The sequence below is a fragment of the Microbacterium sp. LMI12-1-1.1 genome, from assembly GCF_040676455.1.
Lineage (GTDB): Bacteria > Actinomycetota > Actinomycetes > Actinomycetales > Microbacteriaceae > Microbacterium.
On record NZ_JBEGIA010000001.1, the window covers coordinates 1297813 to 1355483 of the forward strand.

Genomic DNA, 57671 nt, shown 5'->3' on the forward strand with positions numbered 1-57671 from the left:
CAGCGCGCCGGCGCCACGCAGCCGATCACCACGAATTTCATGGGCCCGTTCAAGCCGGCGGACTACCGCAAGTGGGCGCCGTTCATGGACGTCATCGCGGACGACTGCTACCCCGACCCCGCCAACCCGCACCGCGTGCGCGACGCCGCCTTCCAGCGCGACCTCATCCGCTCGCTCAAGCCCGGCGTGCCGTGGCTGCTCTGGGAGCAGGCGACGGATGCCGTGAACTGGCGTCCCGCCAACCCGGGCAAGCGCCCCGGCGCGCTCATGGCCGAGACCGCGCAGTCCGTCGCGCGCGGCGCCGACGGCATCATGTTCTTCCAGTGGCGCCAGTCCCGCGCGGGCAGCGAGAAGTTCCACTCGGCGATGCTGCCCCACGCCGGGACCGAGACGCGCACCTGGGACGCGGTGACCGAGCTCGGCGCACGCCTGGCCGCGCTGCCGGAGCTTCCGGCGCCTGGCCGCGACGCCCAGGTGGCGCTGGTCTTCGACTGGGAGAACTGGTGGGCCGTCGAGGAGCGCGACCACCCGACCGAGGTCGACTATCTGGCGCTCGTGCTGGAGTGGTACGGCGCGTTCCACGCACGCAACATCCAGGTCGACATCGTCGGCCCCGAAGAGGTCGACGACACCTATCGTCTGGTGGTCGCCCCCGCCCTGTACCTGCTCCGCGATGAGGGCGCAGCCGCGCTCGCACGCTTCGTCCACGACGGCGGAACGCTCCTCACCGGCCCCTTCACCGACATCGTCGACGAGCACGACCAGTTCCGCGACGGTGGATTCCTGACGCAGCTCGGCCCCGTGCTCGGCCTGCGGTTCGAGGACTTCGGCGCGCTCGCGGGATCCTCTGCGAGCGCCGGCGGCGTGGGCGCCCTGAGCACCGACGCCGTCCGCGCCGCGCGCACCGCCGCCGCGGCGGGCACCGTGACATTCGGCCTCGACGGCGCCGAGCAGCGCGGCCGCCTGGTGGCCGAGAGCGTCCACGCGGGCGGAGCAGACGTCGTCGCCTCGTTCGAGTCCGGCCTGCAGGCAGGATCGCCCGCCCTCACGCGTCACCGCTACGGTTCCGGCGAAGCCTGGTACGTCGCCACTGTGCCTGTCAGTGATGTGCCGGTGAGCGACGGACGTTCGGCCGGCGGCCGCGAGACCGACGCGCTCGACGCGGTCGTTGCGACCGTGGTCGCGGCATCCGGTGTCCGTCCTGTCGTCGAGGGACTGCCCGCCGGCGTCGAGGCAGCGCGTCGGGGCGACCTCGTCACCCTCATCAACCACGGCGACGAGCGGCTCGAGATCGCGATCGACGGAACGGATGCCGAGACCGGTGTCGCCGTCGACCGCGTGGTGCTCGACGCGCAGGGCGTCGCTTTCGTCACCGCACCGTTCACCGCCGGCCCCGACCACGCCCCCTCATCCGCCGCGCGCGATGCCCTGAGCGTTTCCTGACCCCATCCCGATCACGACTGGAGCACCCTGATGCCCGCACCTCGCACCCTGTTCGCGGCAGCCGCCTTGATTGCCGGCGCCGCCCTCGTCCTCGCCGGCTGCGCCGGCGGCGAGCCCGACGACGCGGCCGCGTTCGACCCCGACGAGAAGGTCACCCTCGACTTCGCGTTCTGGGGCAACGACGACCGCGCGACCCGTTACAACGACCTGATCGCGGCGTTCAACGAGGAGTATCCGAACATCACGATCAACACCTCGTTCACCGACTTCCCGAGCTTCTGGGAGAAGCGGCAGACCGAGGCCGCGGGCGGCGGACTGCCCGACGTGTTCCAGTTCTCCGACAGCTACCTGCGCCAGTACGCCGAGTCGGGCAACCTGCTCGACCTCGGCGAGGTGTCGGACTACATCGACACGACCACGTTCGATGAGTCGCTGCTGGGCACGGGCGCGCTCGACGACGTGCAGTACTCGCTTCCCACCGGCTACAGCCTGTGGGCGAACTTCGTCAACGACGACCTCGTCGCACAGGCAGGCGTCGAGGCGCCGGAGGGCGGCACCAGCTTCGCCGACTTCGACGACTGGATGGCCGACGTCACCGACGCCACGGGCGGCGCGGTCTACGGCGGCACCGACTACACGCAGCGCATCCAGGTGTTCGAGCTGGTGCTCCGCGCCAACGGCGGCAACCTGTACACCGACGACGGCGAGCTCGGCTTCACCGAGGACGAGCTGCGCGACTTCTGGGAGTCCGGCTCCGACATCCGCGACGGTGTCACGGTGCCGCAGCAGAAGCTCGAGGAGCTCTCGCCCAAGTCCGGCTTCGGCGCCGCGATCACCGCGAGCGAGATGAGCTGGAGCAACTTCCTCGGCGGGTACCTCGCCGACTCGGGCGCCTCGTCCATCTCGATCGTCGCTCCGCCGACCGCGGAGGAGGGCTCGAAGGACCTCTACCGTCAGGCCGGCCTGCAGGTCGCGATCGCGAAGAACACCGAGCACCCGGAGGCCGCGGCCCTGTTCCTCGACTTCGTGGTGAACAGCCCCGAGGCCGGCGAGATCTTCGGCACCACGCTGGGCTTCCCCGCCTCGTCGTCGAAGCTCGAGGGCACGACCCTCGAGGGCGCCGACAAGCAGGTTGCCGACTACATCGAGTCCGCCGCCGACCGCATCGGCGACGCCCCGCCCGTGCCGGTCGTCGGCTACGGCTCGCTCGAGCAGACCTTCTGGGACCTCGGCAAGTCGATCGGCCTCGGCGCCCTCTCGGTCGACGACGCCGTGACGCAGTTCTTCTCGGAGGCGGACGCCATTCTCGGCTGAGCCTGTCGAACGCAGGAAGACGGATGCCGCGGCCTCGTGCCGCGGCATCCGTCTTTCGTCCAGCGGGGTCGACGCCCGCGCAGATCAGTCGGTGCGCACGGCCACCGAGACGCGCTCGGTGGCAGACCTCTGCGCGGCGTCGGCGAGCACCAGCGCGGCGCGGCCGTCCTCGAAGGTCGGGCTCGTCGAGGCGTCGCCGCGCACCAGGGCGACGAAGGCCTCGAGCTCGGCGGCGTACGCGTCGGCATAGCGCTGCAGGAAGAAGTCCTCGAACGGCGCGCGCGCGTCCACCCGCTCGGCCGTCGAGAGGCTGACCAGGCTCGTCGAGCGGTTGGCGACCTGCAGCGAGCCCTTCGCGCCGAAGGCCTCGAGCCGCTGGTCGTACCCGACCGCGCTGTGGCGCGAGTTGATGATGGTGACGACCGCGCCCGAGGCCGCCCGCAGCGTCACGACGGCCGTGTCGAAGTCGCCGTGCTCGCGCGCGCCGTCGTCGAAGGTGGTCGTGCCGACCGCCGTCACCTCGACGATGTCGGGCAGGAAGAAACGGGCCATGTCGAAGTCGTGGATCGTCATGTCGCGGAAGATGCCGCCCGACACCCCGATGTAGGCGGCCGGCGGCGCGGCCGGATCGCGGCTGATGATCGTGAGCTGCTCAAGAGCGCCGATCTCGCCCGCCGCGACCCGCGCCTGCACCTCGGCGAACGCGGGGTCGAAGCGGCGGTTGAATCCCAGCGCGACGGGCACGCCGGCGGCCGCGACCTTCGGGCGCAGCGCGTCGACGCGGGCGATGTCGAGGTCGATCGGCTTCTCGCAGAGCACCGGGATGCCGCGATCGACCGCCCGCGCGATCAGGTCGACGTGGGTCGGGGTGGGCGAGGCGATGAGCACCGCATCCACGTCGGCGGCCGCGAACAGCTCGTCGGCGGCATCCGTCACCCGACCGCCGAAGCGCTCGGCCACGGCGTGCGCGCCGTCGACCATCGGGTCGGCGACCCAGGAGAGCACGGTGTCGGGACTCGCGGCGATGTTCGCGGCGTGCACCTGGCCGATGCGACCGGTGCCGATCAGGCCGAAGCGGAGGGGGGCGTCGGTCACGGTGATGTCCTTGTCGGTGAGGGGATCGGTTCTTGCGAGCGTCAGGCGGCGGGCGTCAGGCCCAGGGCTGCAGCGCCGCGCGGTTGACGCGCTGGTCGTCGCCGCGCGCGGCGCGGAACGCGTCGATGTCGACGTCCGGGGTGTTCAGCACATCCTGCTCGACGACGACCCAGCCGTCGAAACCACGTGCCGCCATGGCATCCATCACCCGCGCGAGGTCGAGGTCGCCGTGGCCGAAGGCGACGAAGGCCCCCGACGACCACACCTCGGTCATCCCCCCGCCTGCAGCGAGGACGCGACGCAGCTCGGCGCGATCGACGTCCTTGAGATGCAGGTGGTTGATGCGGTCCCCCCAGCGCGACACGGCGTCGGCGGGATCGCCGTCGGCGATGAGCAGGTGACCGGTGTCGAGGGTGAGATCGACGTCGACGTGGGCGAGGAAGCGGTCGATCTCGTCGGGCGACTCGACGAAGGTGCCGGCGTGGTGGTGGAACGTCGGCTCGAAGCCGGCGGCGCGCACGATCGCGGCGGCGCGCTCGGTGTTGGCGAAGAGCCGCTCCCAGGCGTGGGCGTCGAGCGCGTCCACCTCGGCACCGCGGCCGGGATGCGCTCGGCGGGTGAGCGAGCCGTCGTCGGCCAGTGTGGGCAGCGGCAGCCGGCGAGGCCCCGCCTCCGCGGCATCCGAGAACACGCGCAGGGCGTCGTGCAGCGACGGCAGAGAGGCCTCGAACGCCTCGTCGTCCGACAGCGGCAGCTGCACCCACCCGCCCGCCAGCTCGAGCCCGAAGTGGGCGAGCCGCGCACGCAGTTCGGCGTCGCGGCCGAGGAAGCCGACCGGACCGAGGTCGACGCCGCCGTAGCCGGCATCCGCGAGCACGGCCAGCATGTCGTCGGCCGCCACGGTGGCCGCACCCTCGGGCGTCATCTCGAAGACGCCGAAGCTCACCGGCGCACCGGCCACCTCGGCGTTCATCGGATCTCCTCGGCACGGGGCATGGGCTTCTCCATCGGGTCTAGAGGTCGGGGTGGACGAGGCGGGCGGCGGCGTCGACCGCGCCCGCGACATCCCCGTCGGGCGGATACAGCAGCGCGCGCCCCGCCGTCAGCCCGCGGACGCCGGGCAGCGCGAGGGCATCCTCCCACGAGGAGAAGGTATCGTCCGGGTCGCCGCCGGAGTCGCCGCCGAGAAGCAGCGTCGGCAGGGTCGTCGCCTGCATCACGCGTTCCATGTCGTGCACGACCGGCAGCTTCATCCAGGTGTACGCGCTGCTGGCGCCGAGCCCGGCGGCGATGGCCATCGAGAGCACGACGGCATCGGGCGTGAGGTCGTTGACGATGCGTCCGCCGTCCCATCGGCTGATGAACGGCTCGATCATGATGGGCATGCGGGCCTCGGCCGCGGCCGTCACCGCACGCGCGGTCGCTTCCAGCGTGGCCGCGGTCGCGGCGTCGGCGAGGTTCACCCGCAGCAGGACCTTCGCGAAGTCGACGCCCGAGCGCACCATCGACGCGACGTCGTAGCCGGTGAAGCGATCGTCCATCTCGAAGCTCGCACCGCGCAGGCCGCCGCGGTTCATCGAGCCGACGACGACCTTGTCGTCGAGCAGCCCGAGCAGCGCGAGGTCGTCGATGATGTCCGGCGTGCCCAGCACTCCGTCGACGCCGGGACGCCCGAGGGCGATCGCGAGCCGCTCCAGCAGCAGGTACCGGCTCGCCATCGCGTCGTCGCGGCCGCCGACCGACAGGGCCCCGCGCGCGGGGTGATCGGCGGCCACGATGAAGAGCCTGCCGTCGCCGCGCACGATGTCGCGGCGCACCCGCGACGACAGGGCCTCCTCGACGGCGTGCGGGCGCTCGGCGCGGAGCGTCCGCAGCGCATGGAAGCCGACGGCGTCGACGACGGCGCTCATCGGGCGTCGCCTTCGGCGCGCAGCGTGAGCTCGAGCCGGCCGGGGGATCGTCCGGTCAAGTAGACGCGCTGGCCGTCGGCGGCATCCGTCGCGCCCAGGAACGCGTAGTCCTCGCCCGGGTGATAGCGCCCGGGCCCCTGGGCGGCGTACCCGTCGCCCGCGTCGAAGGCGATGACGCTGTCGCCCACCCGGTAGCGTCCGATGCCGTCCGGGAGGACTGCGGCACCGTCGGCCCGCGTCGTCACACCCTCGAATCGACCGCCGTCCCGGAACGCCAGCTCGAGTGCCCACGGGCTGTCGGGGCCGTCGATCGCGATCGAGACGACGGCGCCGTCATCCGTCGGCCGGATCTCGACCGTGGTGCGCAGGCGCACCTCGTCGCGCGCGCGATCGGGGAACGCCATCGAGCCGAAGAACCGGCCGTCGTCGGTGAGGGCGTACTCGCCCGAGGGCGAACGTCGCGCCGCGTCGATCGGCTGGTAGTAGTGCGCGGACACCGTCTCGGTCAGTTCGTGCCGCAGGACGCCGTCGGGCCCGGGCGCCGAGACCATCCGGTCGGCGCGGAACGGGCCGAGGCCGAAGAAGTCACGGGAGAGGCGCACAGAGTCGAGCACGGCAGCGCCGGCGAACATGCGGAGGAAGGTGGGATTGGCCGACAGGCCGGAGCGGACGCGGCGGAACCGCGGGTAGTCGCTTCCGCCGAACACCACGAGGCGCCGGCGCGGCGAGGCGGCGACGACGAGGGCGGACTGCTCCCAGCGCTCCCGCGGAGCCGGGGGTGCGGCATCCGGCAGCTCCTCGCCGATGAGCGGCGTGATGAGGAGGTCGGCGAGCACGGCGCCCGGGTGCACCACGCCGGCGCGCAACGCGCGCGTCGCGGCCCAGGCGAAGTCTCCCCGGCCGAGCTCGACGGCGTACCGCCGGTACGCCGTCAGGTAGGGCGCCACCGGGAACCGTCGCAACTGATCCTGGCGTCGCGAGTGCACGGTCTCGACGGTGTCGTCGGGATGGATGAGCCCGAGCGTGCTCTCGAGATTGCGGATGACGGCGGCCCTGGCCTCGTCGTGGTCCAGGACGTCGGCGATGACGCTTAGCGACGGGTTCGAGACATACGCCGCGTAGTTCGCGCTGCGCTCGGAGTAGACCCCGTCGGGCGAGATGTCGATGCCCTCGGCGAGCCACTCCGCCGCGCGGTCGCGCAGCTGCGGCGAGGAGCGTCGGCGGTGCAGGCGGGCCAGTGCGGCGGAGATCTCCCAGCGGTGGTTGGGCGTGTGCACGCCGCCCGCGACGAGCGCGGGCTCCACGGCATCCGCGATCGCCCCGAGGTCCGTGGCCAGCGCGGCGAGGGCGTTCCGCGCCTCGGCCGGAGCAGCGCCGATGATGTGCAGCGTGTCGCACAGGTCGTTCACCGTGAACGACGAGTCGGGCGGCGAGTCGACGTTGTCGCCGCCGATGAACAGCCCGCCGGCGCCCTGCCGGGCGCGGAGCGCACGGACGCTCTCACGCGCGGCGTCGATGAGCGCCGGATCGCCGGCGTGGGCCGACCGTGGCCACACGTACGCAGCGACGAACAGCTTCGCGCGATCCATGAGGCGGCGGTGCCCGTCGTCGGGAGCGATCGCGGTGACCAGCGACGCGTGAACCTCGTCGGCCACCGCCTCGCTCAGCACCGTATGGAAATGGGAGTCCTCCGCCATCTCAGTCCTTCAGGCCCGAATTGACGTCGGCGTTCATGATCTGCCGCTGGAAGATCGCGAAGAGGATGAGCATCGGGACCAGCGAGATCACCGAGGCCGACAGGAGCACCGACCAGTCGACGTTGTCGGCGCCGACGATGGAGCGCAGGGCGACCTGCAGGGTGTAGCGGTCGGGGTCGCGCAGCACGATGAGCGGCCAGATGTAGTCGTTCCATCGCCACTGGAACGAGAAGATCGCCAGCACGACCGCGATCGGCTTCGCCAGCGGCAGCATGATCCGCCAGAACGCACCGAACTCCGAGACGCCGTCGATGCGCGCCGCCTCGAGCAGCTCGTCGGGGATGGTCTTGAAGTACTGACGGAACATGAAGATGCCCGTCGCGGTGATGATCGACGGCACGATGATGCCGGCGAGGGTGTTGTACAGACCCAGGTCGCGCACCACGGCGAACGAGCTCGGCATGATGACCTCGGTCGGCAGCATGGTCGTGGCCAGGATGCAGATGAAGAAGACCTTGAGCCACCATGCCTGGTACTTGGCGAGCGCGTAGCCGGTCATGGCGCTGACCAGCACGGTGAGCACCGTCGTGACGACCGCGACGATCGAGGTGTTGAGGAAGTACTGCGCGAAGTTGAACCGGTTCCAGGCGGTCGTGTAGCCGCTGACCGTCCAGTTCTCGGGGAAGAGCGTCAGCGGCAGGCTGAACAGCTCGGACCCGGGCTTGAACGAGCTCAGCAGGAACCACGCGACCGGGATCAGGAAGCCGAGGGCGAGGAGCCAGAGCACGAGGCTGCTCGGCAGCGCGCGGAGCGGACGGGACGTGCGCGTGCGGGTGCCGGCGCCGGCGCCGGTGCTGGCGGTGCGGGCGCGGGTCCCGGGTCGAAGAGTCGTCATGCGAGATCGTTCCTCTTGTCGAAGCGCAGCTGGATGATCGCGATGATGATGAGGATCACCATGAGGACCATCGACGCCGCACTGGCGTACCCGACGTCGGCGCGCTCGAATCCGGTCCGGTAGATGTACTGGACGATGAACATGTTCGACGTGCCGGGTCCACCGCCGTTGAGCGCCTGGACCATGGCGAACTCCTTCATCGCCCCGATGGTGGTGAGCAGGATCACCATGAACGAGGTGGGCCGCAGGAGCGGCAGCACGATCCGGTAGAACCGCTGCCAGCCGTTGGCGCCGTCCAGCTGGGCGGCCTCGAGATACGACTGCGGGATGTTGCGGATGGCGGCGATGAACAGCAGCATGTTGAACGCTGTCCCGCCCCACGTGCTCACGATGAGGATGAGCACCAGCGCCAGGTTGGGATTCGTCTCCCACTGCAGCCCGTTGCCTCCGAGCATCTCGATGAGGTAGTTCACGAGGCCGAAGTTCTCGCCGAACAGCCACTTCCAGATGACACCGGCCACGATGGGCGAGATGAGCCACGGCAGGAAGAAGATGATCCGCGCCACCGACTTGCCCTTGGCGAAGGTGCTGGTCAGCAGCATGGCGATGCCGAGCGCCGCGACGTAGTGCAGCGGCACCGACAGCAGCGTGTACAGCAGGGTGCGGCCGAGCACGGTGTAGAACACCGGATCCTGCGCGAGGTCGATGTAGTTCTCGGCCCCGATGAACTCGGGTGTGCCGACACCCGAGTAGTCGGTGAACGAATACCAGAGTCCGAGCGCTCCCGGCCACAGGAAGAACAGTGCGAACAGCACCACCGCGACCGCGATGAACACCAGCGGGGCGAGCACGAACCTCGTAGAGCTCCGCCGGGGGCGGCGCGCGCGCCGCGCGCCCCGCCCCACGGTGATGAGCGCAGAAGTCTCGGCACTGCGCCCATCGACGGACTTGGTGGTGGACATGGTCACTCCAGGGCGCCCAGCTGGTCGGTGAACAGCGCGTTGATGTTCGCGATCGTGGTGTCCACGTCCTGCTCGCCGTTGAGGTACTTCACCGTCTCGTCACGCACCGGGTCGCCGTCGGTCGTCACGCCCTGCGCGCCGTACTGCAGTTCCATCGCCTTGATCTCGCCCACGATGTCCGGCGAGGCGGCGATGTCCTGGTTGTAGATGGCGAAGGCGTCCGCGTGCGCCGCGTACGTGATGTCGAGTCCGTCGATCGCGGGGATGAACGACGAGGTCTCCGACAGCTCGGTGTAGTTCTCCGGCTCGTACAGCCACTTGATGAAGTCGTGCGCGGCCTCCTCCTGAGGACCGTCGAAGACGACGACCGACGCGGCGTTGCCGAAGTTGGTCGCGCGCTCCTCGTCCTGCGGCATGTAGACCGAGGCCCACTCGAAGTCGGCGATGTTCACCGCGAAGTCCGCGATCTGCCACGAGCCCGAGAGGTACGAGACCACGTCGCCGCTCTTGAAGAGGGCGTTGGGGTCGGCATCCGACAGCCAGACGGAGCGGGGCATGAACGAGTCGTCGTTCAGGGAGTTGAAGTACTCCAGCGCCACCTTGGTCTGGTCGTTGGTGCTGAACTCGCCGCTGTCATCGGCCTGGAAGTAGTCCGAGCCGAACTCGTACAGGAGCGCCTTGAGGCGGTGCGACGACTTGTCCATCACCATGCCGTAGCTGGTGCCGGTCGCCGCCTGCACCTGCTTCACGGCGGCGACGTACTCGTCCCACGTCCAGATGTCGTCTTCGCTGGTCGGGTACGCGACGCCCGCCTGGTCGAACAGCGTCTTGTTGATGAACATGCCGACCGCCGTGATGTCCGACGGGAGCGAGATGACGTTGCCGTCGTCGTCCTTGTCGGACAGATCGGTGCGGATGTCACTGCCCTCGGTGATGTCCGACAGGTCGGTGGTGACGTTGCGCCACACCGGGTCGACGGCGCCGACGCGGGCGATGGCCGGCAGGTCGTTGGCCTGCGCCGCGTTGCGGAGCTTGGTGGCGAGGTCGTCGTTGGCGATGTCGACGATCTCGACCTTGACGCCGGTCTCTTCCTCGTACTTCTCCGCCATGTGGGCGTACCCGCCGCCCTGGTTGGCGTCGCCCGACAGGAAGAACTGGATCGGCTCGTCGGACTCGCCGGCGTCACCCGAGCTGCACGCCGTGAGCGAGACGGCGGTCAGGGCAGCCGCTGCGAGGGCCAGAGCCACTCGCGTGCGGGATGTGACTGAATGCTTCATTGGACTTCCCTTTCACCCCGGGAGACCAGGGGTCAACGTCGTTGTCGATGAGCGCGGGATTTCGCGCCCCGTGTGTGTCACCGAGCTGGGGCCCGGATCCGATCGCTGATACGATGTTAGGACATTAATGCAAAGTACACCAGCGGGCAAGCGCCTTCCCGTGGAGATCCCCTCGCAGGGGGTAAACGCATTCCACGCGGTAAGGTCGAGCTTCGACGCTCTTCACTCATCGATGAGGAACCCATGGAGATCGCCACCACCCGCCCCGGGTCCGGCACCATCACTCCCCGCGCCCGCCTCCACTCGGACGCTCCGCAGCAGACGCTGGACGGCACGTGGCGCTTCCGTGTCTCGCCGTCCCTGCGTACCGCTCCCGACGGGTGGCGCACCGAGGACGCCGCCGGCTGGGGGGCGATCGAAGTGCCCGGCCACTGGAACCTGCAGGGCTACGGATCACCCGCCTACTCCAACGTGCAGATGCCCTTCCCGGTCGACCCGCCGCACCCGCCGGACGCCAACCGGATCGGCGACTACCGGCTCGACTTCCACGCCTCGCCGTCGGTTCTCGCCCACGGTCGCAGGCTCCTGCGCTTCGACGGGATCGAGTCCGCCGCCGAAGTCTGGCTGAACGACACCCTGCTCGGCACGACGCGCGGAAGCCGGCTCACCCACGAGTTCGACGTGTCCGGCATCCTCGCCGACGGCGTGAACCGCCTGGCCGTGCGCGTGGCCCAGTTCAGCGACGCGACGTACCTCGAGAACCAGGACATGTGGTGGCTGCCGGGGATCTTCCGCAGCGTCACCCTCCTCGGCCGGCCGGACGGCGGCATCGACGACCTCTTCGTCCACGCCGACTACGACGCGCGGGCCTCCGAGGGGATCCTCGACATCACCGCTGTCGTGGACCAGGGCGGGACTGCCCGCCTCACCATCGCGGAGCTCGGCATCGACGACGTCGCCGTGGGCGAGAGACTGGGCATCGCGGGCGTCGAGCCGTGGACCGCGGAACGGCCGCGCCTGTACGAGGCGACCGTGCGCACCGGCAGCGAGGCGGTCACGGTGCGGATCGGGTTCCGGCGGGTCGAGGTGCAGGACGCACGCCTGCTCGTCAACGGTGCGCCGATCATGCTGCGCGGCGTGAACCGGCACGAGCACCGTCCCCGGCACGGCCGCGTCTTCGACGCGGAGGTGGCGCGCGACGAGCTGCTCCTGATGAAGCGCCACCACATCAACGCGGTCCGCACGTCGCACTACCCGCCGCATCCCGACGTCCTCGATCTGTTCGACGAGCTCGGCTTCTGGGTCATCGACGAATGCGACCTCGAGACGCACGGCTTCGAGCACGTGGGCTGGCGCGGCAACCCGAGCGCCGATCCGGCCTGGCGCGACGCCTTCCTCGACCGCATCCGGCGCACGGTGCACCGCGACAAGAACCATGCGAGCGTCATCATGTGGTCGCTCGGCAACGAGTCGCATGCCGGAGCGAACCTCGAGGCGATGGCGCGGTGGGCGAAGCTGACCGACCCGAGCCGTCTCGTCCACTATGAGGGCGACCACGAGAGCCGCTACGTCGACGTGTATTCACGCATGTACGCCCCGCATGACGAGGTGCGCGAGATCGGCGAGGAGACGCTCCGGCCCGCACCGCACGACGCCACCCCTGCCCAGATGCACCGCCGCACGCTCCCGTTCCTGCAGTGCGAGTTCGGCCACGCCATGGGGACCGGGCCCGGCGCACTGCAGGAGTACTGGGATCTGTTCGAAGCGTATCCCCGTCACGCGGGAGGCTTCGTCTGGGAGTGGGTCGAGCAGGGCATCGAGGTCGACGGCCCCGAGGGCGAGGCGCGCATCCTGTACGGCGGCGACTTCGGCGAGGACGTGCACGACGGCAACTTCGTCATCGACGGACTCGTCGACGCCCACCGCACCCCGCGCCCCGGTCTGCTCCACTACGCGGCCGTGATCGCGCCGGTGGTGGTCGACGTCGACGCGGACCGCTCGGCGGTGCGCGTCGCGAATCGCTACGACTTCCTCGACCTCGGGCACGTCGCCGTGCGCTGGACGCGCGTCATCGACGGCGAGGTCACGGCATCCGGCACGCTCGACCTTCCGCCGTGCCCGCCGCGGTCGACGGTCGCCGTCGACCTGCCCGCGGAGTGCCGGACGGATGCCGCGTCCCGCGTCGCCGATGTGCTCACGGTGGAGGCGGTGACGACCGTCGCTGCCCCCTGGGCGGACGCCGGCCACGTCGTCGGAAGCGGGCAGCACGTGACCCAGGGGCGTCCCGCTCTGCCGGCGGCGAGCGCCGCCGGGCCGCGCGAGGACCGCGTCGGGGCCGCGCGCTTCGATGGCGAGACGGGCGGCCTCCAGGAGCTGGCGGGCCTGGCGATCACCGGACCGACCGTGGGAGTCTGGCGCGCCCCGACCGACAACGACCGCGACCTCGGCAACGACGAGCTCGACCTGCCGTCGTACGCCGACCGCTGGCGTGCGGCGGGCATCGACCGCATGGTGACGCGCCTGGCGGACATGAGCGCGGATGACGGCGGCCTCCTCGTGCGCACACGGACGGGCACACCGATCCTCGCCAGCTCGATCGATGCGCGCCTGCGATGGACCGCGATCGCAGACGACGCCGTTCGCCTCGACGTCGAGCTCGAGCCCAACGATGCGTGGACCACCGAATGGGCCCGGCTCGGCCTGGACTTCGTCCTCGAGGGCGAGCCGCTGGGCGCCGACATCGCCGGGTACGGCCCGATGCCGAGCTACCCCGACCTGCGCTCCGCGGCGAGGTTCGGCTGGTGGCACCTCGACGCCGACGACCTCACCGTCGACAACGTCCGCCCCCAGGAGAGCGGCTCGCGGATGGGGGTCCGTGACGCACGGATCCTCACGCGGGGCGGTGCGCTGCGCGTGTCGTCGCTCGACAGCTCGTTCGCGCTCACGGTGTCACGCCACAGCAGGCCGGCCCTCGCCGCCGCAGCGCACAACTGGGAGCTGCCCGCCGAAGGCCGCACCTTCGTGTCGATCGACCTGGCCCAGTCGGGCGTCGGCACGGCGACCTGCGGGCCCGGCGTGCTGCCGCGCTACCGGCTGCCCGCCCGATCCGCGGCCATCTCGCTCGTGCTCCGGCACGAGCCGGCCTCCGCCTGACCGCACCGCCGGCATCGCTTTCGCGCGCCGGCTGTCCGACCGACCCATCCGAAGAAGGAGCCCCATGACCTCTCCGACCGACGCCTCCGCACGCCTCGACCCGCACTACGAGATCGCCGACATCGACCGGCGCCTGTTCGGCGGGTTCGTCGAGCACCTCGGCCGCCACATCTACGACGGCATCTTCGAGCCCGGGCATCCGTCCGCCGACAGCGAGGGGTTCCGCACCGACGTGATCGAGCTCGTGAAGGAGCTCGGCGTCTCGACCATCCGCTACCCCGGCGGCAACTTCGTGTCGGGGTACAAGTGGGAGGACGGCATCGGCCCGAAGGCCGAGCGCCCGCGCCGACTCGACCTGGCGTGGCACTCGACCGAGACGAACGAGGTCGGGCTGCATGAGTTCCAGGCGTGGCTCGACCGCGTCGGCAGCGACCTGATGCTCGCGGTCAACCTCGGCACGCGCGGCACGCCCGAGGCGCTCGACCTGCTCGAGTACGCCAACAGCGATGCCGAGACGGCCTGGACGGACCAGCGCGCGTCGAACGGCCGCGAGACGCCGTTCGCCGTGAAGATGTGGTGCCTCGGCAACGAGATGGACGGCCCGTGGCAGATCGGGCATCTCGACGCCGACGACTACGGCAAGCTCGCCTCGCGCACGGCGAAGGCGATGCGGATGCTGGATCCCGGCGTCGAGCTGGTCGCCTGCGGCTCATCGGGCCGCGGCATGCCCACCTTCGGCTCGTGGGAGCGCACGGTCCTCGAGCACACGTTCGACGACGTCGACTTCATCTCGTGCCACTCCTACTACCAGGAGCATGACGGCGATGCGCAGGAGTTCCTCGCCTCCGGCGTCGACATGGCGCGCTTCATCGAGTCGGTCGTCGCGATCGCCGACACGGTGGCGGCGACGAAGAAGAGCGACAAGCGCATCATGATCTCGTTCGACGAGTGGAACGTCTGGTACCTGCACCGCGAGGACGGCACCGAGTCGGGACACGAGTTCAAGGGCGGCGCCTGGCCGGTCGCGCCCCGCCTGCTGGAGGACAAGTACAACGCCCTCGATGCCGTGGTCTTCGGCGACCTGCTCATCACGCTGCTGCAGCACGCCGACCGCGTGCGCTCGGCATCCCTGGCGCAGCTCGTGAACGTCATCGCGCCGATCATGACCGAGCCCGGTGGCCCGGCCTGGCGGCAGACCACGTTCTTCCCGTTCGCGATCACCTCGCGTCTGGGGCAGGGCCGCGCGCTGCGCGTGCCCGTGTCGTCGGCATCCTTCACGAGCGAGAAGCTCGGCGAGGTGCCGACCCTGAATGCCGTCGCCACGATCGACGACGAGGGCGTGTCGCTGTTCGTCGTGAACCGTTCGACGACGGATGCCGCGGACCTCCGTGTCGACCTGGCTCCGCTGGTGCGCGAGCTCGGCCGCGACGTCGAGGTGGTCGAGTCGCACCTGCTGCACGACGACGACCTCTACGCGGCCAACACCCTCGAGAACCGGGAGCGGGTCGGCGTGCGCGGGGCGGCGGCATCCGTCGACGGCGACGTGCTGTCGGTCGCACTGCCCGCCGTGTCGTGGGCAGCGATCCGACTCGCGTGACCACCGCGAGGAGCGGAGGAGATGTGACCGGCGGGGGCCCTTCGCCCTCGGATCCACCTCCGCTCCTCGCATCTCCTCCCCTGATCCCCTCCTCCCCCGCCGATCGGAGACCTGGATGCTGCGCGTGGACGCGACCGGACCGCTGCGCGAAGAGCTTCGGCCTGCCATGGCGAACGCCGAGGACCGGCGCCCCGGGCTCACGCTCACCAGCCGCAGCCTGCTGCGGGGCGGGCGCCCGTGGCTGCCGGTCTCGGGCGAGCTGCACTACACGCGCGTCCCCCGGGAGCGGTGGACCGAGCGCCTGCGGCTCATGCGCTCGGGTGGCGTGTCGGTCGTCTCGACCTACGTGCCGTGGCTGCACCACGAGCCGGTGCGCGGCCAGGCGCGCTTCGACGGACGATTCGACGTCGGCGGGTTCGTGGACGCCGTGCGGGCCGAGGGCCTCGAGCTCGTGCTGCGGATCGGCCCGTGGGTGCACGGCGAGATGCGCAACGGCGGGCTGCCCGACTGGGTGCAGCACGCGCCGGTGCGCCATCGCACCGACGACCCGGCATACCTCGACCTCGTGCGGGAGTGGTTCGCGCGCATCGCGGATGCCCTCGACGGACGCTGCACACCCGAGAACGTGCTGGCGATCCAGCTGGACAACGAGCTCTACGACCAGCCCGGTCACCTCGCGACCCTGAAGCGGCTGGCTCGCGAGGCCGGCATGTCGGCGCCGCTGTGGACGGCGACCGCGTGGGGCGGCGCACAGCTTCCCGACCCCGAGGTGCTGCCGCTGTGGGGCGGCTACGGCGACGGGTTCTGGGTCGACCCGGGCGACGCGTGGGACCCCACCTTCCGGGCGCACTTCTTCTTCTCCGACTCGTGGGACGACCCGGGCATCGGCGCCGACGTGCGGGGCGCGGACGAGCGGGGCGCCGACGAGCAGGGCGCCGACGAGCGCGGCGCCGACGAGGCATCGACGAGCGGGGGCGCCGAGCTGTCGCCGTGGTTTCCCGCCGCCACCTGCGAGCTGGGCGGCGGCATGGCGACCGCGTACCACCGGCGGCCGCGACCCGGCGCCCGTGACATCGCCGCCGTCGCGCACGCCAAGCTCGGCAGCGGGTCGGCCTGGCAGGGGTACTACATGTACACCGGAGGCACGAACCCCGGGCCCGGTCTCGAAGAGACGCAGGCCACCGGCTACCCCAACGACATGACGCGGCTGAGCTACGACTTCCATGCGCCGATCGGCGAGTCCGGCCGCGCAGCGCCGAGCCATGCGGCGCTGCGCCTGCAGCACGCGTTCCTCGAGGCGTTCGGCGAGCGACTCGCCCCCGCGCCGTCGCATCTTCCCGACGTCCGCCCGACGGGGGTCGAGGATGCCGAGACCCTGCGCTGGGCGGTGCGCGCCGACGACGGCTCGGGGTTCCTGTTCATCGGGTGGCATCAGCCGCATGTGCCGCTGCCGACGTACCGCGGTGCGCGGTTCCGCGTCGAGACTCCCCGTGGCGTGGTCGAGCTGCCCAGCGCTCCGGTCGACATCCCGCCGGGGACGGTCGCCCGCTGGCCGCTCGGACTCGAGGTGGGCGGCGTCACGGTCGACTGGGCGACGGCGTCCGCACTCACCGTGCTCCCCGCCACCACGGCCGACGGCGCACCGACGCTGGTGCTGATCGAGGATGCCGGCATCCCCGTCGAGCTCGCACACGACGGTCTCACCCACCGCCTCGCACCGGCGGCGACGCCGCTGCGGATCCAGGAGCCGCACGGCGCCGCGCTCGACGTACTCGTCCTCGCGTCGGCCGACGCCGACCTGGTCTGGGTCGTCGACGCGGCCGCCGGCGGGCGGCGGCTGCTCGTGGGTGCCGACGGGGTGACATGGGATGCCGAGGGCCGCGTCGCGGTGCGGGCGAGCGGCTCCGAGCCCGACCTGCGCGAGTATGCGGGCGGCACCTGGCGCCACCTCGGGTGGGAGGACCCCGCCGCCACCGCGGCTCGGCGCTCGGCCGCCGACGGCACCCCGGCGGCGACGCCGGAACGCGACGCGCACCGGGGCGGCGCGGCATCCGTCCCCATCCGGCTCGTGCGGGCCGAGACCATGCCGTCCGGCGACTACGGCTCGCGCGACGGCCGGCAGGCCGCGCCTCACGATGCCGTGCTCGACGCCCACGCCGCGGTGTATCGCCTCGACGTGCCCGAGAAGTTCGACGACGACGCGGTGCTGCGGGTGCAGTGGGCCGGCGATGTCGCGCAGCTGCGCGTGGACGGCGTCACGACGACGGACCGGTTCTGGGACGGATCAGAGCTCGTCGCGAACCTGCGAGACATCGGCGCCGGGTCGGCGACCCGCGTCGAGCTGCGCGTGCTGCCGCTGCGCTCCGACAGCCGCGTGCACCTGCCGGCCGACGCCGCCGCGCGGCTGGCGGCCGCCGACCGCGCGCTGTGCGAGGTCAGCGCCGCCTGGATCGACCAGCGCACGCTGTGGACCGAGAAGACCCCGCACCGCGGAACCCCTGAGCATGTCGACGACGACAGGAAGACGAGAGAGCGATGACGCTGCACAAGACCGCCACGCCCCCGATGGGCTGGAACAGCTGGGACTCGTACGGCACCACCGTCACCGAGGCGGAGGTGCTCGCCAACGCCGAGTTCATGGCCGAGCACCTGCTGCCGCACGGCTGGGACACGATCGTGGTCGACATCGACTGGGCCGACCCGACGGCCCGATCGCACGGGTACAACGAGACGGCACCGCTGATCATCGACGGCACCGGCCGCCTGCAGCCCGACCCCGCACGGTTCCCGAGCTCGGCAGACGGAGCCGGCTTCGCGCCGCTCGCGGCACGCCTGCACGCGCTCGGACTGAAGCTCGGCATCCACGTGATGCGCGGCATCCCCCGCGTCGCCGTCGCCGCCGACGTCCCCATCGCCGGGACCGGGGCGACGGCGTCGCAGATCGCCGACGCGACGAACGTCTGCGAGTGGAACCCGCACTACCTCGGCCTCGACCACACGCATCCCGGCGCGCAGGCCTACTACGACTCGTGCGTCGCGCAGTACGCCGAGTGGGGCGTGGACTTCCTCAAGGCCGACGACATGCTGTGGCCGTACCAGGCGCCCGACATCGAGGCCTACTCGCGCGCCGTGCAGCGCGCCGACCGCGACATCGCGCTGTCGCTGTCGCCCGGCCGCGACCTGTCGGCCGCGAACCTGGAGCACCTGCGCGCGCACGCGACGATGTGGCGCATCTGCGACGACCTCTGGGACCGCTGGGAGGACGTCGAGGCCAACTTCGCCCGCTTGGCACGATGGGCGCCGCTGGCCGGCCCCGAAGGGTGGCCGGACGCCGACATGCTGCCGCTCGGCCGCATCGGGCTGCGTGCCGAGCGGGGCGAGCCCCGCGAGGGCGCGCTGACGCTGCCCGAGCGCCGCGCGCTCGTCACCCTGTGGGTGATGGCGCGCTCACCGCTCATGATCGGCGGCGACCTGCCCACCAGCGCAGCCGAGACGATCGCGCTGTTCACCAACGACGAGGTGCTCGAGATCCTGCGCGACTCGACCGGCAACCGCGAGCTCCTCCGCGAGCGCGACCTCGTCGTGTGGACCGCCGCGCGCGGCGACACGCGATGGACCGCCGTGTTCAACACGGCGGACGAGGCTCGGGAGGTGCCGTTCGACACGCGGTCTCTCGCGCTCGGCCCCGCGCCGACCCGCGTGGTGGACGTGTGGAGCGGTTCGGACGTCGCCGTCGAAGGCGTCCACGTGCAGTCGGATGCCGCGCGCGGCGTCGCGCCCGGCAGCTCGGTCGTGCGGCTCGCCCTGGAACCCCACGGCTGCGTGCTGCTGCGGGCGTGAACACCTCCGCTCGCCTGTCACGAATCGGGGCCATGCGCCACCATTCGTGACAGGCGAGTGGACCGACGGCTGGCCGCAGAGGGACGGGCATGCGCCGGAAAGCGCTTGCGCGGCATTCGATCGCATGGCACACTGTTGGAAAGCGTTTACCCGATATGCGGACAACCGCGCCGCCGGGTACCCACAAGCCTTCAGAGAAGAAAGCAGGACCCCGTGACCGACACGACTATCGCCCCGGCCCCGGCCGAGGCCTCCGCCCGCCCCGCCGTGCGTGAGATCGGCATCATCATGAACGGCGTCTCGGGCCGCATGGGGTACCGCCAGCACCTGGTGCGCTCGATCCTCGCGATCCGTGACCAGGGCGGCATCGAGCTCGCCGACGGCACGAAGGTGACCGTCAAGCCGCTCCTCGTCGGCCGCAGCGAGGCGAAGCTCGCCGACCTCGCCGCCCAGCACGGCATCGAGGACTACACCACCGACCTCGACGCGGCTCTCGCCGACCCGCGCTGGGAGATCTACGCCGACTTCCTCGTCACGAAGGCGCGCGCCTCGGCCCTCCGCAAGGCGATCGCCGCAGGCAAGACCATCTACACCGAGAAGCCCACGGCCGAGACGGTCGAGGAGGCGCTCGAGCTCGCGAAGCTCGCGCAGGAGGCCGGTGTGAAGACCGGCGTCGTGCACGACAAGCTCTACCTCCCCGGGCTGCAGAAGCTCAAGCGCCTCATCGACTCCGGCTTCTTCGGCCGCATCCTGTCGGTGCGCGGCGAGTTCGGTTACTGGGTGTTCGAGGGCGACTGGCAGCCCGCGCAGCGGCCCAGCTGGAACTACCGCGCCGAAGACGGCGGCGGCATCATCGTCGACATGTTCCCGCACTGGAACTACGTGCTCGAGAACCTGTTCGGCGACGTCAAGACCGTCTACGCGCAGGCCGCCGTGCACATCCAGGACCGCTGGGACGAGAAGGGCGAGCACTACACGGCGACCGCCGAAGACGCCGCGTACGGCATCTTCGAGCTCGAGGGCGACATCGTCGCGCAGATCAACTCGTCGTGGACCGTGCGCGTGAACCGCGACGAGCTCGTCGAGTTCCACGTCGACGGCACGCACGGCTCGGCCGTCGTGGGGCTGTTCGGCGCGAAGATCCAGCACCGCAACGCGACACCGAAGCCGGTCTGGAACCCCGACCTCGCCGACGACCACGACTACGACGCCGACTGGGCAGAGGTTCCCACCAACGACGTGTTCCAGAACGGCTTCCGCCAGCAGTGGGAGGAGTTCCTCGAGTCGTACGTGCTCGGCACACAGTACGAGTTCGACCTCCTCTCGGGCGCGCGGGGCGTGCTGCTCGCCGAGGCCGGCCTGCAGTCGAGCCGCGAGGGCCGCAAGGTCGAGCTGCCCGCCCTGTCGCTGGACTGAGCAGGGATCGCCGGATGCCGCAGCTCACACTCCTCTCACCCGACGGCGCCACTTCGACGGCCGAGCTGAACGAGTCCCCGGGCTACACCAAGCCCGGGGGCCCGCTCCGCAGCCGCGTCGCCTACGCCGCCGCGCACGTCGTGCCGCAGACCTGGGCCGACAACACCCCGGGCCGGCCGGCAGAGGTCGACTGGGACGCCACCCTCGACTTCCGCCGCGCCGTGTACTCGTGGGGCCTCGGCGTCGCCGATGCCATGGACACCGCCCAGCGGAACATGGGCCTCGACGCCGCCGCCACCCGTGACCTCATCGCCCGCTCGGCGCAGGTCGCCCGCGAAGAGGGCGGCTCGGTCGTGGTCGGCGTGAACACCGACCACGTCGAGGCCGAGCGCATCTCGATCGACGAGGTGATCGACGCCTACAAGGAGCAGCTCCACTTCACCGAGGAGCAGGGCGCGGGCCCGGTGCTCATGGCCTCGCGCCACCTCGCCCGCGTCGCCGAGTCGGCCGACGACTACCGCCGGGTCTACCGCGAGGTGCTCGCCTCCGCCACGACCCCGGTCGTGCTGCACTGGCTCGGCACCGCGTTCGACCCGTCGCTCGAGGGCTACTTCGGCTCGCCCGACTGGCGCGACGCCTCGGCGGTGCTGCTCGAGATCATCGAGGAGAACGTCGAGAAGATCGCTGGCGTCAAGATGAGCCTGCTGGATGCCGCCTCCGAGGTGTCGGTGCGCGAGCGCCTTCCCGAGGGCGTGCGCATGTTCACCGGCGACGACTTCAACTACGTCGGGCTGATCGGCGGGGACTCCATCCGGTCGTTGAGCGAGCGAGGAACGAGCCAGACGAAACGCGCCGAACCCATCGACGACGTCGGCTCGGGGCGTCTCGACTCGCAAGCTCGCTCAACGACCGGGGGAAAGCAGCACTCGGACGCGCTGCTCGGCGCCTTCGCGGCGATCACGCCGGTCGCCTCGGCCGCCATCCAGGCGCTCGACGCCGGCGACCCGGCGCGGTACCTCGAGATCCTCGGCCCGACCGAGGAGCTCAGCCGCCAGGTCTTCGCCGCGCCGACGTTCTACTACAAGACGGGCGTCGCCTTCCTGTCGTGGCTCAACGGCCACCAGCCGGCGTTCCAGATGGTGGGCGGCCTGCACTCGGCCAGGAGCCTCCCGCACCTGTCGCGCATCGTCGAGCTCGCGAACGCGTCGCTCGCCCTCGAGCGGCCCGAGCTCGCGGCCATCCGCTGGCACGGGATGCTGCGCCACAACGGCCTCGACGTGCCGGGGCTGATCACATGACGGCGCGTCAGCGCAGCGCGTCGGGTGCGGCATCCGTGTCCCGACGCTCTCCCCTCGTGTTCCGGACTTCATCGCTCGTTGGCGCGTCTCGCGATGAAGTCCGGGACATGCTCCAGGAAGGCCCCGCATGACCACGCCCGACCCCCGCCTGTCGATCAACCAGGCGACCATCAAGTACGCCGATCTCGCGACGGCGCTGCGCGTGACCGCCGAGGCGGGCGTCTCCGCGATCGGCCTGTGGCGCGAGCCGGTGCAGGAGGTCGGGCTCGCCACCGCGGCGTCCATGCTCACCGACTCGGGGCTGCGTTTCACGACGCACTGCCGGTCGGGCTTCTTCACGATGCCCGAGGGCCCTGCCCGCCGCGCGTCGATCGACGACAACCGCGTCGCGATCGAAGAGGCCGCGACGCTCGCCGCCGCCGGAGCTGAGGGCTCGACCGCGATCCTCGTGCTCGTCGCCGGCGGCCTGCCCGACGGATCGCGCGACCTGGTGGGCGCCCGCGAGCGGGTGCGTGATGCGATCGGCGAGCTGGTTCCGGATGCCGCCGCCGCCGGTGTGACTCTCGCGATCGAGCCGCTGCACCCGATGTACGCGTCGGACCGCTGCGTCGTCTCGACGCTCGGGCAGGCGCTCGACATCGCCGCGGACTTCGACCCGGCCGTCGTCGGTGCGACCGTCGACACGTTCCACATCTGGTGGGACCCCGACGTGCTGTCCGCCATCGCGCGCGCCGGCCGCGAGGGCCGCATCGCCACGTACCAGGTGTGCGACTGGAAGACGCCGCTCCCGGCCGACGTGCTGCTGGCCCGCCACTACCCGGGAGACGGTGTCATCGACTTCGCCTCGCTCACCGCCGCCGTCGAGGCGACCGGCTACGACCGCGACATCGAGGTCGAGATCTTCAACGAGGAGATCTGGGCCACCGACCCGCTCGTCGCCGTGCAGCGCACGGCCGCCGGGTTCGCGGCATCCGTCTCCCCGCATCTGCGCGCTCGCGTCGCGAGCTGAACGCACTTCGATGAGCACAGGAGCGCTCGCGGGGTACGCCGATTGGCCGGCGTTCCTCGCGGGCGCTCCGGCGTTCGTGCCCGTCGGTTTCGACGGACGCCGGAACGCCGGCGCCGGGAAGCCCGGCGCCTCGCCGACGAACGACACCGCTTCGCCAGGGAACGACGCCGCGACCGGCACGACCGCCGCCTCCCGCCCTGCCCTGGTCGAGGTGCTGGGTGTGCGCGCGGCAAGCGCCGCCGACCTGAAGATCGAGCGCGAATGGCTCGCCGACGGCGTGCGCGGCCGTGAGCTGAGCTGGTGGCTCGGCTTCGGCCCGCGCACGCGGGCATACCTGCTCGAACCCGCCGAGCATGACGGTGATCTCCCCGGCGTGCTCGCCCTGCACGCCCACGGCGGCGTGCGCTCGACCGGCGCCGAGCAGCTCGTCGACACGGGGCGGGCGCCGAGCCCCTCTGCGGCCCGCATGCGCGCCCGCTGCTACGCGGGACGCACTCCCGCCAACGACCTCGCCCGGGACGGCTTCGTGGTGCTGATACCCGATGCGTTCTCATGGGGCAGTCGCGCGTTCGACCTGTCTTCGCCGCCGGACGTGCTCGCGCGGCTCGGCGCCGCGCTCGACGCGCTGCACCGCGAGCGCGGCGAGACGCTCTCTGACGAGGAGCGGTTCGACGAGCTCTCGTCGCTGCACGAATACGGCCTCGCGAAGGCCGCCGGGGCGCTCGGCACCAGCTTCGCCGGAGCAGTCGCGACGGATGATCTGGCGGCGTTGGACGTCCTTGCAGGATGGCCGGGGGTCGATGCCGCACGCGTCGGCGCGATGGGGTTCTCGGGCGGCGGCGGACGCGCGCTGTTCGTGGCGGCGCTGGACGGCCGGGTCGCGGCATCCGTCGTCTCCGGCATGATGGCGACGTCCGCCTCGCTGGTTCCGGACTACCTCGACACCCATTCGTGGCTGCTGCACAGCCCGGGCCTGGCGAGCCGCTTCGACCTTCCCGACCTCGCCGCCCTCGGCCGCCGGCTGCTCGTGCAGTACGGCGAGCACGACGAGCTCTTCCCGCCGCAGGGGATGAGGGATGCCGACACCCGCCTGCGCGCCCTGCTCGGCCGCCGCTACACCGGCGTCTGGCACGACGCCGGCCACGAGTTCACCGCCGCGATGCAGGACGAGGCCCAGGCGTACCTCGCGCGGACGCTGCGCTCCTGACCCTCCGCCCGGCGTCGGGGCCGGCGCTTCGGGCTTCGGGCTTCGGCTTCGGGCTTCGGCTTCGGGCTTCGGGCTTCGGGCTTCGGGCTTCGGGCTTCGGTCCAGCCTTCCCAGCAACCCACTCCGGGAAGCCTCCGAGTCCCGGACCGCGCGGCCACGAGTCTCGGTCGTCTCCGGGGCCACGGATGCGGTCCAGGTTTCGCCGGAAACGCTCGCCCAAAACCCGCGATTCCCGGACCGCACGCAGCGACCTCCCGACGTCCCGGTGTGGCTGGGCGGTCCAGGTTTCGCCGGAAATGCTCGCCCAAACCCTGCAAGTCCCGGACCGCCCGCAGGGGTCATCGTCCTCGGTGTCCCCCGGTACCGGCGGCGGTCCAGGTTTCGCCGGAAACGCTCGCCCGAAACCTGCGAATCCCGGACTGCGGCTCGACCACCCGGCCTGGCGCGCGCCGACTCTCGCGTCTCCGCGGCAGCAGCAAGAGGGCGTCAGCGGTCCGAGGCCGCCGACAGGAGCCGCAGCTCACGCAGGCGCGGCGTGACCGAACCCGCCGACGACTCGATCCGCACGGCAAGCTCCACCGTGCCCGTCGCGGCGCCCAGCGGCACCTCGCGGGTCGCGTCGCCGGCCCCGGCGGGCACCGGTTCGTCGAGCACCACCTGGTCCGCCACCGACACCCGCAGGTGCGCATCCGCATCGCCGTCGAGCCACGAGACGCGCAGCGCGTCGGCCGTGCCGCTCCAGTCGCGCAGCGTGAGGGTGAGCGCGCCGCGCGTGCGGCGCCAGCGGGCGTCGCCCTGCACGCCGATCTCCTCGTCGGATGCCGCGAGCCCGTGGTCGGATTCCGGCTGCTGCTCGCCGAAGCCGACGACGTCGCGTGTGCGCGCCTCGAGACCCAGCGACGCGGCGTCGATCCGCTCGAGCTCGGAGCGGCGTGCTGCGACGGCGGCGGCATCCGTGCCGTGCGCGACCGGCCACGACACCGTGTAGCGCGCGTCGTGGATGCCGGCGAAAGGCTCCAGGTCGACCGCACCGCCGTCGGCGGTGGGCACGCGGACGTGCCCCGACACCTGGCGCACGGCGTGGTCGAGCGCATCGGCGGTCAGCACCGGGGTGTCGGCGAGCGCACGCAGCGGACCGACCGCGATGTGTCCCATCCGCGCGCCGGTGCCGCGGTAGGCGACGGCGTCGTCGGGCTGCCGCAGCGCCAGCACCTCCGGGCCGTCGACGATCCAGGCCCAGTCCGAGCCGTCCGCGGGGCGCTCGAACCGCAGCCGCCGCGGCAGCGCGAACCGCAGCATTGTGACACCGGCCCCGACGCCGACCCTCGCCCGCGTCCCGGGCGCCGCACGCCGGGGCTCGGCATCCGCCCCGCCCTCGATCTCGACGAGCGCCTCGCCGACGACCCAGTCCGGGACGAGCACCGCGAGGTTCGCCGCTCGCGGCGTGCGGACCTCGACGGTCGCGTGGACCACCGCGGGATCGGCGCGCTCATCGACGGCGACCGCGACCTCGACGTCGTCGAGGATCGCCCGCGACGGCACGAACGCGTTCACGCGCACCTCGCCCGGCGCCGCGGCGTAGACCAGTGCGCCGTGGCGCGACTGCGCCTCGAACCCCGAGCCCATGCAGCACCAGAAGCCCTCGGCGTCGGGTGAGTACACCCGGTAGTGCGCGGGGCGCTGCGGCGTGAAGTACACCAGCCCGCCGTGCTGCGGATGCTGCGCCGAGCGCAGATGGTTGGCCCGTGCCCGCTCGGCCCACAGCAAGTAGGCGTCGTCGCCGGTGAGCAGGTGCAGCTCGGCGGCGAGCTTGACCATGTTGTAGGTGTTGCAGGTCTCGGGGCCCTCGCGGGCGATGAACATGCTCGAGAAGTCCGACGGGAAGTGCTCGCGCACGCTGTCACCGCCGATCGCGGCGCTGCGGTGGCGTGCGACGCGGTCGAAGAAGACCCGCGCCGCTGCTCCCTCTCGCGCGGCGACGTCGGGCACGATCTCGGGCGCCACCTCCCGCGCCGCGCGCTCGATCGTCGCGAAGCCGACGGCCACCGGGATCTGCGTATTGGCGTGCAGTCCGTCGAGCTCGTCGCGGCCGGCGGCGAGCGGCTGGACGAGTCCGCGGCGTGCGAAGCGGCGCGCGAGGCGCAGGAACGCGGCATCCTGCAGCACGATCGCCAGCCGGGCGAACGCCTCGGTCATGCCGCCGAACTCGCACTCGAGGATCCGCTCGAACGTCTCGTCATCGAGGTCGGCGCTGACGCGCAGCCACCATGCCGCGAGTTCGGCGAGCGTCTCTCGCGCGAGCGGGTCCTCGGTCAGCTCGACCGCGTCGATGAGGCCGCCGAGGATCTTGTGCAGGTTGTACAGCGGTACCCAGCGCCCGTTGAGGTGGAACGCCCCGACGTCCACGCGCCCGGCGCGCAGCTCGTCCCAGAGCGCCTCGCCGCCGGGCACTCCTCCGACGTAGCCGCTGCCCGTCGCCAGCTGGCACTCCCGGATGCCGCGCACCAGCGTCCGTGCGAGGTCGGCGGCCGCGGCATCCCCCGCCGCGGCGAGGGTGCTCGCCGCCGAGAGCACATGGCCGGCGGTGTGTCCGTCGAGACCGTCGGACTCCCAGCCGCCGTAGGAGTCGGCGCGCGAGGGCAACCCCGCCTCGCGGCGGAACGGCGCCAGCAGGCGGTCGGGATCCAGTCGCTGCAGCGTCGCACTGACCGTGTGCTGCGCCGCCAGATCGGCGCCCGGCGCGAGGCGCACGTGAGCGGCCGGCGCGAAGGCCGCCGGGGCAGCCGTGCGGGACATGGCACTCCTTCGAGCCGGTGACGGTCGCTGCTTCGGAGCAGCAATGCAGGGAAACCGCTTCCCAATCTATCGTCCGAACCGGACACAGGGCCTAGACTCTGGCCTGTGAGCGACACCACGGCGCCTGCCCGAGGCGCAGCAACCCTGCACGACGTCGCGCGCGTGGCCGGCGTCTCGCTCGCCACCGCCTCGCGCGTGCTCAACGGTTCGACCCGCAAGGTCGCCGAGAGCTACCGCGAGCGGGTCGAAGCCGCGGCCGAACAGCTCGGCTACACGGCGAACCTGTCGGCGCAGGCCACCGCGCGCGGCACCTCCGCGATCGTCGCGCTCCTGGTCGCCGACATCGCCGACCCGTACTTCGGGCAGCTCGCCTCCGGCGTCGCGCGCGGCGCCGACGAGGCGGGACTCGTCGTCACCATCGCGATCACCGAGCGCGACCCGCAGCGCGAGGTGAAGCTGGTGCGCGCACTGCGCGGCCAGCGCCCGCGTGGCCTCATCCTCGCGGCATCCCGTGTCGAAGGACCGGACGCCGTCGGCCTCCAGGGCGAGCTCGACGCCTTCTCGAACATGGGCGGCCGGGTCGTCGTGGTCGGCCCCGGCGGCGGCTCCGCACGCTCGGTGGCCGTCGACAACCGCGGCGGCTCGGCGGCGCTCGGTGCCGAGCTCGCGGGCCTCGGCTATCGCGACGCGATCGTGGTCGCCGCCGCCGAGGGCATCCGCACCTCCGACGACCGGCTCGCCGGCTTCACCGAGGGGTTCACCTCGGCCGGCGGAGTGATCCGCGATGTGCGACGCGTCGGCTTCACCCGCGATGCCGGCTACGCGGCCGCATCCGACCTCCTCACCGGCGACGTGCCCGCCGGCACGCTGATCTTCGGCATCAGCGACGTGGTGGCGATCGGCATCATGTCGGCCGTCCGCGACGCCGGGCGCCAGGTCGGCGCCGACGTCGCGGTCGCCGGCTTCGACGACATCGCGACAGGACGCGACATCCGTCCGGGCCTGACGACGGTGCGCGTGCCCCTGGAGGATCTCGGCTACCAGGCCCTGCACGCCGCGACCGACCCGGAGTGGACCGCGGGCGAACCGCAGCTGCCGCTCGAGGTCATCGTGCGCGGCAGCACCCCGCCGCGCAGCTGAGGCGCCGGGTCGCGACGTGCACGGGCGCCCAGCCGGGTCGGGAAACGTTTCCGGGTAGGCTGAGCGCGCCGCGACCCAAGGAGACACGGATGCCTCGACCGCCCCGCGCCGACCGAGCCACGCGCGTCACGATCGCCGAGGTCGCCGCCCGCGCAGGAGTCTCGCTGTCGACCGTGTCACGTGCGCTGAACGGCAATCCCACGGTCGACCCGGTGCTCGCGGAGCGGGTGAAGGATGCCGCTGCCGCCCTCGACTACACCGCCAGCCCCGTCGCGCGCAGCCTCGTCCTCGGCCGCACGCAGACGGTGGCGGTCATCGTGCCCGATCTCGGCAACCCGACGTTCCAGGCGATCCTGCGGGGCCTCAGCCGCGCCGCCGGCACCGACGACTACCACGTGCTGGTGGCCGACTCGGCGGAGTCGGTCGAGGAGGAGCGCGTGCTCGCGGGCGCGACCCGCCGCCGCACGGACGGCGTCATCCTCTGCGCCCCGCGCCTGCCGCAGGACGAGCTCGACCGGCTGGTCGGCGGGCTGCGGCCGGTGGTGCTGATCAACCGCTCGTCGGGCGACGTCCCGTCGGTGCGCGCGGACTACGGCAGCGCCCTCGCGGCCGAGCTCGGCCACCTTCACGAGCTCGGACACCGTCGCATCGTCTTCCTTGCCGGCGCCCCCGGCAGCGTGGCCAACGCGGCGCGCCTCGAGGCGATCGCGGGGTTCGTCGCCGCGCACGCCGACACCGTGGTGACCGAGATCCCGTGCGGTGTCGACTTCGAGGCGGGCGCCGACGCCGGCGCCGCCGTGCTGGCGTCGGGCGCGACCGCGGCGCTGGCCTTCAACGACCTCGTCGCGATGGGGCTGTTGAGCGCGGTGCAGGCGAGCGGATGCCGTGTGCCCCAAGACCTCTCGATCGTCGGGTTCGACGACATCCCGTTCGCGCAGTACACGACCCCGCCGCTCACGACGGCCGCCGTGCCCGCGGCCGAGCTCGGCGCGCAGGCGTGGGCGCGCATGCGCGAGCTGCTCGAGGGCGACGAGCCGGGTGGTCCGCTCACGGTCCTGCCCGAGCTGACGGTGCGCGGCACGACCGGCCCCGCCGCCTGACCTGCACCCTCCGCTCCCCGGCCGGAACACGTGTTCCGAGCAACGGAGGGAGAACGGGTGGTAGCATGAGAAAACGTTTCCTGAAGGAGTGAGATGAGCCACCGCCGGTACGCCCTCGTGGGTGCGGGACACCGCGCCCAGATGTACGTCGACGCGATCATCGGGCGCTATCGCGGCGACGCCGTGCTGGTCGCGATCTGCGAGCCGAACCCGGTGCGCGCGCAGTACTACGTCGACCGCGTGGTCGAGGCCGGCCTCCCCGCGCCGGCCGTGTACGGCCCGGACGACCTCGAGACGATGGTCCGCACCGAGCGCGTCGAGCGCGTCGTGATCTGCGCCCGCGACGACCTGCACGCCCCGCTGATCGTCCGATCGCTGGATGCCGGAGCCGACGTCGTCGTCGAGAAGCCGCTGACCATCGACGGGCCGAGCGCCGCAGCCATCGAGGACGCGATCGACCGCACCGGCCGCGAGGTCGTCATCACGTTCAACTACCGCTACTCGCCGCGCAACTCGGCGCTGCGCCAGGTCATCCAGGACGGCGTCATCGGCGACGTCACGAGCGTGGACTTCTCGTGGGTGCTCGACACCAAGCACGGCGCCGACTACTTCCGTCGCTGGCACCGCGAGAAGGAGCACTCCGGCGGCCTGCTGGTGCACAAGGCCAGCCACCACTTCGACCTCGTCAACTGGTGGATCCGCTCGGCGCCGCGGCGCGTCTTCGCCTCGGGTGGGCTGCGCTTCTACGGCGCAGACAACGCGGCGGCCCGCGGCCTCGGTGACCGTCCCGCCCGCGGCACTCACGACGACGGCGACGCATTCGAGCTCGACCTGCGGGGCGATGAGCGACTCAAGGCGTTGTACCTCGACGCCGAGCAGCACGACGGGTACCTCCGCGACCGCGATGTGTTCGGCGAGGGCATCACCATCGAGGACAACCTCGCCCTCGTGGTCGACTACGCCTCGGGCGCGACCCTCAGCTACTCGCTCAATGCCCACTCGCCCTGGGAGGGCTACCGGGTCGCGGTCAACGGCACCCTCGGCCGCGCCGAGCTGGAGGTCATCGAGCGCGGCGCCGTCCTCGCCGACGAGGGCCTGCACCCGGTGATCGATCCCTCCGCGGTGGATGCCGGATCCTCCGGGTCGCTCCGCCCCGAGGGCGAGCGCCTCATCGTGCAGCGGCACTGGGAGGCAGCGTACGAGGTGCCGATCCACGCCGCCGGCGAAGGCGGCCACGGCGGCGGCGACGCGCTGCTGCTCGCCGACGTGTTCGAGGGCCCCGGAGACGACCCGCTCGCCCGCCCCGCCGACTGGCGCGACGGCGTCCGCTCCATCGCCGTCGGCATCGCCGGCAACCGCTCGCTCGAGACCGGGCTGCCCGTGCAGGTCGCCGATCTCGGCATCCGCTTCCTGGCCGCCGACGCCGCGGTCGCACGCGCATGACCCGCATCGCCGTCACCGGCGGCGCCGGCAGGCTCGGGCGCAGCCTCGTCGCCGGTCTCGCTGCGGCCGGCCACGAACTCGTGTCGCTGGACCGCGATATCTCGGACGCCGCCGAGCTGCAGGGCCTCGAGCAGATCGCGGTGGACCTGACCGACACGGATGCCGCCACCCGCGCGATCGTCGACGTCCGCGCCGAGGCGCTCATCCACCTGGCCGCGATCGCCGTGCCGTTCAGTGCGCCCGAAGAGGTCATCCTCCGCACCAACGCGACGATGGCTCTCACCGTGATGTCGGCCGGCGTCGCCGCCGGCATCCCGAAGATCGTGACGGCATCCAGCCCCACGGTCCTCGGCTACGGGGCGCCCAGGGGCTGGCTGCCCGACCGCTTCCCGCTCGACGAGGAGACGACCCCGCAGCCGTGGAACGCCTACGCGCTGTCGAAGCACCTCGCCGAGCAGACGATCGCGATGCTGGCACGCCAGACCGGCGACGCGACCCGCTTCGCCGCCTTCCGTCCGTGCTACGTCATCGCCCCGGAAGAGTGGCAGGGCGCGCTCACGCAGCAGGGCCACACGGTGGTCGAACGCCTCGCCGACCCGGCCCTCTCGGCCCCCGCGCTCTTCAACTACGTCGACGCCCGCGACGTAGCCACGTTCATCGACACCCTGCTGGTGGCCCTCCCCGAGATCCCGAACGCCGAGGTGTTCTTCGTCGGCGCCGACGACGCGCTCGCGCGGCGGCCCCTCGCCGAGCTGCTGCCGCAGTTCGTGCCGGGCACCGACGAGCTCGCGGCGGGACTGACCGGCACCTCGCCGGCGTTCTCCAACGCGAAGGCCCGCCGCGTGCTGGGCTGGCGCCCCGCGCACAGCTGGCGGGGCGAGCTGGGCGAGCCCCTGCCCGCCTCCGACGCGTTTCGTCTCGCTCGTTCCTCGCTCGCTCAACGACCGGATGAGAACGCCGACTCCCGGTCGTCGAGCGAGCTTGCGAGTCGAAACGCCCCGGATGAGAACGCCGACTCCCGGTCGTCGAGCGAGCTTGCGAGTCGAAACGCCCCGGACGCGGACTCCGCCTCCCGGTCGTCGAGCGAGCTCGCGAGTCGAAACGCCCCGGATGAGGACGCCGACTCCCGGTCGTTGAGCGAGCTTGCGAGTCGAAATGCCCCGGACCCGGACTCCGACTCCCGGTCGTCGAGCGAGCTCGCGAGTCGAAACGCCCCGGACCCGGACTCCGACTCCCGGTCGTCGAGCGAGCTTGCGAGTCGAAACGCCCCGGACCCGGACTCCGCCTCAACCCGAAAGGACGTGCTGGCGTGAACTTCGACGGCATCCTCTTCTTCCCCGTCACCCCGTTCGACGCCGCCGACCGCGTCGACGAGGATCGGCTCCGGCAGCACCTCGACACCACGCTCGCGCACGCCCCGGGCGGCGTCTTCCCGGCCTGTGGCACGGGCGAGTTCCACGCCCTGTCCACCGAGGAGGCGATCCGCGTCGTGCAGGTGGCGACCGAGACCGTCGCGGGCCGCGTGCCCGTCGTCGCCGGCACCGGCGGCCCCCTCGGCCACGCCAAGGCCCTCGCCCGCGCAGCCGCCGACGCCGGAGCCGACGCGCTGCTCGTCCTGCCGCCCTACCTCGTCGGCGGCCCGCAGGCCGGACTCGTCGCGTACGTCGAGGCGGTGGCGGCGGCATCCGATGTTCCCGTCGTGATCTACCACCGCGCCAACGCGCAGTTCTCGGTCGACTCGGTGCGCCGCCTCGCCCGCAACCCGCGGGTCGTCGGCTTCAAGGACGGTGTCGGCGACGTCGGCCTCGCGCAGCAGATCGTTCGTGCGGTGGCGGCCGAGGGGCGCGACGACTTCGCGTTCTTCAACGGCCTGCTCACCGCCGAGCTGACGCAGGGCGCCTACCGGGGCATCGGCATCCCGCTGTACTCGTCGGCGGCGTTCGCGATGATCCCGGAGGTGGCGAACGCGTACTACCGCGCGTACATCGACGGCGACGAGGCGCGACGCGCCGAACTGCTCGACGGGTTCTACTCGCCGCTCGTGGCCCTGCGCGACGAGACCCCGGGCTTCGGCGTCTCGCTCATCAAGACTGGGCTGCGCCTCGGCGGGCTTCCGGTCGGCTCGGTGCGTGCACCGCTCGTCGACCCCACCCCCGCGCAGGAGGCGCGTCTGGCAGAGATCCTCGAGGCGGGGCGAGCACTGCTGTGACGACGGCTCCCGAGTCGCCGACGATCGCCGCGTTCGACGCGCGGCTGGTCAGGGTGCCGCTCACGCGCCCCTGGGCTGCCGACGTCACGTCGGTCGGCGTGATCGCGACGCACGTCGTGCGGTCCGACGGCGCCGAAGGGTGGGGCTTCTCGTGGACGCCGCAGATCGGCGCCGAGGCGGTGCACGCACTCCTCGCGCACGACATCACGGCGTTCGCCGTCGGCCGGTCGGCCGACCCGGGCTCCGAGTGGCTGGCGCTCTGGCAGCACCTCCACGAGGCCGGTGGCGGCGGCATCACCACCATCGCGATGGCCGGCCTGAACCTCGCACTGTGGGATGCCGCGGTGAGGGATGCCGGCACGTCGCTGTCCGGCTTCCTCGGCGCCCAGCGCGAGAGCGTCCGGGCCTACGGCTCGGGCGTGAACCTCCACTACACCGAGGACGAGCTCGTCGCCCAGGTGCGGCGCTGGGTCGACGCCGGGTTCGACGCCGTCAAGGTCAAGGTCGGCAAGCCCGACGTGGCTGAGGACCTCGACCGCATGCGCGCCGTGCGCGAGGTGCTCGGCCCCGACCGCGCGCTCATGATCGACGCGAACCAGCGCTGGGAGCTCGACCGCGCGACGCGCTCGCTCGAGGTGCTCGCCGACGTCTCGCCGGCGTGGATCGAGGAGCCGCTGCGTGCCGACGACCTGTACGCCCACATCGAGCTCGCACAGCGCCTCGGCGCCTCGAGCGGCATCCCGATCGCCGTCGGCGAGAACCTGCACAACGTCTTCCGCTTCGACGACTTCCTCCGCACCGGCGCCGCCCAGATCGTTCAGCCGAACATCGTGCGGGTCGGCGGCATCACTCCGTTCCTCGGAATCGCGGGTATCGCCGCCGAGTACGGCGCCGCCGTGCACCCCCACCTGCTGCCCGAGCTGTCGGGCCAGCTCGCGCTGTGCCTGCGCGCGGTGCCCGGCGTTCCCGCGCCGATGGCCGAGGACGTCGAGGACGCCGGCTTCGGCGCGCTCGGCGCCCTCCTCGACGATTCGCCGGTCCGCATCTCGGAGGGCCTTCTCACCGAGGTCGACCACGCCGGTCTCGGCATCCGCTTCTCATGACCCCATTGCACGCTTCCGGAGGAGTCTCATGACCACCGCCATCACGACCACCAGCACCGTTGAGCTCGACGCCCTCGCCGCCGCCGCGGCCGCCGCCGCCCCCGTGTGGCGGGCGGCCGACGCCGCGACCCGGGCGACGTGGCTGCGCGCGGCCGCCGACGCGCTCGACGCGCACGCCGACGAGCTCGTCGAGATCGCCGACGCGGAGACGCGGCTCGGCGCCACGCGCCTGCGCGGCGAGGTCGGCCGCACCACCGGCCAGCTGCGCCTGTTCGCGACGGTCGTCGAGGAGGGCTCGTACCTCGAGCTCACCGTCGACGACGCCGACGCCTCGGCCACCCCGCCGCGGCCCGAGCTGCGCCGCATGCTCGTCGGGGTGGGGCCGGTCGCGGTGTTCTCGGCCTCGAACTTCCCCTTCGCGTTCTCGGTGGCGGGCGGCGACACCGCCTCGGCCCTCGCCGCAGGAAACCCCGTCATCGTGAAGGCGCACTCGGGCCACCCTCGCCTGTCGGAGCGCACGGCCGCGATCGTCGCCGCCGCGCTCGTCGACGCCGGCGCCCCCGAAGGATCCCTCGCGCTGGTCGAGGGCCGCGAAGCCGGCAACGCGCTCGTGCAGCATCCCGTCATCCAGGCCGCCGGCTTCACCGGCTCGCTCGGCGGCGGACGCGCCCTCTTCGACCTCGCGGCCGGACGGCCCGACCCGATCCCGTTCTACGGGGAGCTGGGCTCGGTCAACCCGGTCGTGATCACCTCCGCCGCGGTCGCCGCGCGCGGCGAGGCGCTCGCCCAGGGTCTCGTCGGATCGTTCACGCTCGGCGTGGGCCAGTTCTGCACCAAGCCCGGCGTCGTCTTCGTGCCCCAAGGCGCCGGCTTCGAGGACCTCGTCGCGGGCTTCGCGGCGAGCTCGAGCGGCGGACCGCTCCTGACCGACCGCATCACCGCCGCCTTCCCGTCGGGCATCGAGCACCTCGAAGCCGACCCGTCGGTGGCCGTCGTGGCGCACGGCCTGCCCGCGGAGCCCGGCTCGGCCCAGCCGGTGGTGCTGTCGACGGATGCCGCGGCCGTCGCCGCGCGCCCCGAGACGCTGCTGGAGGAGTGCTTCGGCCCGGTCACGCTGCTCGTGCGCTACTCGTCGGACGAGGAGCTGCACGCCGCGCTCGAAGCGGTGCCGGGATCGCTGACCGCGACGCTGCACTCCGAGCCGTCGGACGACGTCGCGGCCGTGCTCGAGGTGCTGACCCGCAAGGCCGGACGCGTGCTCTTCGCCGGGTGGCCGACCGGCGTGGCCGTCACCTGGTCGCAGCAGCACGGCGGTCCGTGGCCGGCGACGACCTCGCTGCACACCTCGGTGGGCGCGACGGCGATCCGCCGGTTCCTGCGGCCCGTGGTGTTCCAGGACGCTCCCGAGGCCCTGCTGCCCGAGGTGCTCCGCGACGCCAGCCTCGCGACGCTGCCGCACCGCCGCAACGGCGTACTCCACACCGGTCGCTGAGCCGGCCGGTCGCTGAGCCGGCCGGTCGCTGGGTCTGTCGAAGGGCGTCCAGCGGCGGCCCGGCGCCTCTGGATCCCCACGCGTTTCGTCTCGCTCGTTCCTCGCTCGCTCAACGACCGGAAGCAACGGAGCACGCCCAACCTCCGGCGGCCCGGCGCCTCTGGATCCCCACGCGTTTCGTCCCTCTCGTTCCTCGCTCGCTCAACGACCGGAGACAACGGAGCACGCACAGACTGCGGGCGCGATCTGGCGCGCGCGGCCAACGACCGGAATCCGGGAGTACCGGATCCCCCACGCGTTTCGTCCCGCTCGTTCCTCGCTCGCTCAACGACCGGAGACAACGGAGCATGCACAACCTCGGCCGCCCGACGGCTCGCTCGGCCACCGCGTGATTCCGGTCGTTGAGCGGAGGGCGCTCTGGCGCCCGCAGACGAAACGCCTCGAACCTTCACGACACCCGGGGATCGGCTGCGCCGTCAGCGCTCGGCGACCGCCGCGCGAGCTGCGCGCCCGCCTGCTCGAGCCAGCGCCCGGCGTCTGACATCGCCGCCGCACCCGAGCCGGCGAGCTCCGTAAGCGACGCCGTCGCGGCGAAGCCCGAGACATCGGCGTCCGCCGTGATCCGACCCGCGACCAGTCCGACCGGCACGCCCGCCGAGGTGCCGATCGCCGCCACGTGGGCCGGGACCTTGCCGGCGGCCGACTGACCGTCGTACGAGCCCTCGCCCGTGACGACGAACGACGCCTGGGCCACGGCATCGGCCAGTCCCACCAGGTCTGCCACCGCCGCCGAGCCGGGCACGAGCCGGGCGCCCCACGCCAGCAGGCCGAAACCGGTGCCGCCCGCTGCACCGGCGCCCGCGGCATCCGGATCCGCGTCGACCAGCGCCGCCAGGCGCGCGAGCCCCGCGTCCAGCGCGAGGACGTCATCCGGGTCCGCGCCCTTCTGCGGGCCGAAGACGGCAGCCGCGCCGCGCGTGCCGAGGAGCGGGTTGGTCACGTCGCTGAGCACCGTCACGCCTTCCGGCGGCAGCGGGACGAGGCCGGACAGGTCGGCCGCCGACACCGCGGCAACTCCCCGCGCACCGTCGACGATGGGTGCGCCCGCCGCATCCGTGAAGCGCGCCCCGAGCGCCGTGAGCATGCCCGTGCCGCCGTCGGTGGACGAGCTCGAGCCGATGCCGAGCACCAGCCGCGAGACGCCGTGCGCCAGCGCGGCGGCGATGGCCTCGCCGAAGCCCCGGGTGTGCGCGTCGAGCGGACGCAGCCGGGGCGGCGCCCCGAGCAGTTCGATGCCGCTCGTGTTCGCGAGCTCGACGACGGCGGTTCCGCGCGGGGCATCCGCCGTGGCGGGCAGCAGCACCCACGACGCCTCGACCGGCGTCCCCTCGGGGCCTGTCACCGTGACGGGCATGCGCCGGGCACCCGGCACCGCGGCCGCGAAGGCGTCGACGGTGCCCTCGCCGCCGTCGGCCATCGGCATCAGCCGGACGTCGTCGGACGGCCGCACCAGCGACCACCCGCCGGCGAGGGCCTCGGCCGCCGCGGCCGCGCCGATGGTGCCTTTGAACGAATCGGGGGCGATCACGACGGTGCGGGCCATGGCGTCATTCTCCTCGGGAGCGCACGGCGGCGCCGGTGATGGCGACATCCGAGCGGGAAAGCGTTATCCTGCAGAACATGGTATCCATGGACCAGCCGGAAGCCGAGCCCGCACCGCCACGCGCGGTCATCGCCACCGGAACCGGCCGCTACGGCGACCCCTGGCATCCGTTCCCCGCCACCTCCGCACGCATCGCGGCTGCGCTGCGCTCCGACGGCTGGGACGTCACGGTCGATGACGATGTCGACCACGCTCTCGCCCACCTCGAGGGCATCGACCTGCTCATCGTCAACGCGGGCGACCCCTGGCGCGAGGGCGGCACCGAGCTCAGCCACTGCGCCGATCCCGCCGCCGACGCCGGCCTGCGAGCCGCGATCGCGCGCGGCATCGGGCTCATCGCCATCCACGCAGCGCTGTCGACCCTGCGCGATCATCCGGCCTGGCGCGAGGCGATCGGCGGCGAATGGCAGCCGGGTCTGTCGTGGCATCCGCCGGTCGGCGACGCGCGCGTCAGGATCGTCGACGGCGATCACCCTGTGACCGAGGGGATGCCGCCGATCGACGTCTTCGACGAGCGCTACAGCGATCTCGTGGTCGACGACGGTGCGCGCGTGCTCGCCGTGCATGACGTCGACGGCGTCGAGCATCCCGCGGTCTGGGTGCGCGAGCAGCCGACCCGGGCGGTCGTGTCATCGCTCGGTCACGATGCGCGCGCGTTCGATGCCCCTGCCCATGTGGCGCTGCTGCAGCGCGCGGGGCGCTGGGCCGCCCGGGTCTGACACCTGCCGCCGGAAGACCTGCCACCGCACGCCCTGGACAGGTCAACCGCGCTTCCACTTACGCCCTGGACAGGTCAACCGCGCTTCCACAGGAGAGTGAAAGGAGTCAACCTCCTGTGGAAGGCCGGTTGACCTGTTCGGACGCGGGGCCACCGCATCCACCTCCCCCCCCGGGTACCCGACAGGGACGCCGCACCGGAGCGGGCAGAATGGGATGCGACGCCGCTCGGCGAACCGACCGCAGCTGAATCCGACCAACGGAGTGACATGACCTGGCTCGTGACCGGAGGTGCCGGCTACATCGGCGCCCACATCGTCCGCGCGCTCGCCGACGCGGGCCTCTCGCCCGTCGTCATCGACGACCTCTCGAGCGGACACGCCGGCTTCGTGCCCGAGGGCGTGCCGTTCGTCACGGGCTCGATCCTCGACGCCGACCTCGTCGAGCGCACGCTCCGCGAGCACCGGGTCGAGGGCGTCATCCACCTCGCCGGCTTCAAGTACGCCGGCGTCTCGGTGCAGCGCCCGCTGCACACCTACGCGCAGAACGTCGAAGGCACGCGGGCGCTCCTCGCCGCGATGCAGGCGGCGGATGTCGCCCACCTGGTGTTCTCGTCGTCGGCCGCCGTCTACGGCACGCCCGACGTCCCGCTCGTGACCGAGGACCTGCCCAAGCGCCCGGCATCGCCGTACGGCGAGTCCAAGCTCATCGGCGAGTGGCTCATCCGCGACCAGGCGATCGCCACCGCCGCGTCGGAGCACGCGCTGCGCTACACCGCGCTGCGCTACTTCAACGTCGTCGGTTCCGGCGACCCTGCCGTCTACGACACCAGCCCGCACAACCTGTTCCCGCTGGTCTTCGAGGCGCTCATCGAGGGCCGCACCCCGCGCATCAACGGCGACGACTACGACACCCCCGACGGCACCAACGTGCGCGACTACGTCCACGTCGCCGACATCGCCGCCGCCCATGTCGCCGCTGCCCAGCGCCTGCTCGCGAACCGGCCGATCGAGCCTGCGTACAACCTCGGCTCGCAGAACGGGCTGAGCGTGCGCGAGATCATGGACGCCATGGCGCGGGTCACGGGTATCGGCTTCACGCCCGAGATCGCGCCCCGCCGGCCGGGCGACCCCGACCGCATCGTCGCGACCGGCGAGCTCGCCGCCCGGGACCTCGACTGGAAGAACCGCTACACCGTCGACGAGATGGTGCGGAGCGGCTGGGAAGCCCGCCGGGCCCACAGCTGACGTCCGCCCTTCGCCCCGCCGTCACACGTGCGCGCGGCCGCGACGCGCTCGGGTGTCACGACACGCCGCAACGACCTCGCGGATGCCGCACATCGCGACCCCGGAACACTTGCACGGAGCAGCGAGCGCGCAGGACGGGTTCGGGGGGGACGACACGCCGTAACGACCTCGCGGATGCCACACTTCGTGACACCCGAACGACGAGCGCGAGGCCTCGGGGGGCACGACACGCCGCAACGACTCCGCGGACGCCGCACATCGCGACCCCCCAACGACGAGCGCGAGGCCTCGGGTGTCACGACACGCCGCAACGACCCCGCGGATGCCGCACTTCGTGACACCCGAACGGCAATCGCGGACCCGCAGGTGGCGCGCGGAGGCGAACTCAGCGGGCGGGCGCGGTGCTCGCCCGCACCACGAGCCGCGTCGGCACCGTCTCGAACGCGGCGGGAGCGCCGGCCTCGATGCCCTCGACGAGCGCCGCGACCGCGCGCGATCCGAGCGCGTCGAAGTCCTGGCGCACCGTGGTGAGCGGCGGGCGGTAGTCGGCGGCATCCGCAACGTCGTCGAAGCCGACGACACTCACGTCCGCCGGCACCGCGCTGCCTGCCTCGGCGAATGCGCGGAGCAGGCCGAGCGCCATCTGGTCGTTGGCCGCGAAGACGGCGGTCGCACCGCCATCGAGGAGAGCGGATGCCGCGGCGAAGCCCGACGCGGAGGTCCAGTCGCCGCGCACCACCGTCGGCACCGGCGCCCGGGCTGCGGCGAGCGCCTCGCGCCAGCCCCGCTCGCGCTCGGCGGCGGCGAACGAGCCCGCCGGTCCTGCCAGATGGTGGACCGTCTCGTGCCCTAGGTCGAGGAGGTGGCTCACGGCCAGCCGCGCGCCGCCCGAGTGGTCGGTCTCGATGACACCGAAGCGGTCGTCGCGCGGCGAGTCCACGACCACCAGCGTCAGTCCCGCCGCGCGGAGGTCGGCCTCACGCACGCGCTCGGTCGCCTCGTTCAGCACGATCGCACCGTCGACGCCCTGGTCGGACAGACGCTCGAAGGCGGCCGACACGTCGCCGTCGGCGCCGAGCGTCACGACGGTGAGGGCATAGCCGCGGGCGGCCGCGGCATCCGCCACCGCCTGCAGCATGCGGGAGTTGCCGACCGAGGCGAGGGTCGAGACGACCAGGCCGATGGTCTGGGTGCGTCCGGTGCGGAGTGCCCGGGCCGCGCGATGCGGACGGTAGCCGAGCTCCGACATCGCCGACTCGACCCGCGTGCGGGTCTCGGGATCGACCCGCGGGCTCGCATTGACCACACGCGACACCGTCTGCCCCGAGACGCCGGCGCGCGCGGCGACGTCCGCCATCGATACCCGCCTGGTCGTCATGCGCCACCCCTCCTCGACGCGGATGCCGAGCGAAGCGTGGGCTGCGGCATCCGTGTTCTCCGACCGATGTTGACGCTAACATAGCTGACTTGCTACCGTGTTGACGTGAACACGCCTCTGGACGACCCTGCGACGTCTGCCCGCGAGCTCCCGGGCGAGGCGCTCGGCGCCGGTGTCGTCAAGCGCCCGACCCGGCTCGCCGACGGCCGCGACCTCATCTACTACGACGACCCCGGCACGACGCTCGGCCCGGAACGCGCCGTCGACGCACGCGAGCTCGGCCCCCGGCCCGAGACGGCCACCATGCGTCGCGACGTGCTCACCGGCGACTGGGTCTCGATCGCGGCGGCACGCCAGAACCGCGCATTCCTGCCGCCGGCCGAGCTCGACCCGCTCGCACCGCAGACGCCGACGAACCCGTCCGAGATCCCGTCGCGCTACGACGTCGCCGTGTTCGAGAACAAGTCGCCGTCGTTCGGTCCTGCGCTCGCGGAAGCCCACGGCGACGCCCCGGCCGGTTCGGACGCGCCCCGCGACCTCGACGACCTCGTCGCCCCCGGCCTCGGCCGCACGCGCACGAGCGTCGGCCGCTGCGAGGTCGTCTGCTTCAGCCCCGAGCACTCCGGCTCGTTCGGCTCCCTCTCCCGCACCCGCGCCCGCACGGTCATCGAGGCGTGGGCCGACCGCACGGCCGCGCTGTCGGTCCTCCCGGGCATCGAGCAGGTCTTCCCGTTCGAGAACCGCGGCGAGGCGATCGGCGTCACCCTCCCCCACCCGCACGGGCAGATCTACGCGTACCCGTACATCACGCCGCGCACGACGAGCCTGCTCGCATCGATCGACCGCGAAGGTCCCGACCTCTTCGAGCGCATCCTCGCGTTCGAGCGCGCCGGCGAGCGCGTGATCCTCGAGGGCAAGCACTGGACGGCGTTCGTGCCGTTCGCCGCGCGCTGGCCCATCGAGATCCACCTGCTGCCGCACCGCCACGTCGCCGACTTCGCCGCCACGACGGATGCCGAGCGCGACGAGCTCGCCCCGCTCTATCTGCGCCTGCTCCGTGGCGTGGACGCCCTCTACGGCTCGCCCACGCCGTACATCGCGGCCTGGCACCAGGCTCCGGTGCACCGTGGTCGCGACACCGCGCGCCTGCACCTGCAGCTCACGTCGCCGCGCCGCGCGGCCGACAAGCTCAAGTTCCTCGCCGGATCCGAGGCCGCCATGGGCGCCTGGATCGGCGACATCCCGCCCGAGTCGGCCGCCGCGAAGCTGCGCGAGGCCGTCGCATCCATCCCCGAGGAGACCCTGTGACCGCCACCGACACCCGCGCCGCCGCGTCCGCCCGGGCGCTCTTCGCAGAACGGTTCGGCGCCGAGCCGGTCGGCACCTGGTCGGCACCGGGGCGCGTGAACCTCATCGGCGAGCACACCGACTACAACGACGGCTTCGTGCTGCCCTTCGCCATCCAGCACCGCACGCATGTCGCGCTCGCCCCTCGCTCCGACGGGGTCTTCCGCGTGCGGGTCGCCTCGACCTTCGACGACACGACGGCCGAGGTCGCGCTCGACGAGCTCGGCGCCCTCTTCCCCGAGCGGCGCGAGGCCGTCCCGGAGTGGGCCCGCTACCCGCTGGGGGTCGCGTGGGCGCTGCTCGCGGCATCCGGAACCGACCCGTCGACCGTCCCCGGCGTCGACCTCGCCTTCGCCTCCGACGTGCCCGTGGGCGCGGGGCTGTCGTCGTCGGCGGCGATCGAGGGCGCGACTGCCGTCGCCCTCGCCGACGCGTGGGGAATCAGCCTCGACCGCGTCGCGCTGGCGAAGGTCGGCCGCCGCGCCGAGAACGAGGCCGTCGGCGCGCCCACCGGCATCATGGACCAGATGGCGGCGCTCCTCGGCCGCGCCGACGCCGCGATCTTCCTCGATTGCCGCTCGCTCGACGCCCAGGTGATCGACCTCGGATTCGCGGATGCCGGACTCGAGCTCGTCGTCATCGACACCGGCGTGAAGCACTCGCACGCGACCGGCGGCTACGGAGAGCGCCGGGCGGCCTGCGAGCGCGGAGCCGCAGCGCTCGGGGTTCCCGCCCTGCGCGACGTGACCCTCGACGACCTGCCGCGCCTGGCCGAGATCGTCGACGACGTGACCTTCCGCCGGGTGCGCCACGTCGTCACCGAGGACCAGCGCGTACTCGACACCGTGCACACCATCCGCGAGCAGGGCCCGACCGCGATCGGCGACCTCCTCGTCGCGTCGCACGCCTCGATGCGCGACGACTTCGAGATCTCGGTGCCCGAGCTCGACACCGCGGTGGAGGCGGCGCTGTCCGCCGGCGCCATCGGCGCCCGCATGACGGGCGGCGGCTTCGGCGGCGCCGCGATCGCCCTGGTCGCCCGCGATCGGGTGCAGGCCGTGACGGATGCCGCCACCGCCGCCTTCGCATCGGCCGGCTTCGCCGCCCCCACGATCTTCACCGTGACCCCGTCCGCCGGCGCCGCCCGCGACTGACCCCGGCGCCCCTCGCCCCTCCCGCCGCGCGCCCCGCGCCCCTCGCCCCTTCGTCCCGCGCCTTTTCGTCCTGCCCGCCGCGCGCCGCGCGCCCCGCGCCGACGCGCCCCTCGCCCCTTCGTCCCGCGCCTTTTCGTCCTGCCCGCCGCGCGCCCCCGCCCTTCGCCTCTTCGTCCCGCGCCGCCGCGCGCCACGCGTTCGTCGTCCCGGCCCCCTGTTCACTTGCGCTGAACGTACGCCGATTCCACGTGGGAGCGTACGTTCAGCGCAAGTGAACGTTGGGGGAAGGGGCGACGCACGGCGCGCAAGGTGTGGCGGGAATGGATCGGGGCGCTCTAGCGTCGAACCTGGTGCGCGGGCATCCGATCCGCGCACGTAAGGAGCGATCGTGGCGTACATCACCGTCGGAACCGAGAACTCGGTCGACATCGACCTCTACTACACCGACCAAGGACCGGCCGACGCGCAGCCCGTCGTACTGATCCACGGGTTCCCCCTGAACGGCGAGTCGTGGGGCAAGCAGCAGGCGGCGCTGCTGGATGCCGGCTACCGCGTGATCGCGTACGACCGCCGTGGCTTCGGCGCATCGACCAAGGCCGGCGCGGGCTACGACTACGACACGTTCGCGGCCGACCTCCACGCCCTGATCGAGGACCTGGACCTGCGCGACGCCGTCCTCGTGGGCTTCTCGATGGGCACCGGCGAGATCGCCCGCTACCTGTCGCGCTACGGCAGCGGTCGCATCGCGAAGGCGGCGTTCCTCGGCTCTCTCGAGCCGTACCTGCTCAAGACCGAGGACAACCAGGGCGGCGCCGGCCCCCAGGAGTTCTTCGACGGCATCGCGCAGTCCGTGCGCGACGACCGATACGCGTTCATGGCCGGCTTCTTCAAGGACTTCTACAACCTCGACGACAACCTCGGCACGCGCATCTCGCAGGAGGCACTGGAGGGCAGCGCGCAGATCGCGAACCTCGCCGGCAACACCGCGGTCGCCGCGGCGCCGCTGACGTGGCCGACCGACTTCCGCGCCGACATTCCGGCCATCGACGTGCCGACGCTCATCCTCCACGGCACCGCCGACAACATCCTGCCGATCGACGTGACCGGGCGGCGGTTCAAGGACCTCCTGCCCGATGCGACCTACGTCGAGCTCGAGGGTGCCCCGCACGGCCTGCTGTGGACCCACGGCGCCGAGGTGAACGAGGCGCTCCTGGCCTTCCTCAACAGCTGATCCCTCACGCGACGATGCCCCGGCACCAGGTGCCGGGGCATCGTCGTTCTCGTGTCAGGCGTGCGCGCGGCGGCGGCGCAGCACGACCGTGAGAACGCCCGCGCCGATCAGCGCGGCGGCGAGCCCCGCAGTCGCGGCCAGCCCGGCACCGTCGGCGCCAGTCGCCGCCAGCGGCCCGGTCACGGTCACCTCGGTCCAGCCGATCACGTTGCCGTCGGCATCCAGGACGACCAGCCGATGCTCGCCCGGGGCGACGCCCGCCGGCAGGGTCACCGTCACCGTGCCCGCCGCGCTCACCACGTGGGCGCCGAGCGAGATCGGAGTGGAGTGCAGCCACACCGAGACGGTGTCGCCGGCGTACTGCGTGCCGACGAAGAGCGTCACCGTCTGCCCTGCCGCAGCCGTGGCCGGTGCGTCGACCGACCCACGCGTCGCGTCGGTGAGCTGTCCGTCAGACGCCGGCCCCGAGGTCGGGGGGCCCTGCGTCGGGGTCGGCGTCGGCGTCGGCTCTCCCGGTCCACCCGGCTCGTCCGTCGACGGGCACGGGAGCGTGCCCGCGCGCAGCGAGTGGCCGTCGGTGTCACCGTCGTCGGCCCACACGACCTCCTGGAAGCCGTCCGCGCACGTGGACGCCGGGGCGACGGCCATGCCTTCGTTGTTGAGATTCGGCATCCCGGCGGGGCGGGCGTACGAGTGCGCGACCTCGAAGTCTCCGTCGACGACGTCGAGGAGGTTGTAGACGCCGCCGCAGCTGTCGTCGCACAGGGCCCACAGCGCACCGCGATCCGCGTCGTAGGCGACGTCCATCGACCACGGGAAGCCGGAGCTCTCGACCTTCACCTCGACGGGCGCGGTGCCGGCGGCGAGGGAGAAGAAGTGCAGCGCGCCGGTGGCCTCCACCGCCGTCACGAACAGCCCGGGAGTGGCGTAGTCCGCCGCCGCGTAGGCGATGCCGTCGACCTCGAAGCCGGATGAGACCAGGAACGCGTCGGGCACGTAGGTGATGCCTTCGAGTCCGAGGTTGGTGCCGGTCGTGACGAACTCGTTCACATCCCACTCCTGCGTCGGGACGAGCTCCGAGGTCGTCGCCGTCACGGCGCTCACATCGAACCGGGCGATCATGTTCGACGACGTGTCCTTCGCGCGCCCGTTGTCGCGCTCCGAGGTGATGTAGACCGCGCCGTCGGGGGCGATCGTGACGCCCTCAGCGTCCAGTTCGCCCCCGCCGTCCGCGAAGCGGAGCGGGATGCCGCCGACCCACTCGGGGAACGACTCGTAGACACCGTTCACCGCGTGCATCTTGAATAGGCGGCCCTTGTTCATCACGACCCAGAGGATGCTCGGATCGGCGGGGTCGAACGCCGCGCCTGACACGTCGCCCTCATCGTTCGCGTCGAGATCGGTGAAGGCGTCGACCGCGTCGACGACCGACACCGTGGCGGCGCCCGGCCAGGTCTCGGTGCTCAAGCCCGGGCAGGCGTTCGCCGCACCCCAGGTCGCGGTCGGCGTCTCGACATACGAGACGGTCCCGAACAGATCGCAGCGGCTGTAGGACGCGATGCCGTCCTCGTACCAGGTGTGCGCGATCACGCTCGCGCCGTCTTCCGCGCGGCGGATGGTGAGCGCGTCGGCGCTGTCGAGCCCGGCGATGTCGTCCGCGACGTAGAACGCGCCGGCCGCGAGCACGGTGCCGGCGGGAACGGTGTGGACCACGGCATCCTGCGCATCCCGCAGCTCCCAGCCCGAGATGTCCACCGACCCCGACCCGGTGTTGAGCAGCTCGGCCTTTCCGTCGACGTTCGAGACCTCGTTGAGGACGACCGGCGTATCCAGACGGCGGGACTTCGTCGCGCACGACGAGGTGTTGTCCTGCCCGAAACTGTTCTCGGTCACGCGCCAGAACTCGTCGGACGCGTCCGGGCAGGCCGCGAAGGCACGCGCATCGGAGTCGTACGTGTCGGATACACCGGCGTCGCCGTCGCCGTATGCCTGCTCGTCGACGAGCTGGCGCGTCGCCGCGTCAGCGCCCGGGCCGTAGATCTTGACGGCATCGCCCTCTCCCGAGAGGCCCTTCTTCGAGGAGAATGCGACATACCCGCCGGCGGGGATGATCCATGAGCCGGCCGGTTCGAGCGAGTCGCCGTCCCAGGTCGTGAGATCCGCCAGGGTCAGCGGCGACGCGCCTGTGGCCGCACCGCTGTCGGTCTGGTACCAGCCTTCGATCGTGACGTCGTGCGTGCCGGTGTTGACCAGTTCGACGGCGTCGCCGAAGCCCGGGTTGCCCGGGTCGTCGTCATTGAGCGAGGCGATCTCGTTGATCTCGATGTCGTCCCAGTTCGGGTCCAGTGCCGGCGCCGGCGGCGGCGTCGTCGTCCCGCACACGTTGGCGGCGCCCGGGGTCGGCGTGGTCGCCTGGAAGTCGCCGGTGCCGTCGGCGCAGCGACCCCACGAGGTGGCGTGGGTGCCGGCCGGCCACGTGGTGGTGTCGACGAGCGTCGTCGCGTCGGGGAGGTAGAGGTTCGCCTCGTCGCCCTTGCCGAGCCCGGCCGCGGTGTAATCGAGCTTCAGGAAGCCGCCGGGCTGGAGCGTGGTCCCGGCCGCGATCGACTGCAGGTGGGTGGCGTCGGTGAGGCGGGCGTTGTCGGCGAGCAGCCAGCCCGAGAGGTCGACGGTGCTGCTGCCGATGTTGGTGAGCTCGATCCAGTCGCCGGGGTCGGAGTTGACCTCGTTGATCACGATCGCAGCACCGGCGCTCGTCGGCTCGAGACCGACGACGGCGGCCTCGATCTCACTCACGATCGCGGGGGGCTCGACCGCGAAGGCCGCCGGTGCCACCAGGACCGGAACGGCCGCGAGCGAGGCCACGGCCGCGACGGCGACGAGGGCGCGCACACGCGCGTGGGAAGACGGATGAGATCGCATCGGCGGTCACCTTCGACGAGGGGGTTCGGGTTCGGCCCAGCGTCTCGACGGTGTGCGAAGGGCTGGTGAACGCGCGGTGTCGTCGAACCGAACGGGCGGCCACCGGCTGGTGGGCGCCCGGCGCGGACGACGGATGCCCCGGCATCGTGCCTCCGCACCCGCGGCATGAGACACGCCGAGACGACGGATGCCCCGGCATCGCGCCCGCGCGGGGCTCGGTGCCGGGGCATCCTGTGGCGCGTGTCAGACCTGCTGCGGCGCGCCGCCGGCGTTCGCCATCGCGATGAGGCCGTCGATCATCTCGGCGCCGACCCCCTCGCCGTCGCCCGCGAGGGCGCCCATCATGCCGATGCGGCCGACCGGGAACGACTCCATCATCTTGGACATGTCGACGCCCTCGGGCATGATCGACGCCGCGCTGTCGCTGACGCCGCCGAGCATCTGGGCCATCGCGGCCTGCACGATCGGCCCGGCGATCGGGTGAGCCAGCACCTCGCCCATCGACGACGTGCGCGACAGCGGCAGCGTGAACGCGTCGCCGTCGACCGCCACCGACACGGACGAGCGGATGTCGCGGCTCGACGCCGCGATGTCGACCGCGTACTCGCCGCCCTCGACCACCCAGCGGTCGGCGCGGACGTCCCAGTAGGCGAGATCCTTGCGGCGCACCGTGAGCGTGACCACCTGGGTCTCGCCCGGCTCGAGCGCGACCGAGGCGAACGCCTTGAGCTCGCGCGGCGCACGCTGCACCGCCGAGTCCGCGAGCGATGTGTAGACCTGCACGACCTCGCGGCCGGCGCGATCGCCGGTGTTGGTGACGGCGACGGTCACCTCGACGTCGCCGTCCGCGTCGACGGCGGCCGCGGCATCCGCGTACGAGAACGTCGTATACGACAGTCCGTGGCCGAAGGGGAACCCTACCTCGAGACGGCGCGCGTCGTACCAGCGGTAGCCGACGAAGAGGCCCTCGCCGTAGCGGGTGTGCGAGAACTCGCCGGGGAAGTCGAGGAACGCCGGGGTGTCCTCGAGCCGCACCGGGATCGTCTCGGTCAGCTTGGCCGACGGATTGACGGCGCCGAACAGCACGTCGGCGGTCGCACCGCCGCCGGCCTGACCGAGCAGCCAGCCCTCCAGGATCGCCGGCACGCGGTCGGCGAACGGCAGCGCCACGACGCCGCCGTTCGAGAGCACCACGACGGTGTTCGCGTTCGCCGCGAGCACCGCGTCCAGCAGGGCGAGCTGCGCGGCGGGCAGGTCGATGTCGTCGCGGTCGTAGCCCTCGGACTCGAGACGGGCGGGCAGGCCCAGGAACACGACGGCCACGTCGGCAGCGGATGCCGCGGCCACCGCCTCCGCGCGCAGCGCCGCGGTCTCGTCGTCCGAGACGTCGAGCGCGTTGCTGAATCCCTGCGCGTAGGCGACCTCACCGGCGGCGAGCGCGCGGATCTCGTCGAGCGCGGTGTCGAGGCGCGTCGGGTTGATCATCGACGAACCGGCGCCCTGGTAGCGCGGCTTCGCGGCGAACTCGCCGATCACGGCGAGCCTCGCGTCCTTCGCCAGCGGCAGGATCCCGTCGTTCTTGAGGAGAACGATCGAGCGGCCGGCCGCCTCCCGCGCGAGCGCGTGGTGGGCATCGACGTCGAGCGGTCCCGCGATGGCGCCGGCACCGTCGGTCGCCTTGCGCACGAGGTCGAGCACACGCCCGGCCGCGACATCCACCACTGACTCGTCGAGCGAGCCGTCCTGCACCGCCGCGACGATCTGCGCGTCGGTGACGCCGTTCGATGACGGCATCTCGAGGTCCATGCCGGCGGCGAGGCCCGGCACGCGCTCGTTGACCGCGCCCCAGTCCGAGACCACGAGACCCTCGAAGCCCCACTCGTCGCGCAGCACCTGGGTGAGCAGCCACGGGTCCTCCGAGGCGTACACGCCGTTGATGCGGTTGTACGAGCACATCACGGTCCAGGGCTGGGCGTCCTCGACGACCCGCTGGAACCCGCGCAGGTAGATCTCCCGCAGCGGGCGCGGGTCGACGTCGGACGAGGACCGCATGCGGTCGTTCTCCTGGTTATTGGCCGCGAAGTGCTTGAGCGAGGTGCCCACGCCCTGCGACTGGATGCCGTTCACGATCGCGGCGCCCAGCACACCCGACACGATCGGGTCCTCGGAGAGGTACTCGAAGTTGCGGCCGCACAGCGGCGAGCGCTTGATGTTGATGCCGGGACCGAGCAGCACCGCGACGTTCTCGATCGACGTCTCGGCGCCCAGCGCCTCGCCGACGCGGTGGATGAGCTCGACGTCCCACGACGAGCCGAGGCCGACGGCCGGCGGGAAGCAGGTGGCGGGCACGCTGTCGCCGATGCCCAGGTGGTCACCGCCCTCGCGCTGCTTGCGCAGGCCGTGCGGGCCGTCTGTGACCATGATCGCGGGCACGCCCACCCGCTCGACGGGCTTGGTGTACCAGAAGCTCGCGCCGCTGGTCAGCGACGCCTTCTCTTCGAGGGTCAGTTCCGTGACATCGGGGATGCTCATGGAGTTCCTTTCTTCGGGGTGTCGAAGCCTGTGGCCGCGGCTCAGCGGACGGCCTTGATCGGCCAGACGGCCAGCGCGCCGAGGATGCCGAGCACGATGGCGACGGGGAAGAGGCCGGCATAGCCGAAGATCAGCACGATGGCACCGGCGACGCCGGGAGCCAGCGTCTGCGGCAGGGTCGCGGCGATGTTCACGACGCCGAGGTCCTTCGCGAACGACTTGGCCGACGGCAGCACCTCGCTCATGAGCGCCGTGTCGACGGCCTGGAACATGCCGAACCCGAAGCCGGCGATGAACGTCATGATCATCCAGGCGTTGAGGTCCTGCCAGACCCACGGCAGCAGGAACGCCAGGCTCACGACCGCGGCGGACGCGAACACGAAGGGCTTGCGGCGGCCGACCCTGTCGGAGAGCGGGCCCGACACGACGGTCGAGATCAGGATGCCGACGAGGCTCAGGAGTCCCAGCAGCGGGATGACCTGCTCGGGGCGCTCGACTCCGAAATAGTCGGTGAGCAGGAACAGCTGGTACCCGGTGACCGCGAAGTAGCCGGTGTACAGCAGCAGCCGGCCGGTGAACGCCCAGAAGAAGTCGGGGTGCTTGACGGGGTTGACCCAGAAGGTGCCGAGGAACTCCTTGAGCGAGAAGGGCTCGGCCTTCAGCTCGGTGCTCGGGTAGTCCGGGTTGAAGGCGACGAAGAGGGTGAGGATCACGAGGGCGAAGACGGCGAAGATGATGTAGCCCACGGCGATGCTGCTGTAGAAGAAGGATCCGACGATCGAGCCGCCGAGCGCGCCGACCATGAGGCCGATGCCCGACAACGCGGCGAACGTTCCGCGGCGCTTGAGCGGCACGCGGTCGGGCATGACGGCCGACAACGGCCCCTGCGCGACGTTGTAGCAGACCTGCACGAGCGTCCAGGCGACGATGATGCCGACGAGCGAGCTCGCGAAGGCGAGGCCGACGAGCGCGAGCGCGCCGGCGAGGGCGCCGAGCACGATCCAGGGCGCACGACGGCCGAAGCGCGTGCGCGTGCGGTCGGAGATCTGCCCGGCGATCGGCTGGGCCAGCATGGCCGCGAACGCGCCGATCGTCGCGACGATCGCGAGGTTGGCGACCTTGTTCTCCTCACCGAAGAGCACGGTGATCTGCTGTGGCAGGAGGATGCCGGGGACGGCGCCCCAGATGAGGAAGATCCCGAGGTTGGCGGGGATGATCCACGCCATCAGCCGCCGCAGGCCCTTGAGCGGGACGGGCGGATCGTCGTTTCCGGAGGCGGTGGCGACGAACGTGTTCTCGGTGATCGGTGCGACGGGGGCGGTGTACTCAGACGGCGCTGTCATGAACGGGTCCTTGCTTCGGGTGATGAGGGCTCGACGGTGAGCGCGCTCGGCAAAACCTTATGTCATTTGGTTTTGAGAAATCAAGCGATATTCGGGTTTACTTCTCCTATGACCGAGAGCGGTACCGGACGACGCGGCTCCTACGCCAAGGGCGTCGCGAAGCGGGAGGAGATCCTCACGCGCGCCCTCGACGTGATCGCCCGCGAGGGCTATCGCGGCGCGTCGGTGAAGGAGCTCGCGGATGCCGTGGGCCTCAGCCAGGCCGGACTCCTGCACTACTTCGACAGCAAGGAGGATCTCTTCACCGAGATCCTGCGCAAGCGCGACGAGATCGACTCGCTCGACCAGGGCCTGGGCGTCGATCTCGAGCACGGCGCCCCGCGGGCCGAGGACGCCGAGCAGGGCGACATCCGCGCGGGCTTTCTCGGCGTCATCAGCCACAACGCGGATGTCCCCGGCCTGGTGCATCTCTTCGCACGGCTGTCGGTCGACGCGGCGGATCCGGAGCACCCCGCGCACCAGTTCTTCCTGGCGCGCGGCGAGAACCTGCGCGGATTCTTCGCGGCGGCGATCGCCGCCCAGCAAGCGGCGGGCAGGCTCGACAGCCGCATCGAACCCGAGGCGCTCGCCCGCATCTTCCAGGCGGTCGCGGACGGCATGCAGCTGCAGTGGATGCTGGAGCCCGGCGTCGACATGGCCGCGACCGTCGGCGCCCTGTTCGACCTGCTCACCCCGGAGAAGCCATGAACCCCACGCCCTCGCCGGCAGCTGCCGGCACGTCGCCCGCAGTCTCCGCGCCTTCGAGCCCAGACACGGCGACGACGCGTTACGTGGAGGCCGACACCGTCACGGGAAGGGTTCGCGGCCTCTGGCGCGGCGAACCCGGATCGGGCGGATCGGCCGCGTTCCTCGGCATCCCGTTCGCGAAGCCCCCGGTCGGGGCACTGCGATTCGAGGCGCCCGTACCGCCCGAGCCATGGGAGGGTGTGCGGGACGCACTCGAGTTCGGTGCGACCGCGCAGCGCGGCGATGCGGGGATCACCCTCATTCCGGAGCCGTCCGTGCCCGGTGACGCGACGCTCAACGTCAACGTGTTCACGCCCGTTCCGGGCGTGGTGGATGCCGCGCTCCCTGTTCTCGTCTGGATCCACGGCGGGGGCTACGTCTCCGGGTCTCCGGCGAGCCCCTGGTACGACGGCCTCGCTTTCAACCGCGACGGCGTCGTCACGGTGACGATCTCGTATCGCCTCGGCTTCGACGGATTCGGGCACATCGACGGCGCACCGTCGAACCGTGGCGTGCGGGACTGGCTCGCCGCACTGCAGTGGGTGCAGGACAACATCGCGAGCTTCGGGGGCGACCCGTCGCACGTCACGATCGCGGGGCAGTCCGCCGGCGGAGGCGCGGTGCTCCGACTGCTCGCGATGCCCGCCGCGCAGCATCTGTTCCATTCGGTGTGGGCGCTGTCGGGCGCGCTGGCGGACGTCTCGTCCGAGCGTGCTCGCACCGCGTCGGCGAGGCTCGCTCGTCTCGCCGGCGTCGCGCCGACGCGCGAAGGCTTCGCCTCCGTACCGGAGGAGACGCTGCACGCCCTCCAGTCGAAGGCCGTCGAGCCCGAATCGGCCGATCGCCTCGCCGGCGTGCGAGGGCTGCTGGACGACGGGCTCTCGTGGGGTCCGATGATCGACGGCGACCTCGTCCCCGATCCCACGATCGCCGCGCTGCGCTCCGGCGCGGGGGCCGACAAGCCCCTCGTGCTCGGCACGACGGACGACGAGTTCACGATGGTGCTCGACTCGGCCCAGCGCAAGCTCCGGTTCATCCCCGCGGGCCTGGCGCTTGCGAAGCTCGACGTGCCCCGCGATCGCCGACGCGCCTACCTCACCGACAATGCGGCACAGCGCCGCAAGGGGACGGCAGCGGTCCTCGGCCGCTACGTCACCGACGTGGTCTTCCGCTCGACGGTCGTGAAGGTCGCCGACGCGCGCGGAGCCGCACCGACGTGGGTGTACCGCTTCTCCTGGCCCTCGCCGACCCGGCGGTGGGCGCTGCACTGCCTGGACGTGCCGTTCTGGTTCGACTGCCTCGACGAGCCTCATGTGGCCGCGATCGCCGGCGACGCTCCCCCGCGGCGACTCTCCGACGCGATCCACGGCGCCGCGGTCGCCCTCATCCGGGGCGACGCCCCCGGGTGGCGCGCCTGGTCGGACGCACCCGGGACGACACGCGTGTTCGGAGGCGCGGCATCCGCTCCCGATGTCATCGCCGACGGCTACCGCAGCGTCCGCGCCCTCGTCTGACCCGACGACTGCGCCCCGCACGGCAGACGAACTCCGCAGAATCGCGCGAACCTGGCAGGATTCGAGCCGATCGCCGCACATCCGCAGTGATTCTGCGGAGTTGGCGCGTCAGGCCAGCGCGGCCAGCACTTCGCGCTCGAAGAGCTCGATGCCCGAGAGGTCATAGGCCGCCTCGGGGAAGTAGTGGATCGCGTAGGTGATGCCGTGCCGCTCGCGCTCGGCGAGACGCTCGACCACCTGCTCGACCGCGCCGAAGGCGGGCGAGCTCACGTAGTCGTGCTCGATCTGGTCGGCGCGCTCCTGCCCGACGAACGGGAGGACCCGGGCCTTGACTGCCGCGAGACGCTCGTGGGCCTCGGCCTCGGTCGCGCCGACGATCGTGTTGAAGTTCGAGCTGCGGGTGATCTCCGAGAAGTCGCGGCCGAGGGCATCGCAGTGGTCGCGGAGGATCGCGCTCTTGCGGTCGATGTCGTCGAGCGAGCCGGCGAAGTTCGTGTACGACGCGTACTTCGCCGCGATCTTGAGCGTCACCTTCTCGCCGCCGCCGGCGACCCAGATGGGGATGCCGCCGTCCTGGAGCGGCAGCGGCTGCACGAGGGCGCCGTCGACCTGGTAGTGCTTCCCGTCGAGGGTGGCGCGACCGGTGGTCCAGGCCTGCTGCATGATGTCGACGCCTTCGCGCAGCATCCGCAGCCGTTCCGGAACCGGCGGGAAGCCGTAGCCGTACGCCTCCCACTCGTGCTCGTACCAGCCGCCGCCGATGCCCATCTCGGTGCGGCCGCCCGAGACGATGTCGACGGTCGCGGCGACCTTCGCAAGGTACGCGGGATTGCGGTAGCCCATGCACGTGCACATCTGGCCGAGGCGGATGCGGTCGGTCGACGCCGCGAACGCCGCCATCAGCGTCCATGCCTCGTGCGTCGCCTCCTCGCTCGGCACGGGCGTCGTGTGGAAGTGGTCGTAGACCCACAGCGATTCCCACGCGCCCGCGTCGGCGCGCTGTGCCAGCCCCTTCATCACCTCCCAGTGCTCGGAGGGGTCGATGCCGACCAGATCGAATCGCCAGCCTTGGGGGATGAAGGTACCGAAGCGCATGCCTCCAGCCTAGGGAAGCGTTTGCTCGTCCTCCACGCCCGAAACGCGGGCGTGCGGCATCCGCTCGCGCATGACGGCGATCGCCTCGGGGTTGTGATCGACGAGGACGGCGTCACGGCCGAGCGCCGACGCCACCGCACCCGTGGTGCCGCTGCCCGCGAAGAAGTCGAGCACCCGGTCCCCCGGCCGCGATGAGGCCTGCACGATCCGTCGCAGGATCCCCTCGGGCTTCTGCGTCGGGTAGCCCGTCTTCTCGCGCCCGGTCGTCGGCACGATCGTGTGCCACCAGACGTCGGTCGGGAGCTTGCCGCGCTCGGCCTTCTCGGGCGTGACCAGCCCCGGCGCCATGTAGGGCTCGCGGTCCACGGCATCCGAGTCGAACCAGTACGCCTTCGGATCCTTGACGTACACGAGGATCGTGTCGTGCTTGGTGGGCCAGCGCTTGCGCGTCTTGGCGCCGTAGTCATAGGCCCAGATGAGCTCGTTGAGGAAGCGCTCGCGCCCGACCAGCGCGTCCATCAGCACCTTGGCGTAGTGCGCCTCGCGGTAGTCGAGATGCAGGTACAGCGTGCCGTCCTCGGCGAGCAGGCGCCAGGCCTCGAGCAGCCGCGGCTCGAGGAAGCCCCAGTAGTCGTCGAACCGGTCGTCGTAGGCCCGCAGGTCGCCGCGGATGCGCTCGTACTCGCGACCATGGAACCCGCGCCGCACGACGCCGGCTGCGATCGGTGGCGCTCCCGCCCCACCCACCCCGCGAGACCCCACCGGGTCGCCGAGACCGTGGGAATCACCCACCGTCTCGTCCGCCCGCTGGGGTCTCGCCGAGAGGGAGTCGGCGGGGACGTCGGGTGATGGGGAGGGGGACGGATGCCGCGACCTGGCGGTCTCGATCAAGCGCTCCTGCGGGCGGCCGGTGTTGAACGGCGGGTCGAGGTAGATCAGGGTGAAGGAGGCGTCGGGCAGCCGCCGGATGACCTCGAGATTGTCGCCCTCGTGGATCTCGACGGAGCCGGGCGCCGCCGAGCCGGGCGCCGGGGTGGAGCGGGGGGCCGCTGCGCGGCCGCGCGGCGCGGCATCCGTTCCTCCCGCAGCCGAGGTCATGCGCCCCCGCCCGTCACGGGACCCGGCGCAGCCACGCGTCGGTCGCGAACTTGGACTCCACGAGCGCCTCGGCCTCGGCGTACTCGTCGTCGGTGATGTGACCGGGGACGGCGCCGTAGAGGTTCTGGAACGTCTCCGCGAGCTTGGCGATGATCGCCTCTCGGGGAAGACCGGTCTGACGGCGCAGCGGGTCCACGCGTTTGTCGGCCGACGTCGTCCCCTTGTCGCTGAGCTTCTCGCGGCCGATGCGCAGCACCTCGGTCATGACCCTGCCGTCCATGTCGTAGCTGAGGGTCGCGTGGTGCAGCACTCCCCCGTTCGCGAGGCGCTTCTGCGCGGCGCCGCCGATCTTGCCCTGCGGCGAGGCGATGTCGTTGAGCGGCTGGTACGTGGCGTCGATGCCGAGGGTCCGCAGCGCCTGCAGCACCCAGTCGTCGAGGAACGCGTACGAGTCCGCGAACGTCAGACCGGCGACCAGTGATGCGGGCACGTACAGCGAGTACGTGACGATCGAGTTGGCGCCCATGAGCATCGCGCCGCCGCCCGAGATGCGGCGCACGACGTCGAAGCCGTGCTTCGCGGCCCCGTCGGGGTCGACCTCGTTGCGCAGCGACTGGAACGAGCCGATCACGACGGCGTTCTCGTCCCACTCCCAGATCCGCAGCGTCGGGCGCCGCCGGCCGTCGCCGACGCGGCCGGTGAGCACCTCGTCGAGCGCGAGGTTCATGCGCGGCGAGACTGGCTTGTCATGGACGATCTCCCAGTCGAAGTCGTGCCAGCCGGGGGCGGTGACGAGGGCGCGGCGCACGGCGGTGCCGACCGCTTCAGGCGTGAAGCCCAGCAGCTGCGCCCCGCTCGGCAGCGCGGACCGAACGGCGGCGGCGATGGCCGCGACATCCGCCTCGATCGGCAGTCCGTTCACCGCGGCGTCGATGTCGTCGAGCGCGTCGTCCGGCTCCAGGAAGAAGTCGCCCGCGAGGTGGAAGTCCGCGATGCGGCCGTCGCGCTCCTCGAGATCGACGACGACGAGCTTTCCGCCGGGCACCTTGTATTCGCCGTGCATGCGTTCAGCCTATTGCCCGGCCCGCGTGTCCAGCCGGGCCGAGGACCCCGTCCGGCGCAGCGCGCGAGTCAGTCTTGGGCGGGCATGCGCTGGTCGAGCCAGGCGAGCAGGTCGGCGCGGACATCCTGCTGCACGAACTCATTGAAGATCTCGTGGCGTGCACCCGGGTAGACGAGCGTCGTCACGTCGGTGAACCCGGAGCGCGTGCGGTAGGCGTCGGCCAGCCGGTGCACGCTGCGCGGGCCGCCCACGGTGTCGTCCCGTCCCACCATGAGCAGGGTCGGGATGTCGCGGCCCAGGTTCTTGCGCGGCAGACCGTACATGCGAAGCGAGTCCACCACGCCGATCAGCTTGATCGGGTCTTCACTGGTGGTGAGGGGATCGTCCAGGAACGCACGCCCCACCGACAGATCACTCGAGAGCCACTCGGTTCCCATCGCGTCGGGTCCGTCCCAGGGCTTGTTCAGTCCACTGGTGTGGATCGATCCCGGCATCCGCAGCGCCGAGCCGGTCAGGATCAGTCCGTCGTACGCCTCGGGATGCGCGTTGGCCAGCATCTGTGCGAGCACCGATCCGCCGGAGTGCCCCAGCAGCACGAGCGGCAGCCCGGGGTTCTCGGAGCGGATCTGCCCGGTGAACTGCCACATCGCGGCGAGCGCCGCCCGGAGGCCGCCGGGGCCGAGATGCCCCAGCAAGGCGACGTCGCCGCCGTGCTGGGTCATGCCCGTGCGACCGTGACCGCGGTGGTCGGCCGACCACACCGCGTAGCCGTGCGCGGTGAGCGCTTCGATCAGCGCGGCGTACCGCCCCGCATGCTCGCCGACGCCGTGCAGCAGCTGCACGACCGCCCGCGGTTCGGTCTTCGCCGGATGGACGTCGAAGAAGATCGTGATGCCGTGCGCATCGATGAACTCGGGCATGCGCAGAAGTCTAGGTGCGGGATGCCGCTGCCCCGCGCACGAACCCCGGGAGCGGCATCCGTCCACTTTCTTTAGCAAAGCTAATGAGCTATGCTAAGTAATCGCATGAGCAGCAACGTGATCCCCACTCCAGACACCGGCACCGACCCGGGCGAACAGCCCGACCTCTCCTCCGCCGCTTCGCGGCTGCGCATCGCGACGTTCCGCCTCGCCCGGCGCATGCGCACGCAGCGCGCGGTCGACTCGATGAGCGATGGGCAGTTCG

The 57671-nt window shown here is 71.9% G+C and carries 41 protein-coding genes and 1 pseudogene (2 of these 42 only partly in view); 25 read left to right on the top strand and 17 right to left on the bottom strand.

Annotated elements, in window-relative coordinates:
• Together MRBLMI12_RS06225 and MRBLMI12_RS06230 are read left to right on the top strand one after the other, a co-directional pair.
• A protein-coding gene (locus MRBLMI12_RS06225) for a beta-galactosidase (RefSeq protein WP_363354841.1) crosses the window boundary here: on the top strand, positions 1-1443 show its 3' portion. It extends 687 nt beyond the left edge of the window; 1443 of the gene's 2130 nt are visible here — the last part of the coding sequence; its start codon lies beyond the left edge, outside the window; the stop codon is at positions 1441-1443.
• A gap of 30 nt (positions 1444-1473) precedes the next feature.
• On the top strand, positions 1474-2757 hold the full coding sequence (locus MRBLMI12_RS06230; RefSeq protein WP_363354843.1) for an ABC transporter substrate-binding protein: 1284 nt from the start codon (positions 1474-1476) through the stop codon (positions 2755-2757).
• Positions 2758-2841: 84 nt separating this feature from the next.
• On the opposite strand, the gene iolG is transcribed toward MRBLMI12_RS06230, so the two are convergent.
• The 7 genes from iolG to MRBLMI12_RS06265 are packed head-to-tail and all read right to left on the bottom strand — an operon-like array spanning position 2842 to position 10593.
• Complete coding sequence (iolG, locus tag MRBLMI12_RS06235) at positions 2842-3852, bottom strand: inositol 2-dehydrogenase (RefSeq protein ID WP_363354845.1); 1011 nt, start codon at positions 3850-3852, stop codon at positions 2842-2844.
• Positions 3853-3907: 55 nt separating this feature from the next.
• Positions 3908-4825, bottom strand: coding sequence for a sugar phosphate isomerase/epimerase family protein (locus tag MRBLMI12_RS06240; RefSeq protein ID WP_363354847.1), 918 nt, complete (start codon positions 4823-4825; stop codon positions 3908-3910).
• A gap of 40 nt (positions 4826-4865) precedes the next feature.
• Complete coding sequence (locus MRBLMI12_RS06245; protein WP_363354849.1) at positions 4866-5762, bottom strand: Cgl0159 family (beta/alpha)8-fold protein; 897 nt, start codon at positions 5760-5762, stop codon at positions 4866-4868.
• Entirely contained in the window at positions 5759-7459 is a 1701-nt protein-coding gene (locus MRBLMI12_RS06250) for a hypothetical protein (RefSeq protein ID WP_363354851.1), read from the bottom strand. The genes MRBLMI12_RS06245 and MRBLMI12_RS06250 overlap by 4 nt, the downstream gene beginning before the upstream one ends.
• Before the next feature lies 1 nt (position 7460).
• Complete coding sequence (locus MRBLMI12_RS06255; protein WP_363354853.1) at positions 7461-8354, bottom strand: carbohydrate ABC transporter permease; 894 nt, start codon at positions 8352-8354, stop codon at positions 7461-7463.
• Positions 8351-9316 carry a carbohydrate ABC transporter permease gene (locus MRBLMI12_RS06260; RefSeq protein ID WP_349425280.1) on the bottom strand — a complete coding sequence of 322 codons (966 nt, stop codon included), beginning with the start codon at positions 9314-9316 and terminating at the stop codon, positions 8351-8353. Before MRBLMI12_RS06260 ends, MRBLMI12_RS06255 begins: the two co-directional genes overlap by 4 nt.
• 2 nt (positions 9317-9318) lie before the next feature.
• Positions 9319-10593, bottom strand: coding sequence for an ABC transporter substrate-binding protein (locus tag MRBLMI12_RS06265; RefSeq protein WP_363354855.1), 1275 nt, complete (start codon positions 10591-10593; stop codon positions 9319-9321).
• Positions 10594-10836: 243 nt separating this feature from the next.
• Between MRBLMI12_RS06265 and MRBLMI12_RS06270 the strand changes: the two genes are divergently transcribed.
• The 8 genes from MRBLMI12_RS06270 to MRBLMI12_RS06305 all read left to right on the top strand — a co-directional run bounded on the left by MRBLMI12_RS06270 (position 10837) and on the right by MRBLMI12_RS06305 (position 24113).
• Positions 10837-13746: a glycoside hydrolase family 2 TIM barrel-domain containing protein gene (locus tag MRBLMI12_RS06270; RefSeq protein ID WP_363354857.1), complete on the top strand. Its 2910-nt coding sequence runs from the start codon at positions 10837-10839 to the stop codon at positions 13744-13746.
• Between the two features lie 64 nt (positions 13747-13810).
• Positions 13811-15343, top strand: coding sequence for an alpha-N-arabinofuranosidase (locus MRBLMI12_RS06275; protein ID WP_363354859.1), 1533 nt, complete (start codon positions 13811-13813; stop codon positions 15341-15343).
• A gap of 115 nt (positions 15344-15458) precedes the next feature.
• Positions 15459-17882: a beta-galactosidase gene (locus tag MRBLMI12_RS06280; RefSeq protein WP_363354861.1), complete on the top strand. Its 2424-nt coding sequence runs from the start codon at positions 15459-15461 to the stop codon at positions 17880-17882.
• Complete coding sequence (locus MRBLMI12_RS06285) at positions 17879-19183, top strand: glycoside hydrolase family 27 protein (protein ID WP_363354863.1); 1305 nt, start codon at positions 17879-17881, stop codon at positions 19181-19183. Before MRBLMI12_RS06280 ends, MRBLMI12_RS06285 begins: the two co-directional genes overlap by 4 nt.
• A gap of 213 nt (positions 19184-19396) precedes the next feature.
• Positions 19397-20599 (top strand): Gfo/Idh/MocA family protein, encoded by a 1203-nt coding sequence (locus MRBLMI12_RS06290; RefSeq protein ID WP_363354865.1) that lies wholly within the window; start codon positions 19397-19399, stop codon positions 20597-20599.
• Positions 20600-20613: 14 nt separating this feature from the next.
• Positions 20614-21897, top strand: coding sequence for a dihydrodipicolinate synthase family protein (locus tag MRBLMI12_RS06295; RefSeq protein WP_363354867.1), 1284 nt, complete (start codon positions 20614-20616; stop codon positions 21895-21897).
• A 127-nt stretch (positions 21898-22024) separates the two neighbouring features.
• Positions 22025-22906 (top strand): sugar phosphate isomerase/epimerase family protein, encoded by an 882-nt coding sequence (locus tag MRBLMI12_RS06300; protein WP_363354869.1) that lies wholly within the window; start codon positions 22025-22027, stop codon positions 22904-22906.
• A 10-nt stretch (positions 22907-22916) separates the two neighbouring features.
• Entirely contained in the window at positions 22917-24113 is a 1197-nt protein-coding gene (locus tag MRBLMI12_RS06305) for a dienelactone hydrolase family protein (RefSeq protein WP_363354871.1), read from the top strand.
• Positions 24114-24599: 486 nt separating this feature from the next.
• Here MRBLMI12_RS06305 and MRBLMI12_RS06310 read toward each other — a convergent pair whose 3' ends face one another.
• The gene (locus MRBLMI12_RS06310; protein ID WP_363354873.1) at positions 24600-26909 is read right to left on the bottom strand and encodes a beta-L-arabinofuranosidase domain-containing protein; all 2310 of its coding nucleotides are present in this window, start codon (positions 26907-26909) and stop codon (positions 24600-24602) included.
• Between the two features lie 105 nt (positions 26910-27014).
• Between MRBLMI12_RS06310 and MRBLMI12_RS06315 the strand changes: the two genes are divergently transcribed.
• From MRBLMI12_RS06315 to MRBLMI12_RS06345, 7 genes and pseudogenes are all read left to right on the top strand, one after another.
• Entirely contained in the window at positions 27015-28049 is a 1035-nt protein-coding gene (locus tag MRBLMI12_RS06315; RefSeq protein WP_349425290.1) for a LacI family DNA-binding transcriptional regulator, read from the top strand.
• Positions 28050-28138: 89 nt separating this feature from the next.
• The gene (locus tag MRBLMI12_RS06320) at positions 28139-29149 is read left to right on the top strand and encodes a LacI family DNA-binding transcriptional regulator (RefSeq protein WP_363354875.1); all 1011 of its coding nucleotides are present in this window, start codon (positions 28139-28141) and stop codon (positions 29147-29149) included.
• 93 nt (positions 29150-29242) lie between these two features.
• Positions 29243-30592: a Gfo/Idh/MocA family protein gene (locus MRBLMI12_RS06325; RefSeq protein ID WP_363354877.1), complete on the top strand. Its 1350-nt coding sequence runs from the start codon at positions 29243-29245 to the stop codon at positions 30590-30592.
• Positions 30589-31476, top strand: a pseudogene (locus MRBLMI12_RS06330) (NAD-dependent epimerase/dehydratase family protein); the annotation flags it as partial. The gene MRBLMI12_RS06325 and the pseudogene MRBLMI12_RS06330, both read left to right, overlap by 4 nt.
• 425 nt (positions 31477-31901) lie before the next feature.
• The gene (locus MRBLMI12_RS06335) at positions 31902-32801 is read left to right on the top strand and encodes a 5-dehydro-4-deoxyglucarate dehydratase (protein ID WP_363354879.1); all 900 of its coding nucleotides are present in this window, start codon (positions 31902-31904) and stop codon (positions 32799-32801) included.
• A complete protein-coding gene (locus tag MRBLMI12_RS06340; protein ID WP_363354881.1) occupies positions 32798-33904 on the top strand; it encodes a mandelate racemase/muconate lactonizing enzyme family protein in 1107 nt (368 codons plus the stop codon). The genes MRBLMI12_RS06335 and MRBLMI12_RS06340 overlap by 4 nt, the downstream gene beginning before the upstream one ends.
• A 28-nt stretch (positions 33905-33932) precedes the next feature.
• The gene (locus tag MRBLMI12_RS06345; RefSeq protein ID WP_363354883.1) at positions 33933-35396 is read left to right on the top strand and encodes an aldehyde dehydrogenase (NADP(+)); all 1464 of its coding nucleotides are present in this window, start codon (positions 33933-33935) and stop codon (positions 35394-35396) included.
• A 448-nt stretch (positions 35397-35844) separates the two neighbouring features.
• Here MRBLMI12_RS06345 and MRBLMI12_RS06350 read toward each other — a convergent pair whose 3' ends face one another.
• The gene (locus tag MRBLMI12_RS06350; RefSeq protein ID WP_363354885.1) at positions 35845-36999 is read right to left on the bottom strand and encodes a glycerate kinase; all 1155 of its coding nucleotides are present in this window, start codon (positions 36997-36999) and stop codon (positions 35845-35847) included.
• A gap of 77 nt (positions 37000-37076) precedes the next feature.
• Here MRBLMI12_RS06350 and MRBLMI12_RS06355 point away from each other — a divergent pair, with 77 nt between their 5' ends.
• A complete protein-coding gene (locus tag MRBLMI12_RS06355; RefSeq protein WP_363354887.1) occupies positions 37077-37778 on the top strand; it encodes a ThuA domain-containing protein in 702 nt (233 codons plus the stop codon).
• A 267-nt stretch (positions 37779-38045) separates the two neighbouring features.
• On the top strand, positions 38046-39023 hold the full coding sequence (gene galE, locus MRBLMI12_RS06360; RefSeq protein WP_363354889.1) for a UDP-glucose 4-epimerase GalE: 978 nt from the start codon (positions 38046-38048) through the stop codon (positions 39021-39023).
• Positions 39024-39408: 385 nt separating this feature from the next.
• On the opposite strand, the gene MRBLMI12_RS06365 is transcribed toward galE, so the two are convergent.
• Positions 39409-40401, bottom strand: a complete 993-nt coding sequence (locus MRBLMI12_RS06365) for a LacI family DNA-binding transcriptional regulator (protein ID WP_363354891.1) — start codon at positions 40399-40401, stop codon at positions 39409-39411.
• 117 nt (positions 40402-40518) lie between these two features.
• On the opposite strand from MRBLMI12_RS06365, the gene galT reads away from it, so the two are divergent.
• The 3 genes from galT (at position 40519) to MRBLMI12_RS06380 (ending at position 44133) form a co-directional block, all read left to right on the top strand.
• Positions 40519-41709 carry a galactose-1-phosphate uridylyltransferase gene (gene galT, locus MRBLMI12_RS06370; RefSeq protein ID WP_363355748.1) on the top strand — a complete coding sequence of 397 codons (1191 nt, stop codon included), beginning with the start codon at positions 40519-40521 and terminating at the stop codon, positions 41707-41709.
• Positions 41706-42902: a galactokinase gene (galK, locus tag MRBLMI12_RS06375; RefSeq protein ID WP_363354893.1), complete on the top strand. Its 1197-nt coding sequence runs from the start codon at positions 41706-41708 to the stop codon at positions 42900-42902. The genes galT and galK overlap by 4 nt, the downstream gene beginning before the upstream one ends.
• A 388-nt stretch (positions 42903-43290) precedes the next feature.
• The gene (locus tag MRBLMI12_RS06380) at positions 43291-44133 is read left to right on the top strand and encodes an alpha/beta fold hydrolase (RefSeq protein ID WP_363354895.1); all 843 of its coding nucleotides are present in this window, start codon (positions 43291-43293) and stop codon (positions 44131-44133) included.
• A gap of 54 nt (positions 44134-44187) precedes the next feature.
• On the opposite strand, the gene MRBLMI12_RS06385 is transcribed toward MRBLMI12_RS06380, so the two are convergent.
• The 3 genes from MRBLMI12_RS06385 to MRBLMI12_RS06395 all read right to left on the bottom strand — a co-directional run bounded on the left by MRBLMI12_RS06385 (position 44188) and on the right by MRBLMI12_RS06395 (position 50930).
• Positions 44188-47055, bottom strand: coding sequence for a lamin tail domain-containing protein (locus MRBLMI12_RS06385; RefSeq protein WP_363354897.1), 2868 nt, complete (start codon positions 47053-47055; stop codon positions 44188-44190).
• Between the two features lie 243 nt (positions 47056-47298).
• Positions 47299-49587 carry a glycoside hydrolase family 3 C-terminal domain-containing protein gene (locus MRBLMI12_RS06390; protein WP_363354899.1) on the bottom strand — a complete coding sequence of 763 codons (2289 nt, stop codon included), beginning with the start codon at positions 49585-49587 and terminating at the stop codon, positions 47299-47301.
• A 41-nt stretch (positions 49588-49628) separates the two neighbouring features.
• Complete coding sequence (locus MRBLMI12_RS06395) at positions 49629-50930, bottom strand: MFS transporter (RefSeq protein ID WP_363354901.1); 1302 nt, start codon at positions 50928-50930, stop codon at positions 49629-49631.
• 108 nt (positions 50931-51038) lie between these two features.
• On the opposite strand from MRBLMI12_RS06395, the gene MRBLMI12_RS06400 reads away from it, so the two are divergent.
• Complete coding sequence (locus tag MRBLMI12_RS06400; protein WP_363354903.1) at positions 51039-51677, top strand: TetR/AcrR family transcriptional regulator; 639 nt, start codon at positions 51039-51041, stop codon at positions 51675-51677.
• Complete coding sequence (locus tag MRBLMI12_RS06405) at positions 51674-53230, top strand: carboxylesterase/lipase family protein (protein WP_363354905.1); 1557 nt, start codon at positions 51674-51676, stop codon at positions 53228-53230. Before MRBLMI12_RS06400 ends, MRBLMI12_RS06405 begins: the two co-directional genes overlap by 4 nt.
• 108 nt (positions 53231-53338) lie before the next feature.
• On the opposite strand, the gene MRBLMI12_RS06410 is transcribed toward MRBLMI12_RS06405, so the two are convergent.
• The 4 genes from MRBLMI12_RS06410 to MRBLMI12_RS06425 all read right to left on the bottom strand — a co-directional run bounded on the left by MRBLMI12_RS06410 (position 53339) and on the right by MRBLMI12_RS06425 (position 57406).
• Positions 53339-54325, bottom strand: coding sequence for an LLM class F420-dependent oxidoreductase (locus tag MRBLMI12_RS06410; protein WP_363354907.1), 987 nt, complete (start codon positions 54323-54325; stop codon positions 53339-53341).
• 9 nt (positions 54326-54334) lie between these two features.
• Positions 54335-55423, bottom strand: coding sequence for a DNA-methyltransferase (locus tag MRBLMI12_RS06415; protein ID WP_363354909.1), 1089 nt, complete (start codon positions 55421-55423; stop codon positions 54335-54337).
• 13 nt (positions 55424-55436) lie between these two features.
• Entirely contained in the window at positions 55437-56486 is a 1050-nt protein-coding gene (locus MRBLMI12_RS06420) for a lipoate--protein ligase family protein (RefSeq protein WP_363354911.1), read from the bottom strand.
• 68 nt (positions 56487-56554) lie between these two features.
• Positions 56555-57406 carry an alpha/beta hydrolase gene (locus MRBLMI12_RS06425; protein ID WP_363354913.1) on the bottom strand — a complete coding sequence of 284 codons (852 nt, stop codon included), beginning with the start codon at positions 57404-57406 and terminating at the stop codon, positions 56555-56557.
• A 105-nt stretch (positions 57407-57511) separates the two neighbouring features.
• Between MRBLMI12_RS06425 and MRBLMI12_RS06430 the strand changes: the two genes are divergently transcribed.
• Positions 57512-57671, top strand: the beginning of a protein-coding gene (locus MRBLMI12_RS06430; RefSeq protein ID WP_363354915.1) for a MarR family winged helix-turn-helix transcriptional regulator. The gene runs 314 nt beyond the window's last position; 160 of the gene's 474 nt are visible here — the first part of the coding sequence; the start codon lies at positions 57512-57514; its stop codon lies beyond the right edge, outside the window.

What these genes read in the sequence shown, in the direction of transcription:
- MRBLMI12_RS06405 (WP_363354905.1), top strand. Translation starts at nt 51,674, where the DNA reads ATGAACCCCACGCCCTCGCCGGCAGCTGCCGGCACGTCGCCCGCAGTC.
- MRBLMI12_RS06270 (WP_363354857.1), top strand. Translation starts at nt 10,837, where the DNA reads ATGGAGATCGCCACCACCCGCCCCGGGTCCGGCACCATCACTCCCCGC.
- MRBLMI12_RS06325 (WP_363354877.1), top strand. Translation starts at nt 29,243, where the DNA reads ATGAGCCACCGCCGGTACGCCCTCGTGGGTGCGGGACACCGCGCCCAG.
- MRBLMI12_RS06355 (WP_363354887.1), top strand. Translation starts at nt 37,077, where the DNA reads ATGGTATCCATGGACCAGCCGGAAGCCGAGCCCGCACCGCCACGCGCG.
- MRBLMI12_RS06260 (WP_349425280.1), bottom strand. Translation starts at nt 9,316, where the DNA reads ATGTCCACCACCAAGTCCGTCGATGGGCGCAGTGCCGAGACTTCTGCG.
- MRBLMI12_RS06295 (WP_363354867.1), top strand. Translation starts at nt 20,614, where the DNA reads ATGCCGCAGCTCACACTCCTCTCACCCGACGGCGCCACTTCGACGGCC.
- MRBLMI12_RS06345 (WP_363354883.1), top strand. Translation starts at nt 33,933, where the DNA reads ATGACCACCGCCATCACGACCACCAGCACCGTTGAGCTCGACGCCCTC.
- galE (WP_363354889.1), top strand. Translation starts at nt 38,046, where the DNA reads ATGACCTGGCTCGTGACCGGAGGTGCCGGCTACATCGGCGCCCACATC.
- MRBLMI12_RS06320 (WP_363354875.1), top strand. Translation starts at nt 28,139, where the DNA reads ATGCCTCGACCGCCCCGCGCCGACCGAGCCACGCGCGTCACGATCGCC.
- MRBLMI12_RS06285 (WP_363354863.1), top strand. Translation starts at nt 17,879, where the DNA reads ATGACGCTGCACAAGACCGCCACGCCCCCGATGGGCTGGAACAGCTGG.
- MRBLMI12_RS06310 (WP_363354873.1), bottom strand. Translation starts at nt 26,909, where the DNA reads ATGTCCCGCACGGCTGCCCCGGCGGCCTTCGCGCCGGCCGCTCACGTG.
- MRBLMI12_RS06255 (WP_363354853.1), bottom strand. Translation starts at nt 8,354, where the DNA reads ATGACGACTCTTCGACCCGGGACCCGCGCCCGCACCGCCAGCACCGGC.
- MRBLMI12_RS06425 (WP_363354913.1), bottom strand. Translation starts at nt 57,406, where the DNA reads ATGCCCGAGTTCATCGATGCGCACGGCATCACGATCTTCTTCGACGTC.
- MRBLMI12_RS06275 (WP_363354859.1), top strand. Translation starts at nt 13,811, where the DNA reads ATGACCTCTCCGACCGACGCCTCCGCACGCCTCGACCCGCACTACGAG.
- MRBLMI12_RS06250 (WP_363354851.1), bottom strand. Translation starts at nt 7,459, where the DNA reads ATGGCGGAGGACTCCCATTTCCATACGGTGCTGAGCGAGGCGGTGGCC.
- MRBLMI12_RS06300 (WP_363354869.1), top strand. Translation starts at nt 22,025, where the DNA reads ATGACCACGCCCGACCCCCGCCTGTCGATCAACCAGGCGACCATCAAG.
- MRBLMI12_RS06245 (WP_363354849.1), bottom strand. Translation starts at nt 5,762, where the DNA reads ATGAGCGCCGTCGTCGACGCCGTCGGCTTCCATGCGCTGCGGACGCTC.
- MRBLMI12_RS06240 (WP_363354847.1), bottom strand. Translation starts at nt 4,825, where the DNA reads ATGAACGCCGAGGTGGCCGGTGCGCCGGTGAGCTTCGGCGTCTTCGAG.
- MRBLMI12_RS06400 (WP_363354903.1), top strand. Translation starts at nt 51,039, where the DNA reads ATGACCGAGAGCGGTACCGGACGACGCGGCTCCTACGCCAAGGGCGTC.
- MRBLMI12_RS06305 (WP_363354871.1), top strand. Translation starts at nt 22,917, where the DNA reads ATGAGCACAGGAGCGCTCGCGGGGTACGCCGATTGGCCGGCGTTCCTC.
- MRBLMI12_RS06350 (WP_363354885.1), bottom strand. Translation starts at nt 36,999, where the DNA reads ATGGCCCGCACCGTCGTGATCGCCCCCGATTCGTTCAAAGGCACCATC.
- MRBLMI12_RS06395 (WP_363354901.1), bottom strand. Translation starts at nt 50,930, where the DNA reads ATGACAGCGCCGTCTGAGTACACCGCCCCCGTCGCACCGATCACCGAG.
- MRBLMI12_RS06230 (WP_363354843.1), top strand. Translation starts at nt 1,474, where the DNA reads ATGCCCGCACCTCGCACCCTGTTCGCGGCAGCCGCCTTGATTGCCGGC.
- MRBLMI12_RS06265 (WP_363354855.1), bottom strand. Translation starts at nt 10,593, where the DNA reads ATGAAGCATTCAGTCACATCCCGCACGCGAGTGGCTCTGGCCCTCGCA.
- MRBLMI12_RS06420 (WP_363354911.1), bottom strand. Translation starts at nt 56,486, where the DNA reads ATGCACGGCGAATACAAGGTGCCCGGCGGAAAGCTCGTCGTCGTCGAT.
- MRBLMI12_RS06390 (WP_363354899.1), bottom strand. Translation starts at nt 49,587, where the DNA reads ATGAGCATCCCCGATGTCACGGAACTGACCCTCGAAGAGAAGGCGTCG.
- MRBLMI12_RS06415 (WP_363354909.1), bottom strand. Translation starts at nt 55,423, where the DNA reads ATGACCTCGGCTGCGGGAGGAACGGATGCCGCGCCGCGCGGCCGCGCA.
- MRBLMI12_RS06365 (WP_363354891.1), bottom strand. Translation starts at nt 40,401, where the DNA reads ATGACGACCAGGCGGGTATCGATGGCGGACGTCGCCGCGCGCGCCGGC.
- MRBLMI12_RS06410 (WP_363354907.1), bottom strand. Translation starts at nt 54,325, where the DNA reads ATGCGCTTCGGTACCTTCATCCCCCAAGGCTGGCGATTCGATCTGGTC.
- MRBLMI12_RS06280 (WP_363354861.1), top strand. Translation starts at nt 15,459, where the DNA reads ATGCTGCGCGTGGACGCGACCGGACCGCTGCGCGAAGAGCTTCGGCCT.
- MRBLMI12_RS06385 (WP_363354897.1), bottom strand. Translation starts at nt 47,055, where the DNA reads ATGCGATCTCATCCGTCTTCCCACGCGCGTGTGCGCGCCCTCGTCGCC.